This window comes from Pseudomonas sp. SAS7, assembly GCF_052112345.1.
In the GTDB taxonomy this organism is placed as follows: domain Bacteria; phylum Pseudomonadota; class Gammaproteobacteria; order Pseudomonadales; family Pseudomonadaceae; genus Aquipseudomonas; species Aquipseudomonas putida_Q.
Genome location: NZ_JBEGGO010000002.1, coordinates 393,016 through 448,974 on the forward strand (window position 1 = coordinate 393,016; position 55,959 = coordinate 448,974).

55 protein-coding genes (2 of these 55 cut by a window edge) are annotated in these 55,959 nt (G+C 63.7%); 24 read left to right on the top strand and 31 right to left on the bottom strand.

The genetic code is table 11. The features are described from left to right. A protein-coding gene (locus ABI582_RS05380; RefSeq protein WP_442118569.1) for a DUF2868 domain-containing protein crosses the window boundary here: on the bottom strand, positions 1–1,146 show its 5' portion. The gene continues 246 nt to the left of window position 1, outside the view; 1,146 of the gene's 1,392 nt are visible here — the first part of the coding sequence; it begins with the start codon at positions 1,144–1,146; its stop codon lies beyond the left edge, outside the window. 54 nt (positions 1,147–1,200) lie between these two features. Here ABI582_RS05380 and ABI582_RS05385 point away from each other — a divergent pair, with 54 nt between their 5' ends. Beyond that, on the top strand, positions 1,201–1,716 hold the full coding sequence (locus ABI582_RS05385) for a dihydrofolate reductase (RefSeq protein WP_442118570.1): 516 nt from the start codon (positions 1,201–1,203) through the stop codon (positions 1,714–1,716). A 125-nt stretch (positions 1,717–1,841) separates the two neighbouring features. Here the strand turns inward: ABI582_RS05385 and ABI582_RS05390 are convergent, their stop codons facing one another. The 3 genes from ABI582_RS05390 to ABI582_RS05400 all read right to left on the bottom strand — a co-directional run bounded on the left by ABI582_RS05390 (position 1,842) and on the right by ABI582_RS05400 (position 7,133). After that, positions 1,842–3,233, bottom strand: a complete 1,392-nt coding sequence (locus ABI582_RS05390; RefSeq protein ID WP_338745530.1) for an L-cystine transporter — start codon at positions 3,231–3,233, stop codon at positions 1,842–1,844. Between the two features lie 590 nt (positions 3,234–3,823). After that, complete coding sequence (ilvD, locus tag ABI582_RS05395; RefSeq protein WP_258654294.1) at positions 3,824–5,665, bottom strand: dihydroxy-acid dehydratase; 1,842 nt, start codon at positions 5,663–5,665, stop codon at positions 3,824–3,826. A gap of 271 nt (positions 5,666–5,936) precedes the next feature. Beyond that, a complete protein-coding gene (locus ABI582_RS05400) occupies positions 5,937–7,133 on the bottom strand; it encodes a class I SAM-dependent rRNA methyltransferase (protein WP_258910816.1) in 1,197 nt (398 codons plus the stop codon). Positions 7,134–7,557: 424 nt separating this feature from the next. On the opposite strand from ABI582_RS05400, the gene ABI582_RS05405 reads away from it, so the two are divergent. Together ABI582_RS05405 and mutM are read left to right on the top strand one after the other, a co-directional pair. Continuing rightward, complete coding sequence (locus ABI582_RS05405; RefSeq protein ID WP_442118619.1) at positions 7,558–8,376, top strand: HDOD domain-containing protein; 819 nt, start codon at positions 7,558–7,560, stop codon at positions 8,374–8,376. Between the two features lie 3 nt (positions 8,377–8,379). Next, the gene (gene mutM / locus ABI582_RS05410; protein WP_049276511.1) at positions 8,380–9,192 is read left to right on the top strand and encodes a bifunctional DNA-formamidopyrimidine glycosylase/DNA-(apurinic or apyrimidinic site) lyase; all 813 of its coding nucleotides are present in this window, start codon (positions 8,380–8,382) and stop codon (positions 9,190–9,192) included. Between the two features lie 135 nt (positions 9,193–9,327). On the opposite strand, the gene ABI582_RS05415 is transcribed toward mutM, so the two are convergent. The 5 genes from ABI582_RS05415 to ABI582_RS05435 form a co-directional block, all read right to left on the bottom strand. Beyond that, a complete protein-coding gene (locus ABI582_RS05415; RefSeq protein ID WP_016502084.1) occupies positions 9,328–9,579 on the bottom strand; it encodes a YfhL family 4Fe-4S dicluster ferredoxin in 252 nt (83 codons plus the stop codon). A 108-nt stretch (positions 9,580–9,687) separates the two neighbouring features. Beyond that, positions 9,688–10,167: a pantetheine-phosphate adenylyltransferase gene (coaD, locus tag ABI582_RS05420; protein ID WP_016489662.1), complete on the bottom strand. Its 480-nt coding sequence runs from the start codon at positions 10,165–10,167 to the stop codon at positions 9,688–9,690. A 111-nt stretch (positions 10,168–10,278) separates the two neighbouring features. Next, a complete protein-coding gene (locus ABI582_RS05425) occupies positions 10,279–11,877 on the bottom strand; it encodes a GMC family oxidoreductase N-terminal domain-containing protein (RefSeq protein WP_442118571.1) in 1,599 nt (532 codons plus the stop codon). A gap of 20 nt (positions 11,878–11,897) precedes the next feature. Next, a complete protein-coding gene (locus tag ABI582_RS05430; RefSeq protein WP_338745527.1) occupies positions 11,898–12,383 on the bottom strand; it encodes a twin-arginine translocation pathway signal protein in 486 nt (161 codons plus the stop codon). A gap of 10 nt (positions 12,384–12,393) precedes the next feature. Beyond that, positions 12,394–13,824, bottom strand: a complete 1,431-nt coding sequence (locus ABI582_RS05435) for a coniferyl aldehyde dehydrogenase (protein ID WP_442118572.1) — start codon at positions 13,822–13,824, stop codon at positions 12,394–12,396. 150 nt (positions 13,825–13,974) lie between these two features. On the opposite strand from ABI582_RS05435, the gene ABI582_RS05440 reads away from it, so the two are divergent. Continuing rightward, positions 13,975–14,640, top strand: coding sequence for a TetR/AcrR family transcriptional regulator (locus tag ABI582_RS05440; RefSeq protein ID WP_016502079.1), 666 nt, complete (start codon positions 13,975–13,977; stop codon positions 14,638–14,640). Between the two features lie 35 nt (positions 14,641–14,675). Next, positions 14,676–15,530: a sulfurtransferase gene (locus ABI582_RS05445; RefSeq protein WP_442118573.1), complete on the top strand. Its 855-nt coding sequence runs from the start codon at positions 14,676–14,678 to the stop codon at positions 15,528–15,530. A gap of 138 nt (positions 15,531–15,668) precedes the next feature. On the opposite strand, the gene ABI582_RS05450 is transcribed toward ABI582_RS05445, so the two are convergent. The 7 genes from ABI582_RS05450 to ABI582_RS05480 form a co-directional block, all read right to left on the bottom strand. Next, on the bottom strand, positions 15,669–16,661 hold the full coding sequence (locus ABI582_RS05450; RefSeq protein WP_442118574.1) for a hydrolase: 993 nt from the start codon (positions 16,659–16,661) through the stop codon (positions 15,669–15,671). A gap of 60 nt (positions 16,662–16,721) precedes the next feature. Next, positions 16,722–18,086, bottom strand: coding sequence for a M16 family metallopeptidase (locus ABI582_RS05455; protein ID WP_442118575.1), 1,365 nt, complete (start codon positions 18,084–18,086; stop codon positions 16,722–16,724). Next, positions 18,079–19,380, bottom strand: a complete 1,302-nt coding sequence (locus ABI582_RS05460) for a M16 family metallopeptidase (RefSeq protein ID WP_442118576.1) — start codon at positions 19,378–19,380, stop codon at positions 18,079–18,081. Before ABI582_RS05460 ends, ABI582_RS05455 begins: the two co-directional genes overlap by 8 nt. Before the next feature lie 94 nt (positions 19,381–19,474). Further along, positions 19,475–20,077 (bottom strand): 16S rRNA (guanine(966)-N(2))-methyltransferase RsmD, encoded by a 603-nt coding sequence (rsmD, locus tag ABI582_RS05465; protein ID WP_019473221.1) that lies wholly within the window; start codon positions 20,075–20,077, stop codon positions 19,475–19,477. Continuing rightward, positions 20,077–21,567 (bottom strand): M16 family metallopeptidase, encoded by a 1,491-nt coding sequence (locus ABI582_RS05470; protein WP_442118577.1) that lies wholly within the window; start codon positions 21,565–21,567, stop codon positions 20,077–20,079. Before ABI582_RS05470 ends, rsmD begins: the two co-directional genes overlap by 1 nt. After that, complete coding sequence (locus tag ABI582_RS05475) at positions 21,560–22,915, bottom strand: M16 family metallopeptidase (protein ID WP_049276522.1); 1,356 nt, start codon at positions 22,913–22,915, stop codon at positions 21,560–21,562. Before ABI582_RS05475 ends, ABI582_RS05470 begins: the two co-directional genes overlap by 8 nt. Positions 22,916–23,032: 117 nt before the next feature. After that, on the bottom strand, positions 23,033–23,347 hold the full coding sequence (locus ABI582_RS05480; protein ID WP_442118625.1) for a hypothetical protein: 315 nt from the start codon (positions 23,345–23,347) through the stop codon (positions 23,033–23,035). Between the two features lie 45 nt (positions 23,348–23,392). Here ABI582_RS05480 and ftsY point away from each other — a divergent pair, with 45 nt between their 5' ends. From ftsY to rpoH, 4 genes are all read left to right on the top strand, one after another. After that, a complete protein-coding gene (gene ftsY / locus ABI582_RS05485) occupies positions 23,393–24,727 on the top strand; it encodes a signal recognition particle-docking protein FtsY (RefSeq protein ID WP_442118620.1) in 1,335 nt (444 codons plus the stop codon). Positions 24,728–24,729: 2 nt separating this feature from the next. Beyond that, a complete protein-coding gene (gene ftsE / locus ABI582_RS05490; RefSeq protein ID WP_012274659.1) occupies positions 24,730–25,401 on the top strand; it encodes a cell division ATP-binding protein FtsE in 672 nt (223 codons plus the stop codon). Further along, the gene (gene ftsX / locus ABI582_RS05495) at positions 25,398–26,423 is read left to right on the top strand and encodes a permease-like cell division protein FtsX (RefSeq protein WP_442118578.1); all 1,026 of its coding nucleotides are present in this window, start codon (positions 25,398–25,400) and stop codon (positions 26,421–26,423) included. The genes ftsE and ftsX overlap by 4 nt, the downstream gene beginning before the upstream one ends. 111 nt (positions 26,424–26,534) lie before the next feature. Continuing rightward, entirely contained in the window at positions 26,535–27,389 is an 855-nt protein-coding gene (rpoH, locus tag ABI582_RS05500) for an RNA polymerase sigma factor RpoH (RefSeq protein WP_003249083.1), read from the top strand. 326 nt (positions 27,390–27,715) lie between these two features. On the opposite strand, the gene mtgA is transcribed toward rpoH, so the two are convergent. After that, entirely contained in the window at positions 27,716–28,429 is a 714-nt protein-coding gene (gene mtgA, locus ABI582_RS05505; protein WP_442118621.1) for a monofunctional biosynthetic peptidoglycan transglycosylase, read from the bottom strand. A gap of 64 nt (positions 28,430–28,493) precedes the next feature. Here mtgA and ABI582_RS05510 point away from each other — a divergent pair, with 64 nt between their 5' ends. The 4 genes from ABI582_RS05510 (at position 28,494) to trmB (ending at position 30,767) form a co-directional block, all read left to right on the top strand. After that, positions 28,494–28,865 (top strand): DUF423 domain-containing protein, encoded by a 372-nt coding sequence (locus ABI582_RS05510; RefSeq protein WP_442118579.1) that lies wholly within the window; start codon positions 28,494–28,496, stop codon positions 28,863–28,865. A 102-nt stretch (positions 28,866–28,967) separates the two neighbouring features. Beyond that, positions 28,968–29,168, top strand: coding sequence for a sulfur carrier protein ThiS (thiS, locus tag ABI582_RS05515; protein WP_033692437.1), 201 nt, complete (start codon positions 28,968–28,970; stop codon positions 29,166–29,168). 54 nt (positions 29,169–29,222) lie between these two features. Then, positions 29,223–30,035 (top strand): thiazole synthase, encoded by an 813-nt coding sequence (locus ABI582_RS05520; protein WP_003249091.1) that lies wholly within the window; start codon positions 29,223–29,225, stop codon positions 30,033–30,035. A 9-nt stretch (positions 30,036–30,044) separates the two neighbouring features. Beyond that, a complete protein-coding gene (trmB, locus tag ABI582_RS05525; protein WP_197897823.1) occupies positions 30,045–30,767 on the top strand; it encodes a tRNA (guanosine(46)-N7)-methyltransferase TrmB in 723 nt (240 codons plus the stop codon). A gap of 630 nt (positions 30,768–31,397) precedes the next feature. On the opposite strand, the gene ABI582_RS05530 is transcribed toward trmB, so the two are convergent. The 9 genes from ABI582_RS05530 to ABI582_RS05570 form a co-directional block, all read right to left on the bottom strand. Continuing rightward, the gene (locus tag ABI582_RS05530; protein WP_019472081.1) at positions 31,398–31,724 is read right to left on the bottom strand and encodes a DUF3392 domain-containing protein; all 327 of its coding nucleotides are present in this window, start codon (positions 31,722–31,724) and stop codon (positions 31,398–31,400) included. 9 nt (positions 31,725–31,733) lie between these two features. After that, a complete protein-coding gene (hemW, locus tag ABI582_RS05535; protein ID WP_442118580.1) occupies positions 31,734–32,909 on the bottom strand; it encodes a radical SAM family heme chaperone HemW in 1,176 nt (391 codons plus the stop codon). Then, positions 32,906–33,502 (bottom strand): RdgB/HAM1 family non-canonical purine NTP pyrophosphatase, encoded by a 597-nt coding sequence (gene rdgB / locus ABI582_RS05540; RefSeq protein WP_016502062.1) that lies wholly within the window; start codon positions 33,500–33,502, stop codon positions 32,906–32,908. The genes hemW and rdgB overlap by 4 nt, the downstream gene beginning before the upstream one ends. Continuing rightward, the gene (locus ABI582_RS05545) at positions 33,499–33,933 is read right to left on the bottom strand and encodes a DUF4426 domain-containing protein (protein ID WP_063423296.1); all 435 of its coding nucleotides are present in this window, start codon (positions 33,931–33,933) and stop codon (positions 33,499–33,501) included. The genes rdgB and ABI582_RS05545 overlap by 4 nt, the downstream gene beginning before the upstream one ends. A gap of 22 nt (positions 33,934–33,955) precedes the next feature. After that, positions 33,956–34,576 (bottom strand): methionine biosynthesis protein MetW, encoded by a 621-nt coding sequence (metW, locus tag ABI582_RS05550; protein ID WP_003249106.1) that lies wholly within the window; start codon positions 34,574–34,576, stop codon positions 33,956–33,958. A 7-nt stretch (positions 34,577–34,583) separates the two neighbouring features. Beyond that, entirely contained in the window at positions 34,584–35,723 is a 1,140-nt protein-coding gene (gene metX / locus ABI582_RS05555) for a homoserine O-succinyltransferase MetX (RefSeq protein WP_019472085.1), read from the bottom strand. Between the two features lie 88 nt (positions 35,724–35,811). Further along, the gene (locus tag ABI582_RS05560; protein ID WP_338745516.1) at positions 35,812–36,402 is read right to left on the bottom strand and encodes a YggT family protein; all 591 of its coding nucleotides are present in this window, start codon (positions 36,400–36,402) and stop codon (positions 35,812–35,814) included. 10 nt (positions 36,403–36,412) lie between these two features. Next, complete coding sequence (gene proC, locus ABI582_RS05565; protein WP_442118581.1) at positions 36,413–37,231, bottom strand: pyrroline-5-carboxylate reductase; 819 nt, start codon at positions 37,229–37,231, stop codon at positions 36,413–36,415. Positions 37,232–37,269: 38 nt separating this feature from the next. Further along, positions 37,270–37,956, bottom strand: coding sequence for a YggS family pyridoxal phosphate-dependent enzyme (locus tag ABI582_RS05570; protein WP_019472088.1), 687 nt, complete (start codon positions 37,954–37,956; stop codon positions 37,270–37,272). 65 nt (positions 37,957–38,021) lie between these two features. Here ABI582_RS05570 and ABI582_RS05575 point away from each other — a divergent pair, with 65 nt between their 5' ends. After that, complete coding sequence (locus ABI582_RS05575) at positions 38,022–39,020, top strand: type IV pilus twitching motility protein PilT (protein ID WP_442118582.1); 999 nt, start codon at positions 38,022–38,024, stop codon at positions 39,018–39,020. Positions 39,021–39,132: 112 nt separating this feature from the next. Here ABI582_RS05575 and ABI582_RS05580 read toward each other — a convergent pair whose 3' ends face one another. Next, entirely contained in the window at positions 39,133–39,759 is a 627-nt protein-coding gene (locus ABI582_RS05580) for a C40 family peptidase (protein WP_341797011.1), read from the bottom strand. 166 nt (positions 39,760–39,925) lie between these two features. On the opposite strand from ABI582_RS05580, the gene ABI582_RS05585 reads away from it, so the two are divergent. Beyond that, positions 39,926–40,342, top strand: a complete 417-nt coding sequence (locus ABI582_RS05585; RefSeq protein ID WP_258654274.1) for an NINE protein — start codon at positions 39,926–39,928, stop codon at positions 40,340–40,342. Between the two features lie 134 nt (positions 40,343–40,476). Here ABI582_RS05585 and ABI582_RS05590 read toward each other — a convergent pair whose 3' ends face one another. From ABI582_RS05590 to ABI582_RS05600, 3 genes are all read right to left on the bottom strand, one after another. Further along, a complete protein-coding gene (locus tag ABI582_RS05590; RefSeq protein ID WP_338745512.1) occupies positions 40,477–41,175 on the bottom strand; it encodes an SPOR domain-containing protein in 699 nt (232 codons plus the stop codon). Position 41,176: 1 nt separating this feature from the next. Then, positions 41,177–42,913 carry an arginine--tRNA ligase gene (gene argS / locus ABI582_RS05595; RefSeq protein WP_442118583.1) on the bottom strand — a complete coding sequence of 579 codons (1,737 nt, stop codon included), beginning with the start codon at positions 42,911–42,913 and terminating at the stop codon, positions 41,177–41,179. A gap of 120 nt (positions 42,914–43,033) precedes the next feature. Next, positions 43,034–45,253 carry a primosomal protein N' gene (locus ABI582_RS05600; protein WP_442118622.1) on the bottom strand — a complete coding sequence of 740 codons (2,220 nt, stop codon included), beginning with the start codon at positions 45,251–45,253 and terminating at the stop codon, positions 43,034–43,036. Between the two features lie 167 nt (positions 45,254–45,420). Here ABI582_RS05600 and rpmE point away from each other — a divergent pair, with 167 nt between their 5' ends. From rpmE to ABI582_RS05615, 3 genes are all read left to right on the top strand, one after another. Continuing rightward, a complete protein-coding gene (gene rpmE / locus ABI582_RS05605; protein ID WP_016489630.1) occupies positions 45,421–45,636 on the top strand; it encodes a 50S ribosomal protein L31 in 216 nt (71 codons plus the stop codon). 2 nt (positions 45,637–45,638) lie between these two features. Next, complete coding sequence (locus ABI582_RS05610) at positions 45,639–46,460, top strand: thermonuclease family protein (RefSeq protein WP_442118584.1); 822 nt, start codon at positions 45,639–45,641, stop codon at positions 46,458–46,460. A 178-nt stretch (positions 46,461–46,638) separates the two neighbouring features. Beyond that, positions 46,639–47,907 (top strand): malic enzyme-like NAD(P)-binding protein, encoded by a 1,269-nt coding sequence (locus ABI582_RS05615; RefSeq protein WP_016502048.1) that lies wholly within the window; start codon positions 46,639–46,641, stop codon positions 47,905–47,907. Positions 47,908–48,129: 222 nt separating this feature from the next. Here ABI582_RS05615 and ABI582_RS05620 read toward each other — a convergent pair whose 3' ends face one another. Further along, complete coding sequence (locus ABI582_RS05620) at positions 48,130–50,583, bottom strand: penicillin-binding protein 1A (protein ID WP_442118585.1); 2,454 nt, start codon at positions 50,581–50,583, stop codon at positions 48,130–48,132. Positions 50,584–50,773: 190 nt separating this feature from the next. Here ABI582_RS05620 and pilM point away from each other — a divergent pair, with 190 nt between their 5' ends. The 6 genes from pilM to aroB all read left to right on the top strand — a co-directional run. Beyond that, positions 50,774–51,655, top strand: a complete 882-nt coding sequence (gene pilM / locus ABI582_RS05625) for a type IV pilus biogenesis protein PilM (protein WP_442118586.1) — start codon at positions 50,774–50,776, stop codon at positions 51,653–51,655. Beyond that, positions 51,652–52,188 carry a PilN domain-containing protein gene (locus ABI582_RS05630; RefSeq protein ID WP_442118587.1) on the top strand — a complete coding sequence of 179 codons (537 nt, stop codon included), beginning with the start codon at positions 51,652–51,654 and terminating at the stop codon, positions 52,186–52,188. The genes pilM and ABI582_RS05630 overlap by 4 nt, the downstream gene beginning before the upstream one ends. A gap of 11 nt (positions 52,189–52,199) precedes the next feature. Further along, on the top strand, positions 52,200–53,201 hold the full coding sequence (locus ABI582_RS05635) for a pilus assembly protein PilP (RefSeq protein WP_442118623.1): 1,002 nt from the start codon (positions 52,200–52,202) through the stop codon (positions 53,199–53,201). Then, entirely contained in the window at positions 53,125–54,393 is a 1,269-nt protein-coding gene (locus ABI582_RS05640) for a type IV pilus secretin PilQ (RefSeq protein ID WP_442118588.1), read from the top strand. Before ABI582_RS05635 ends, ABI582_RS05640 begins: the two co-directional genes overlap by 77 nt. A gap of 4 nt (positions 54,394–54,397) precedes the next feature. Beyond that, the gene (aroK, locus tag ABI582_RS05645) at positions 54,398–54,916 is read left to right on the top strand and encodes a shikimate kinase AroK (protein ID WP_024717571.1); all 519 of its coding nucleotides are present in this window, start codon (positions 54,398–54,400) and stop codon (positions 54,914–54,916) included. Positions 54,917–55,013: 97 nt separating this feature from the next. Further along, positions 55,014–55,959, top strand: partial view of a 3-dehydroquinate synthase gene (gene aroB, locus ABI582_RS05650; protein ID WP_442118589.1) — the 5' portion only. Its footprint extends 152 nt past the window's final position; the window shows 946 of its 1,098 coding nt (coding positions 1–946); it begins with the start codon at positions 55,014–55,016; the stop codon falls past the right edge of the window.

The window sequence follows — 55,959 nt, forward strand, 5'->3', positions numbered from 1 at the left end:
GCTGAGTTGTTCGAGCAGCCGGTTGCGCGACTCGCGGCTGTCGAGCACGCCGGCATCGATCACGCTTTTCGGCAAGGCGGGCGGCCAGGGGCGCTGGTCGTCCAGTTCCAGCCCCACCAGCAGGGCACCGCTGCTGCCGCTTTCCAGCTGGCCGGCGGCAAACTGTGGCAGGGCCTCGGGCGCGGCATCCTGCACGCCGATGCGTTCGCTGCGCGGCATCAGTGCATCGCGCAGTTGCGCGTAGCCGGGCAGGCTCAAGTCCAGTTCCAGGCGCTCGCGCCCCTGGCGCCAGCGCCACAGGCACAATGCAGCCAGTACCAGGCGTGGTAACAGGCCATACACCAGCACCACCCCCAGCAACCAGCTGGCCCAGGCCTGTCGAGCTTGCTCCAGGGCCGGCAAGGCGTCGCCGCTGGCGCGGATCATGGCTTCGTCAGGCACGGCAAAGCCAAGCAGCGAAGGCAGGGCGCCCAGGGCTTGGGTCAGGTGGATGAACGGGTCGGCGGCAAGCAGCGTGGTTTCCCAGACAAAGCCATAGCGCCGAGTCGCCAGCAAGGCCAGCAGCATGCCCAGGGCGGTGAGCATGGCCAGCAGCCACAGGCCATGCACCAGCAGGCCAAGCAGCCAGCGGTTCAGGCGTTGGCGTTGCAGCAGCACCAGCAGTGCAGGTGCCAGGTGTGCGGCCTGGGCATCGCGGGCAAAGCGTTCACTCAGCCATAGCCACAAGCGGCCCAGCCCTGCGCCATGCTCGCCGCTTACGGCAAAACCGATGGCCCAGCCCAGCAGCATCAGCAGGTTCAGCCCGAGCAGGCTGCCCAGGGCCCAGAATACGTTCACCGGCCGTTGCCCATCACCCAGGGCGGCCAGGGCCAGGCCCGCGCCGCTGAGCACGGCCATCAGCAGCAAGGCCAGCAGCGCCAGGCGCGTGCCTTGCTTCCAGTGGCGCAGGGCAGTGCTCATGCCATCGCGTTCGGCCAGGAACAGCGCACGGGTTTCGATGCGCGCCGCCAGGTCGCCGCCCAACTGGCGGGCGCGACGGTTGGCTTCCTGGTCTTCCAGGGGGCCGGCGTGTTCCTCGCGCAGGCGTACCGCTTCGGTGAGCCAGCGCTTGTCCAGTGGAGTCGGTTCAGTCACATGGTCTTCCATTGCACAGGTCAGGGCAGAAGCATAACCCACACGCCCGGTGCTATCCTCGCTGGCATGAATACATCACTCCCCCTTAGCCTGATCGCGGCTTATGCCGAGAACCGCGTGATCGGCATCAATAATTCCATGCCCTGGCATTTGCCGGGGGATTTCAAGTACTTCAAGGCCACCACCCTGGGCAAGCCGATCATCATGGGGCGCAAGACCTGGGATTCGCTGGGGCGGCCGCTGCCTGGGCGATTGAATATCGTCGTCAGCCGCCAGCCGGGGCTTGAGCTGGCGGGTGCCGAGGTGTTTGCGTCGCTTGAAGAGGCGCTGGTGCGGGCCGAGCAGTGGGCGCGCGAGCAGGGCGTTGAAGAGCTGATGCTGATTGGCGGGGCGCAGTTGTATGGGCAGGCGCTGGAGAAAGGGCTGGTCAGCCGGATGTACCTGACGCGGGTGGAAATGGCGCCGGACGGGGATGCCTGGTTCCCTGCGTTTGATGAGGCGCATTGGACGCTGGAGTCGAGTGAGGCACAGGCTGAGGAAGGTAAGCCTGCTTATCACTTCGAGGTTTGGGACAAGGTTTAGATGTCGGGGGTGCTTTGCACCCCGTTCGCGACGCAAGGCCGCTCCTACATCGATCGGCAGTCGCAGGACCAATGTGGGAGCGGCCTTGTGTCGCGATAGGGGCGCGAAGCGCCCCCGGCGATCTGTCAGGAGTGGCTCAATTCGGCATGTTCATCGCCGGCCAGCACATCCTTGTCAGTCTCTTTCAATAACTGGCTGGTCACCACGCCCGCAGTCATCGAACCGTTCACGTTCAGCGCCGTACGCCCCATGTCGATCAGCGGCTCCACCGAAATCAGCAACGCCACCAGCTCCACCGGCAAGCCCATGGCCGGCAGCACGATCAGCGCGGCAAAGGTGGCACCGCCACCCACGCCGGCAACCCCTGCAGAGCTCAGCGTGACGATAGCCACCAGGGTAGCGATCCACAGCGGGTCGAAGGTGTCGATGCCCACCGCTGGCGCCACCATCACCGCCAGCATGGCGGGATAGAGGCCGGCGCAGCCGTTCTGGCCAATGGTGGTGCCGAACGATGCGCTGAAGCTGGCAATCGACTGCGGCACACCCAGGCGGCGGGTTTGCGCCTCGATGTTCAGCGGAATGCTGGCGGCGCTGGAGCGGCTGGTGAAAGCGAAGGTCAGCACCGGCCACACCTTGCGGAAGAAGCGCAGCGGGCTCACACCGATCGCCGCCAGGATGAGGGCATGCACCACGAACATCAGCCCCAGGCCCAGGTACGACACCACCACGAAGCTGCCCAGCTTGAGGATGTCTTCCATGTTCGAGCTGGCAACCACCTTGGTCATCAACGCAAGCACGCCATACGGGGTCAGTTTCATTACCACCCGCACCAGGCGCATCACCCAGGCTTGCAGGGTGTCGATGGCCGACAGGGCGCGCTCGCCTTTCTCAGCATCGTCCTTGATCAGCTGCAGCGCGGCCAGGCCGACGAACACGGCAAAGATCACCACGCTGATGATCGACGTCGGCTTGGCCCGCGCCAGGTCACCCACCGGGTTGCTGGGGATGAACGACAGCAGCAGCTGCGGGATGCTGAGGTCGGCGACCTTGCCTGCGTAGTCGCTGTGGATAACCTGCATGCGCGCGCTTTCCTGCACACCGGCCACCAGGCCTTCGGCACTCAGGCCGAACAGGTTGGTCAGCACGATGCCGATCAGCGCGGCAATGGCGGTGGTCAGCAGCAGGGTGCCTATGCTCAGTACGCTGATGCGGCCCAGCGACGAGGCATTGTGCAGGCGCGCCACGGCGCTGAGGATCGAGGCGAAGATCAGCGGCATGACAATCATCTGCAACAGGCCGACATAGCCGTTGCCGACCAGGTCGAGCCAGGCGATGGTGGCCTTGAGCACCGGGTGGCCAGCGCCGTAGATGGTGTGCAGGGCCAGGCCGAAGGCGACGCCAAGCACTAGGCCCAGCAGTACCTTCTTGGCCAGGCTCCAGTCAGTGCGGCGGGTTTGTGCCAGGCCCAGCAACAGGGCCAGGAACGCCAGCAGGTTAAGTGACAGCGGCAGGTTCATTGAAGCTCCGAAAATCAGAAAATGAGTCATCGCCTCTGTGTGCGATTTCGAACATAAATGCTAACAGCGTGAAAATGCATGCATTTATACCTAAATGGTATTTAGTTATTCCTTTGTGGAATATTGGGCCTAAGGTACGTGCAAAGTAACCCTGTAACTGCCTGTTGAAACAGGGTTACCGTCGCTATCGAGGAGCGCGAATTCCGAACCTGCCGCAGTATATTCGTGCACCACACTGAGCGACGCTCTAGAGAAGACGTTCACGGCCTCTACGTGGGGCGTGCTGACTTTGGAATCCAGGGCATCAGGGCATTCTCTGGTCTGTATGCGCTCATGCTCGGCATTCCACGCCGAGCGGCAGCCGGGGGTGGTGATCGAACCGCTGAAGGAAACGGTTCCAGTGCTTTTACGCTCCTGGCCTTGGGCCAGAGGCGTGAGCAGAAAAAAGCACCCCAAGGTCAGCATGTAGAGCGAGCCTGCCCAGTTCATACCAGCCACTGCCTCTGGTTTTCACAGTGGCCAGTAGTATGTGCGCGACTGACAAAAAAAACCGGCGCACAGGGCGCCGGTGGGTCTTTTTCAGAAGCTTCCTACAAGCCTTCCAGCATCGCCTTGTTGCGCACCGCACCCTTGTCGGCACTGGTCGCCAGCAGGGCGTAGGCCTTCAGCGCGGTGGTCACCTTGCGTGGGCGTACTTCGACCGGTTTCCAGCCCTTCTTGTCCTGCTCGATGCGGCGCTCGGCCAGCTCTTCGTCGCTGACCAGCAGGTTGATCGAGCGGTTAGGGATGTCGATCAATACCTTGTCACCGTCGCGCACCAGGCCGATGGCGCCGCCAGCAGCGGCTTCCGGCGAGGCGTGGCCGATCGACAGGCCCGAGGTGCCGCCGGAGAAGCGGCCGTCGGTGAGCAGGGCGCAGGCCTTGCCCAGGCCTTTGGACTTCAGGTACGAGGTCGGGTACAGCATTTCCTGCATGCCCGGGCCGCCTTTCGGGCCTTCGTAGCGGATGATCACGATGTCGCCGGCCTTCACTTCGTCGGCGAGGATGCCGCGCACGGCGCTGTCCTGGCTCTCGAAGATCTTGGCATTGCCTTCGAACACGTGGATCGATTCGTCGACACCGGCGGTTTTCACCACGCAACCGTCAACGGCGATGTTGCCGTACAGCACGGCCAGGCCGCCTTCTTGCGAGTAGGCGTGCTCGAAGCTGCGGATGCAGCCGTTTTCGCGGTCGTCATCAAGGGTTTCCCAACGGGTCGACTGGCTGAACGCAGTCTGGGTCGGGATACCGGCAGGGCCGGCCTTGAAGAAGGTGTGCACGGCTTCGTCATCGGTCTGGGTGATGTCCCATTTGGCGATGGCTTCTTCCATGCTGCGGCTGTGCACGGTCGGCAGGTCGGTGTGCAGCAGGCCGCCACGGGCCAGCGAACCGAGGATGCTGAAGATGCCGCCGGCGCGGTGCACGTCTTCCATGTGGTACTTCTGGATGTTCGGCGCCACTTTGCACAGCTGCGGCACTTTGCGCGACAGGCGGTCGATGTCCCGCAGGTCGAATTCCACTTCGCCTTCCTGGGCTGCGGCCAGCAGGTGCAGGATGGTGTTGGTCGAGCCGCCCATGGCGATGTCCAGCATCATGGCGTTTTCAAACGCCTTGAAGTTGGCGATGCTGCGCGGGAGGACCGACTCGTCGTTCTCGCCGTAGTAGCGCTTGCACAGCTCGACAATGGTGCGGCCGGCAGTAAGGAACAGCTGCTCGCGGTCGGCGTGGGTGGCCAGGGTCGAGCCGTTGCCCGGCAGGGCCAGGCCCAGGGCCTCGGTCAGGCAGTTCATCGAGTTGGCGGTGAACATGCCGGAACACGAACCGCAGGTCGGGCAGGCGCTGCGCTCGTATTCGGCGACTTTTTCGTCGGACGCCGTGGAGTCGGCGGCGATGACCATGGCGTCGACCAGGTCCAGGCCGTGGCTGGCCAGTTTGGTCTTGCCGGCTTCCATCGGGCCACCGGAAACGAAGATCACCGGGATGTTCAGGCGCAGGGCGGCCATCAGCATGCCGGGGGTGATCTTGTCGCAGTTGGAGATGCACACGATGGCGTCGGCGCAGTGGGCGTTGACCATGTATTCCACGGCGTCGGCGATGATCTCGCGGCTTGGCAGCGAGTACAGCATGCCGTCGTGGCCCATGGCGATGCCGTCATCGACTGCGATGGTGTTGAATTCCTTGGCCACGCCACCGGCGCGTTCGATTTCGCGGGCAACCAGCTGGCCCAGGTCCTTCAGGTGCACGTGGCCCGGGACGAACTGGGTGAACGAGTTGGCGATGGCGATGATCGGTTTCTTGAAATCTTCGTCCTTCATCCCGGTAGCGCGCCACAGGGCACGGGCGCCGGCCATGTTGCGGCCTTGGGTGGAAGTCTTGGAACGATAATCAGGCATGAAACACTCCTGGCGGCTTAATCAGGTCACATAAAGGGGAGTGAGCTTCTCTTGTCCTTTGTGCCGCAGGCCGGTTGCCACTGGCACGGATGGGGCCGAAGACAGCACGGGATCGCCGCATGCTTGGCCAGAGCTCATAAACCCGCCGGGGATGACTGGCGATGAATAGGCCGATTCTACACCGCTGGCGCGGTGAAGGAATGCAGATATGGATGGTTGGCGGGGAGATTGCAGCAGGAAAGGGCCGCTGGGCGGCCCTTTGTAGCAGATATCAGCTATTTGGCAGCAAGCGGCACGTGATGCTCTTGATGTAGCGGGTTTCGGCGATAGCCGGGTGCACCGGGTGGTCCGGGCCCTGGCCGCCGCGCTCGAGCAGCTGCATGTTGCGGTCCAGGTGACGGGCGCTGGTCAGCAGGATGTTGTTCAGGTCGTCCTCGGGCAAGTGCATCGAGCACGAAGCGCTGACCAGGATGCCGTCCTTGTTCAGCATGCGCATGGCCTGTTCGTTCAGGCGGCGGTAGGCCGCTTCGCCGTTTTTCAGGTCCTTCTTGCGCTTGATGAAGGCGGGTGGGTCGGCAATGATCACGTCGAAGCGTTCTTCGGCAGCCTTGAGCTCGCGCAGGGCTTCGAACACGTCGCCTTCGATGCAGGTCAGCTTCTCGCTGATGCCGTTCAGTGCAGCGTTACGCTCCACGCCATCCAGGGCAAAGCCCGAGGCATCGACGCAGAACACTTCGCTGGCGCCGAACGCGCCGGCCTGCACGCCCCAGCCACCGATGTAGCTGAACAGGTCGAGTACACGCTTGCCCTTCACGTACGGCGCCAGGCGCGCGCGGTTCATGCGGTGGTCGTAGAACCAGCCGGTCTTCTGGCCTTCACGCACCGGCGCTTCGAACTTGACGCCGTTCTCTTCCAGCGCCACCCAGTCCGGCACTTCGCCGTAGACGGTCTCGACATAGCGCTGCAGGCCTTCGGCGTCACGCGCGGCGGAGTCGTTCTTGAACAGGATGCCGCTGGGCTTGAGCACCTGCACCAGGGCAGCGATCACATCGTCCTTGTGCGCTTCCATGGTGGCCGAGGCCAGCTGCACCACGAGGATGTCGAAGAAGCGGTCGACCACCAAGCCCGGCAGCAGGTCGGAATCGCCGTAGACCAGGCGATAGCACGGCTTGTCGAACAGGCGCTCGCGCAGCGACAGGGCGACGTTCAGGCGGTGTACCAGCAGCGACTTGTCCAGCGGCAGCTTGATGTCGCGCGACAGCAGGCGGGCGCAGATCAGGTTGTTGGGGCTGAGTGCGACGATGCCCAGCGGTTTGCCGTTGGCCGCTTCGAGAACGGCCTGCTGACCGGCCTGGAAGCCTTGCAGCGGGGTCGCGGCGACGTCGACTTCGTTGCTGTAGACCCACAGGTGGCCGGCGCGCAGGCGGCGGTCGGCATTGGCTTTGAGGCGAAGGCTGGGCAGGGACATGACGTCGCTCCGGGAAAAAAGAGCGGGAGTATAGCGTGTCTGCGGTGCTTTCGCCTTTAGAGGTGCAGCGCCTGGGAGATCGAGCGCCGCCCGCGCGGCGCTTCGCAGCGCAAGGCTGCTCCTACATCTGTTTCGGGCCAGTCACGCCTGTGCCAATGCACGCGATCGCCTTGTTTGTCCGACGCGATATTGAGGTGAACGCCAAAGGCCCGCGCGCCTTTGCTGCAGGAATAACTGGCCCGAAACAGATGTAGGAGCAGCCTTGTGCTGCGAAGCGCCGCGCGGGCGGCGCTCGATTTCCCAGGCGCTGCACCTGTCACGGCGAGCGCAGAGAGGGTTAAAATCCCCGGTCCTAAACGAGTGTGCACGTATGTCCCAAGAACTCAGCGCCGAACAGATCCAGCAAGCCTTGCAAGGCATCACCATTCCGCCGCAACCGCAGATCATGGTCGACCTGCAGTTCGAGCAGTACATGCCTGACCCGGACCTGGAAACCATCGCCAAGCTGATTTCCCAGGACCCGGGCCTCTCGGGCGCCTTGCTCAAGCTGGTCAATTCCCCGCACTTCGGCCTTTCCAACAAGATCGGTTCGATCCAGCGCGCGGTTAACCTCCTGGGCAGTCGGTCGATCATCAACCTGATCAACGCCCAGTCGATCAAGGGCGAGATGAGCGACGAGACCATCGTTACCCTCAACCGCTTCTGGGATACCGCCCAGGATGTGGCGATGACCTGCCTGACCCTGGCCAAACGCACCGGTGTCCAGGCCGCAGACGAGGCTTACACCCTGGGCCTGTTCCATGACTGTGGGGTGCCGCTGATGCTCAAGCGCTTCCCGGACTACATGGATGTGCTGGTGCAGGCCTATGCCCAGGCCGACGAAGATACGCGCGTGGTCGACACCGAAAACCGCGTGTTCAACACCAACCATTCGGTGGTCGGTTATTTCACCGCCAAGTCTTGGCGCCTGCCTGAGCACCTCACGGCAGCCATCGCCAACCATCACAACGCCCTGGCCGTGTTCCGCGACGAGAGCTCGCGCAATACCCAGAGCCAGCTGAAGAACCTGCTGGCGGTACTGAAGATGGCCGAGCACATCTGCGCGTCCTACCGGGTGCTGGGCAACCAGGCGGTGGACCACGAATGGAACGTGGTCGGCCCGCTGGTGCTCGATTACATTGGTCTGTCGGAATACGATTTCGAAAACCTCAAACAGAACATTCGCGAGCTGAGCGGGCACTGACACATGCCGGAATTGCCAGAAGTAGAAACCACCCGGCGCGGTATTGCGCCCCATCTGGAAGGCCAGCGCGTCAGCCGCGTGGTAGTGCGCGACCGGCGCTTGCGCTGGCCAATCCCGGAAGACCTGGATGTGCGCCTGTCGGGGCAGCGCATTGTCAGTGTCGAGCGGCGCGCCAAATACCTGTTGATCAATGCCGAGGTCGGTACGCTGATCAGCCACCTGGGCATGTCGGGCAATTTGCGGCTGGTCGAGCTGGGTTTGCCGGCGGCCAGGCATGAACATGTCGACATCGAGCTGGAGTCGGGGCTGATGCTGCGCTACACCGACCCGCGCCGCTTTGGTGCCATGCTGTGGAGCCTGGACCCGCTGAACCACGAGCTGCTGCTGCGCCTCGGGCCTGAGCCGCTGACGGACCTGTTCGACGGTGAGCGCCTGTTCCAGCTGTCCCGCGGGCGGTCGATGGCGGTCAAGCCGTTCATCATGGACAACGCGGTAGTGGTGGGGGTGGGCAACATCTACGCCACCGAAGCGCTGTTTGCCGCAGGCATCGACCCACGCCGGGAGGCGGGCGGGATTTCACGGGCGCGCTACCTGAAGCTGGCAATCGAGATCAAACGGGTGCTGGCGGCGGCGATCGAGCGCGGTGGTACCACCTTGCGCGACTTCATCGGTGGCGATGGGCAGCCGGGGTACTTCCAGCAGGAACTGTTCGTCTACGGGCGTGGCGGGCAGCCGTGCAAGGTGTGCGGCACGGAGTTGCGCGAGGTGAAGCTGGGGCAGCGGGCGAGCGTGTATTGCCCGCGCTGCCAGCGGTAAGGCTGGAGGCCGCTTTGCGGCCCAATTCGCGGGTAAACCCGCTCCCACAGGTACGGTGCAGGCCTGTAGGCCAGTGAGGTACCTGTGGGAGCGGGTTTACCCGCGAACAAGGGCGAAGCCCTTGCCAGACGGCGATCAGTCCTTGCCGGTAATGCGGCGGTACTTGGCCATCAGCTGTTCTTCGCTTTCCGGGTGGGCTTCATCCAGCGGGATGCAGTCGACCGGGCAGACCTGCTGGCACTGCGGCTCGTCGTAATGGCCCACGCACTGGGTGCACAGGTTAGGGTCGATCACGTAGATCTCTTCGCCTTGGGAGATGGCCTCGTTCGGGCACTCGGGTTCGCAGACGTCGCAGTTGATGCAATCGTCGGTGATTATCAGGGACATGGGGACTCCGGCCGGGGCTCATCGCCTGGGCATGTTCAACGCAATGGGCACAATTGTGCCGCATTCGCGCCCGCAGTGCACGCGGGCGCGATAATCAGGCGATCGGGCTTACTTCTTGAAGCGTTCAGTCAGCGCTTCGGCCACCACCGGGTGGACGAATTTGCTGATATCACCGCCCAGAGCGGCGATTTCCCGGACCAGGGTCGAGGAAATGAACGAATAACGTTCCGAAGGCGTCAGGAACAGGCTCTCGACATCGGGGGCCAGTTGCCGGTTCATGTTCGCCAGCTGGAACTCGTACTCGAAGTCGGACACCGCACGCAGGCCACGCAGGAAGACGTTGGCGCCCTGTTCCTTGGCGAAATGCGCCAACAGGGAGGAGAAGCCGATGACTTCGACATTGGGCAGGTGCTTGGTGACCTCACGGGCTAGCGCCACCCGCTGCTCCAGGGGGAACAGGGGGTTTTTCTTCGGGCTGGCCGCCACCGCGATGATCACGTGGTCGAACAAGCGCGAGGCGCGCTCGACCAGGTCTCCATGGCCTTTGGTAATGGGGTCGAAAGTACCCGGGTACAACACTCGGTTCATCGCGTCATCCTGGCTGGAGTGCGTTGGGGAGTCGGATGGTAGCGCAGCGATTGCGCCCGGCCAAGTCATGCGGCCAGCTGATGGCACTATAGACAGGCGCCATATTCGTTGTCATGCGCTGTGTGCCAGGCGGCCAATCAAGGCTTCGGTGAGCCTGGCGCTGATGGCATACACCGACAGTTGCGGGTTGGCGCCGATGCTGGTGGGGAACAGCGAGCCGTCGTGGACCGACAGGTTTTCCAGCTGGTGATGGCGGCCCAGGCTGTCGCACACGGCCTGGCGCGGGTCTTCGCCCAACGCACAGCCACCCATCACATGGGCGCTGCCCAGGCGCGTCCTGAAGGGCTCCAGGCGCAAGGCGTCGATCATGCCCAGCGCCTGTTCCAGGCTGGAAGCAGCGCTGGCGTCGCTGTGCACGGGGGTCACCTGCATGGCCCCGGCCGCGAACTGGATCTGGGCCATGCTGTGGTAGGCGCGACGCAAGCCGTCGCGCAGGTAGTCGGTGACCGGGTAATCGAGCACCGGTGAACCGTCGCCACGCAGCTCTACGGCGCCACCCTGGCTCTCGGGGTGAAAACCGTCGCGCAGCAGCGCCAGCATTACGTGGGTGTGCGGCAGCTCGGCCATGCGCCGGGCATTTTCGTGGCCGTGCCCACCCAGCAGGGTGCTGGCCAGCGCAGGGTGCAGCGGTGGCACTTCCAGTTTGTAGCCGACCGGGCCATCTGTGCCGCCCTGCCACTGGAAGTGGTCGCTGTAGATGGACTGCGGGGCGCCGTAGTAGGGGTCGATACGGTCTGTGAAACGCGCTGCGCTGAAGTTCACCAGGTGCAAGAACGTGCGTTTGCCCAGGCGGCCATGCGGGTCGGGCGCGGCGGAGCGCAACAGCAGGGCCGGGCTGTTGATGCCGCCGCCAGCCAGGAGGTAATGGCGTGCGCGTACGCTGACCTGCCTGCCGGTGGGATGTACGCCTTGGGCATCCAGGGCCTGGCAGGTCAGGCCCTGGATGCGCTCGCCGTTGTGCGTGAAGCGCTCGGCCCGGGCCAGGTACAGCAGTGCGCCGCCTTGTTCGAGGGTGGCGGGAATGCGCGTCACCAGCATCGATTGTTTGGCATTCACCGGGCAGCCCATGCCGCAGTAGCCCAGGTTCCAGCAGCCGCGCACGTTGCGCGGGATCACCGCCCAGCGGTAGCCCAGCTGCTCACAGCCGCGGCGGAGCACGTCGTTGTTGGCATTCGGCGGCAGGGCCCAGGGGGTAATGCCCAGTTCCTGCTCCATGCGTTCGAACCAGGGCCGTAGCTCATCTTCACCCAGCCCTGTCACGCCGTGGGCTGAAGCCCAGTGCACCAGGGTCTGGGGAGGGGTGCGAAAGCTCGAGGTCCAGTTCACCAGCGTAGTGCCGCCCACGGCGCGGCCCTGCAGGATGGTGATGGCGCCATCCTTGCTCATGCGCCCCAAGCCCTCCTGGTACAGGCTGGCGTAGGCTTCGCTCTCCAGCAGGTGGAAATCGTTGCTGGTCTTGAGTGGGCCTTCTTCGATCAGCAGCACCTTGAAGCCTGCGGCGCTGAGCATCTGCGCGCTGGTGGCACCGCCGGCACCGCTGCCGATCACGGCAACGTCGGCCTCCAGGGCAAGGTCCTGCGCCAGACGCGAAGCGTCATGGGTGATCCAGCCGCGTTCGAGGCCTTGGCGAAACGGGTCGGGGACAGGCATTGGCGATGCTCTTGTTGTTTTCAGATTGTTGGTGGCCCGGGGTAGCCGCAGGCGGTCCAGGACTCGGGGCGTTCGTACCAGGCCATCTGCAGCAACTGCAGCAACGAGGCGTGGCCCATGCGCAGCAGGTTCAGCGAACTGTCCTGCCAACGCTGCAGGAAGGCCATGACTTGCGCAGGGCTGGCCTGTGCCCAGGCGCCCCAGACACCGGTCAGGGGGCCACGGGTGAGTGGCAGGCTGAGCACGTCGAACAGTTGCCGGGTGAGCGTTAGCATTTCCGGCGACAACGCCGCCAGCTTGTGGTCGAGGCTGCCCAGCACCAGGGGCTCGGCGGCCTGCGTACCGGCCAGTACCACCGGGATCAGCGCCCGCAGCAGCGGCAGGTCGTCATCGCGCAGTACCTGATAGCCCGTCGCCGCTGTTTGTGCGCTGCAGCCAACCAGGCTGACACCCGCCAGAAAGGCACTGGCGCCAAGGCTGAAACGCAGCAGGTCGCGGCGGTGCACAGGCCGGCGCTCAGCGGATGAACAGCTTGTAGATCAAGCGCTGCAAGGCTTTGCCGTAGGGCGGGTAGATCAGCCGTGCGGCGTTGAAACGTTGCTTGGCAAGTACGGCCTTGGCCTTGCTGAAGGTCAGAAAACCGTCGTGGCCATGGTAGTGGCCCATGCCCGAAGGGCCGATACCGCCGAAGGGCAGGTCGTCCTGGGCCACATGCAGCAGGGTGTCGTTCAGGCATACCCCGCCGGAGTGGGTGTGGCGCAGCACATGCTCCTGGCCGGCCCGGTCGTAACCGAAGTAGTACAGCGCCAGCGGGCGTGGGCGCTGATTGACGTAGGCCAGCGCCTGGTCGAGGCTGTCGTAGGGCACCAGCGGCAGCAGGGGGCCGAAGATTTCGTCCTGCATCACCTGCATGCTGTCGTTCACGTCCAGCAGCAGGTGCGGTGGCAGGCGCCGGCCCTGGCGAGTTTCGCCTGAGTACAGGTCAAGCACCTGCGCACCTTTGCTGTGGGCATCGTCCAGCAGGTGCTGCAGGCGCTGCAACTGGCGGGGGTTGATGATGGCGGTGTAGTCGGGGTTGTCGGCAATGCGCGGGTACAGGCGGCGCACGGCGCGCTGGTAGGCGTCGCTGAAGGCTGCCAGCCGTTCGCGGGGCACTAGCACATAGTCGGGGGCGACGCAGGTTTGCCCGGCGTTCAGGGTCTTGCCGAAGGCGATGCGCTCGGCGGCGCTGTCCAGTGGCACGTCGGCCGACACGATGGCCGGTGACTTGCCGCCCAGCTCCAGGGTAACCGGGGTCAGGTTGTGCGCCGCCGCCAGCATGACCTGCCGGCCCACGCTGGTGGCACCGGTGAACAGCAGGTGGTCGAAGGGCAAGCGGGCGAAGGCCTGGCCCACTTCGACCTCGCCCAGCACCACGCTGACCAGGTCGGTGGGAAACACCTGCTCCAGCAGGTGTTTCAAGGCCTGGGCGCTGGCGGGCGTGGCTTCGCTGAGCTTGAGCATGACCCGGTTGCCGGCGGCCAGGGCGCAGGTCAGCGGCCCGATGGCGAGGAACAGCGGGTAGTTCCACGGCACGATGACGCCCACCACCCCCAGCGGCTGATAACGCACCTGCGCGCTGGCCGGCTGGAAGGCCAGGCCGACCCGTCGCCGGCTGGCGCGCATCCAGCGATGCAGGTGCCTTTCGGCGTGGCGCAGGCCCTGTACCGAGGGCAGCAGCTCGGCCAACAGGGTCTCGTCGGCGCTGCGCCCGGAAAAATCCTCGCTGATGGCCTCGATCAACCCAGCCTGGTTGGCCAGCAAGGCTTCGCGCAGGGTTCTCAGCCATTGCAGTCGCTGGGCCGCCGGCGGCAGGGGGGTGCCGGCGAAGGCCTGGCGCTGGGCAGCGAACATCGCCGCAAGGTCGAGGTCGGATTGCACAGGGGTCAAGGCACTGGGCGCGTTCATGGCGGCGTTTGATCCGGGCAGGGAATGTCTAGAGCCTATACTCTAATCGGGACGATGGTGCGAATTTTTCCGCGCCGCCGAACGGTGCATTCCACCTGTAATACGCCGTAAGATGACCCTTTGATGAAGCCCGCAGACTGGGAGCTGAGCATGGCCCCGCGCATGAAGACCCGAGAGCGCATCGTGCAGAACAGCCTGGAGCTGTTCAACCAGCAGGGCGAACGCAGCGTCAGTACCAACCACATTGCCGCGCACATGGAAATCTCGCCCGGCAACCTGTATTACCACTTCCCCAACAAGCAGGCGATCATTGCCCTGTTGTTCAGCCAGTATGAAGAACTGGTAGACAGCTTCCTGCGCCCGCCGCAAGGCCGCCAGGCAACCGTGGAGGACAAGCGCTTCTACCTCAAGGCCTTGCTGGCGGCGATGTGGAACTACCGCTTCCTGCACCGCGACCTGGAGCACCTGCTGGACAGTGACGCGGAGCTGGCCGCCCGTTACCGGCGTTTTTCCGAGCGCTGCCTGCGCCAGGGCCAGGCGATCTACCGCGGCTTTGTCGAGGCGGGCATCCTGACCATGGCGCCGGCGCAGATCGAATCGCTGACCATCAATGCCTGGATCGTGCTGACGTCCTGGGTCCGTTTCCTCAGCACTACGCGTGAACATTCCGCGCACTTGGGTGAAGAAGCCTTCAAGCGGGGCGTCTACCAGGTACTGGTGCTGGAACTCGGCTACGTCACCGACCGTGCGCGCAGTGCTGTGGACGCCCTGTGCCAGGAATTCCATGTACCGTTCAACCAGGCTCTGGAACATTGACCCAGGGCCCTAGTGCCATCGATCAGGAGATTGTCATGCCCCTTGCGCAATTGATCACCCCGCAGCAGTTGGCCGAGCGTCTGGGCTCGCCCAAGTTGGTGATCCTCGACTGTCGCTTTGCCCTCGAGGATGTGGACTATGGCCAACGCAGCTATGCCCAGGGCCATATCGCCGGGGCGCATTTCGCCGACCTGGACCGCGACCTCAGCGGGCCGGTGAGCAAGGGGCGCACCGGTCGTCATCCACTGCCCGATGCGCAGCGGCTGGTGGAGCGCCTGCGCGAGTGGGGCGTGGACAACGACAGCGAAGTGGTGCTTTACGACGACGGCCCCGGCGCCTTTGCCGCCAGGGCCTGGTGGCTGCTGGTCTGGCTGGGCAAGCGCAACGGCGTGGCGATCCTCGATGGTGGCCTGAAGGCCTGGCATGCGGCGCACCTGCCGTTGAGCCTGGACCCGCCGCCCAAACGCGAAGGTACCTTCAGTGGTGAGCCGGATGCCAAGTTGCTGATCGATGCCGAGCACCTGGGCAAGCGCCTGGGCAGCACAGACCTGACCTTGATCGATGCGCGAGCCTTGCCGCGGTTTCGCGGTGAAGTGGAGCCGATCGACCCGGTGGCGGGGCATATTCCCGGGGCCCAGTGCGCGGCGTTTACCGACAACATTGGGGCAGATGGGCGTTTTCTGCCGGCGGATCAGCTCAAGCAGCGCTTTGCCGAAAAGCTTGGTGGGCGCGCGCCGGAGCAGTTGGTGTCTTACTGCGGGTCTGGGGTGACGGCTTGCCATAACCTGTTTGCGATGGCACTGGCGGGGTACCCGCTGGGCAAGCTGTACGCCGGGTCGTGGAGCGAGTGGATCAACAACCCGCAGCATGCCGTGGCCACCGGCGAGTAAGCAAGCGCGCTCTGCAAGGCTATCTTGGCTCTTGTGGGAGCGGGTTTACCCGCGAACACCGGCGAAGCCGGTGGCATCCTCCGCGCCGGATTCTTCGCGGGTGAACCCGCTCCCACAGGGTGTCGGGCAGATCTTCAGTCACTGGCCGTCTACCAGCCACTGCGGAATCCGCCGCTCCAGGTAGTACCCCGGGTTGCGCAGGGTGCCATCGACAAACCCCACATGGCCACCGCGGCGGTGCAGTTCGAAGCGGGTCTGGGGTGCCAGTTCACGGGCCGTAGGCAGGCTCTGGCCAGCCACGAACGGGTCATCGCTGGAATGGATGATCAGCGTCGGCGTGCGGTTCTGGCCGAGGAAGAAGTGGCTCGATGAGCGGCGATAGTAGTCGTGCACATCGCGAAAGCCGTTGAGCGGTGCCGTGACTTTGCCGTCGAAGTCCCAGAACGTGCGCAAGTTGGTCAGTTGCCCCAGGCGCTCCAGCGTCGCCAGCCGGTCATGCTCGCCCTGCTCTTGGAAGTGCCGCTGCTTGTGTTGAACATACGCCAGCATCTCGCGCATGAAGTGCGCCTGGTACACCTTGGAGAACCCCTGGCCGATACGGTCGGCACAATGGTCCAGGCGAAAGGGCACCGACACGGCAACTGCCGCCTCCAGCTGGCTGGCAACGCCGCTCTCGCCCAAGTATTTCAACAGCACATTGCCACCCAGCGAGTAACCCACCGCATACAGCGGCGCCAATGGGCGCTGGGCACGCAGGTGGCTGACAATTTCCGCCAGGTCTTCGCTGGCGCCGGAATGGTAGCTGCGCGGCAGCAGGTTGGGCTCGCCCGAGCAACCACGCCAGTTCACCGCCACGCTGGCCCAACCGCGGTTTTGCAGCGCTTGCTGCAACCCTTTGACGTAGGGTGAATGGGACGAGCCGGTCAGCCCATGTAGCACGAGCACCAGTGGCGCCTGTGCCTGATGCGGGCCATGCCAGTCGAGGTCGATGAAGTCGCCGTCGGCCAGCCACAGGCGCTCACGGTTGCGCTGCAGCTCAGGCAGCTTGCGCCACAGGGGGCCCCACAGCGTCTGCAGGTGGGGGTTGGACAGGCCGATGGCCGGACGGAAGGTGGCGCTTGGGCTGGGCATGCTGGGCAACTCATGATGTGCTTGCCTAGAGTGCCATGAAAAAGCGCCACAGTACCTGCGCTATTGGTCGGTAGCCGGCAGTGGTTGTTGCTCGGTGGGTGGGCCGACACTGACGCGTACTGCCTGGCTCAAATCGAGCTGCCGCTGCATGACGGCGCGGACATCTGCCGGTGTCAGCCTGGCGAGGCGCTCGATGTAGCTGTCGAGAAAGTCGGCGGGCTGGCGTTGATGGGTGATTTGTGTGAGCAAGGCTGCCAGGTGCTTGTTCTGTGCCACATCGCGCAGCAGTTGCCCTGCCAGTTGCTTGCGCGCCACTTGCACCTCGGCCTGGGTCGGCCCTTGTTCGATGAACTCGCGCAGCAAGGTTTCAACCAGTACTTGAGAGCCTTGGACGTACTCTGGCGCGATATCCCATTCGGCGCTGAACAGGCCACCTGCGCTCAAGGCATTTACCCGTGTGTAGATGCCATACGTCAGCCCGCGGCGGTGTCGCAGTTCATTCATCAAGCGTGACGCGATTCCCGACCCCAATACTTCACTGGCCAACACCAGGGCCGGATATTGCGGATGATTGGCTGGCACGCTCATGGGTAATGCAATCAGGACGGCAGTGCTTGCGCCAGGCTGTTCGACATTGAGCGTGGCGCCGGCTGCTGGAGCAGCGGCCGGCAGCTCGATTGCGGACCAGCCTTGGGGCAGTGCCTGACTGATCTGTTGTGAAACGGCCTGGGCCTGTGCAAGGGAGAGGTCCCCCACTACTACGATGTCCAGGTTACTGGCGCAGTAGGCGCGTTGGTGGAAGCGCCTCAGGTCCTCAGGGTTAGCCTGGTCTATCCCTTGCTGAGTGCTGCCTGATGGGTTGCCATATGGATGACCACTGAACAAATGACGAAAGGCTTCGCTACGCGCCCTCAAGCGGGGGTGGTGCTCGCGAGATGCATTGTGCCGCAGCAGTTGGCTTTTTATCTTGGCTAGCGCGTCAGCGGTGAAGGCAGGGCGTGCCACAAGGTCGATGAAAAGCGCCAGTGCCGGGTCGAACAGTGCTTCGGTGCTCAGGCTTCGCAGGCTCAGGGTCACGTGCTCCAGGCGGATCTGCTTTTCCATGACAGCGCCCAGGCGCTCCAGTTGCTCTGCTTGCTGGGTGGCGGTGTGCTGCTGGCTGCCCTCGTCGAGCATGTAGAACGCCAAGGATGCCAGGCCGGGGAGCACGGTGTCCTGGGTTGTACCGGCCCTGAATTGCAGCACGATATCGATTATTGGCAGTCCTCGGGCTTCGACGAATTTCACGGCGGTGCCGCTATCCGTTGTCCACGCCTGCACCTGGGTATCAATGGGTTCGAAGAGGTCCAGATCAACCCCCTGGGCCGACACCAGGCCACCATGAACAGGGCTGTTTGCAGCGGGGTATGAATTCGCGTCATTCATCAGCGCTTTCCTTGTGATGCGTAAAGGTGATGGTGGTCCGGGATTCGGTCAGGAAGTCATAAGCCGCCAGGCCTACCTGCTCGGCTGTCACGGCTTCGATGGCTTGCCGTTCATCCTCCAGTGCAACCGGGTCCAGGCCGCAGGCCGCCTGCTTGCCGATGGCTTCTGCCTGCTTGCTGATATCGTCCCTGTCGAATAACTGCTCGGCCAGAAGCCGTGCCTTGGCGCGCTGGAGGTCTTCTATGCTGGGCGCTGACTGGCGGAACGCTTCGATTTCCAGCAGCAGTCGTTCTGCCGCCATCTCGGGTGCAACGTGCGGGCTGCAGAACGCGTAAAACGTCAGCAGGCCGTCACCCCGTTGCCAAGGCTCATAGTCCGACCACACACCTTGCAAGACTGGTTCATCTCGCACGAGCAGGCGCTGGAGGATGCTGGCGTGGCCTTGGCCAAGAATCTGGGGCAGCAGACGCAGTGCATACGCTTGTGAGTCAGACCGGGCGGTGCATTGACTGGGTAGGTTGAAACTGATGATCACGCCCGTGCGCAGGCCGTGCTGGCGCAAGGTTTGAACGCGCCGAACCAGGCTGGAGGGCTCTACAGGTATTTGCCGGGCCGGCAGGCGATGAGCGGGGATCGCTGCAAAGTGTCGCGTTACCAGCGTTTGCAGTTGCCCTACGGTAATGTCGCCGGCCACTGCCAGCGTCGCGTTGTTGGGGTGGTACCAAGTCTGGTACCACGTGCGTGCCGCTGCGGGGGTCATGTGGCCGAGGTCGGTCTTGTAGCCGATTACGGGCGTGCCATAGCCGCTGTTGTCATAGGCCAGCAGCAGGTGATGTTCCAGGGCCTGCGACCACGCGTCGTTATCGATATCCTCGCGTCGCTCGGCCATGACAACCGCCAGTTCGCGGGCAAAAGGCGCATCGCTGAGGGTGGCGCTGGCCATGATATCGGCCATGGCTTCCAGGGCGATCTCCAGGCGGTTGGCTGGCAACGTCAGCGGAAAGGCCGTGGCATCGGGGAGGGTGAATGCATTTGCCTCACCACCCAAGTGGCTCATGAGGGCGGAGTATTGGCCCCCAGCCAGTTTGCTGCTGCCTTCGAACAACAAATGTTCAAGGGCATGCGAAAGGCCGGTATGGCCTTCGGGCTCGTAGCTGGAACCCACGTGATACCAAAGCTGCACGCTGACCAGAGGTGCGCGGCGGTCTTGACGCAAACAGACGCGCAGGCCATTGGCGAGGGTAAAAGCACTTACCCGGCTAGCCGGTGTGGGCAGGGAGGGGCGTTCGGTCATGGTTGAAGTGCTCCTTCAAGAAACAAAGGAGCAGCTTCAGCCACGCAGGCGGCGGGAGTGGGGTAACTAAGTAAGCCAAACCCGGTTTATCGGGTCATCCTCGCTGCCAGAGCGCGTAATGCACCTGGCCGGTTTTCTTCTCGCGGTGCAGGCGCCAGTTGCCGGGCATCGGCAGTGTTGAAGGCGCCGCTTCGCTTTCGGTGTAGATCAGCGCCTGTTCGCCCAGCCACTGGTTCTGCTCCAGCAGGTTGCAGGTGTTGGCCAGCAGGTCCTGGTGGAACGGCGGGTCGAGGAACACCACGTCGAACTGTTGCTTGGCCGGGCCTTGCAAGTAGCGCAGGGCATCGGTTTGCAGGATTTGCCCGCGCGGGCAACGCAGGATCTCGAGGTTGTTCTTCAGGTTGCCGATCGCCGCCGGGTTGCTGTCCAGTGCCACGGCATCCTTGGCGCCGCGAGACAGGGCTTCGAGCACCAGGGCACCGCTGCCGGTGAAGGCATCCAGAACGCGGGCACCCTCGATGTGCGGCGCCAGCCAGTTGAACAGGGTTTCGCGCACGCGGTCAGGCGTTGGCCGCAGGCCTTCGCCTTCCGGTACCGCCAGGCGGCGGCTACGCCACTCGCCGGCGATGATGCGCAGGTGGCCCTGGCCCTTGCTTTGGCCCGATTGCGGGCGGGCGGGAGGGGTGGATCTTGGCATTAGTGCTCCGGTACCCCGAGCGCTTGCTCGGAGGGCTTGTCAGTGGGTGCTGGCAGCGGTTTTTGTGGCACTTTCGGGCCTACGGTGACGATCACCAGTTTATCGGCTGACAGGTGTTTGTTCATGGCCGCCTTGACCTGCTCGACGGTGAGGGCCTGGGACTGCTGCATGAAGTCCTCCAGCCAGGTCAGCGGCAGATTGTAGAAGCCGATTGCGCCCAACTGGCCGACGATGCTGGCATTGCTGGCATTGGACAGCGGGAAGCTGCCGGCCAGTTCGCGCTTGGCATCGTCCAGCTCTTGCTGGGTGGGGCCTGTCTTGAGGTAGTCGGCAAGAATGCCCTGTACCAGCTTGAGCGTGCCTTCACTGAGCTCGGCACGGGTCTGCAGGTTGATCATGAACGGGCCGCGCACCTGCATGGGGCTGAACACCGAGTACACGCCGTAGGTCAGGCCACGCTTTTCACGCACTTCGCTCATCAGCCGGGTACCGAAGGCGCCACCACCGAGGATCTGGTTACCCAGCGACAAGGCTGGCCAATCCGGGTCCTGGCGGTCGATACCAAGCTCGGCCAGCATGAGGTGAGTCTGTTTGGACGGGAAGTCGATGTGGGTCAGGCCGGCCTTGGCTTCGCTGGGCTGGGCTGGCGCGGCAAGCGCCGGGCCCTTGGGCAGGCCCGCCGAAACCTGGGCGGCAATGGCTTCGGCCTCGGCACGGCTGAGGTCGCCGACCAGGGCGATTACTGCGTTGCCGCCGGTATAAGCCTTGGCGTGGAAGGCACGCAGTTGTGCCAGGGTAATGCCGTTGATGGTTTCTGCGGTGCCATCGCTTGGATGGGCGTAGGGGTGGTCGCCATAGAGGTTGCCGAACAGCGCCTTGCCAGCGATTTTGCCGGGGTTCTGCTTCTCGTATTCGAAGCCGGCCAGCATCTGGTTCTTGATGCGCTTGAGGGCGTCCTCGGGGAAGGTCGGCTTGCCGGCCACTTCGGTGAACAGCTTGAGCGCAGGTTCGCGCTTGTCCTTGATGCTGAGGCTGCGCAGCGACGCCACGGCCATGTCACGGTAGGAGCCGTTGCCAAAGTCTGCGCCCAGGCCTTCGAAACCTTCGGCGATGGCGGTGACGTCCTTGCCGGCCACACCCTCGTTGAGCATGGCGTTGGTCAGCGCCGCCACGCCGGGTGTTCCGGCGTCCTGGCTGCTGCCGGCGGCAAAGGTGACGCGCAGGTCGAACATCGGCAGTTCGCGGGCTTCCACGAACAGCACCCGGGCGCCCTCAGCGGTGCTCCAGTGCTGGATGTTCAGCTGGCGCCGGCTGGGTGCCTTGCCATCCAGCTCGGCCAGCGACTGCAAGGTGTTGGCCGGGCGGGCGGCGCTGGTGTCCGCCTTGGCGGCGTTGTCGGCCATGGCCGGGGCGGCCAGCACTGCCGCCAGCGCCAGGGCGCGGATGCCCGTGGCCAGCAGGGTTGGGCGCGGTGCGCTACGATCACTCATGAGCGGACTCCTCGGGCAGTACATGGGCAACGCTCAGGCGTTCGCGGGTGAAGTAGGTGCGCGCGGCGTCCTGGATGTCCTGCGGGGTGACGCGCTTGAGCTCGTCCAGCTCGCTGTCGATCAGTTTCCAGGACAGGCCGACGGTTTCCAGCTGGCCGATGGTGGTGGCCTGGCTGCTGATGGAGTCGCGGTCGTAGACCAGGCCGGCAATGACCTGGGCGCGTACGCGTTCGAGCTCTTCGGCGCTGGGCGGGGTGGTCTTGAGTTCTTCAAGCAACTGCCAGATGCCTTTCTCGACATCGTCGAGGGTTTTCTGCTTTTGCACGTTCGGCGTGGCCGAGATCAGGAACAGGCTGTCGCCGCGGGTGAAGGCGTTGTAGCTGGACGAGGCGCCAGCCACCAACTCCTGGCCACGCTCCAGGCGTGCCGGCATACGGGCGCTGTAGCCGCCGTCGAGCAGTGCCGAGATCAGGCGCAGGGCATGCACGGTGCGCGGGTCCTTGGCGGTGGGCAGGCCGGGCACGTTGAAGCCATAGATCAGGCTGGGCAGCTGGGTGCGTACGTGCAGGGTCAGCTGGCGCTGGCCAGGCTCGGCCAGCTCCAGTGGCAGCTTGGCCGGCGGAACGGCGCGCTTTGGAATGCTGCCGAAATACTTCTGTGCCAGGCCCTTGACCTCGTCGGCGGTGACATCGCCGACCACCACCAGGGTGGCATTGTTGGGGGCGTACCAGGACTCGTACCAGTGGCGCAGTTCTTCGACCTTCATGCGCTCCAGGTCCGCCATCCAGCCGATGGTCGGCGTGTGGTAGCCGCTGGCCGGGTAGGCCATGGCGCGGAACAGCTCGAACGCCTTGGAGTTGGGCTGATCGTCGGTGCGCAGGCGGCGTTCTTCCTTGATTACCTCGATTTCGCGGCTGAACTCGTCGGCCGGCAGGCGCAGGCTGGCCAGGCGGTCGGCCTCCAGCTCCAGGGCGACTGGCAGGCGGTCGCGGGCCAGCACCTGGTAATAGGCGGTGTAGTCGTCGCTGGTGAAGGCGTTTTCTTCGGCACCCAGGTCACGCAGGATGCGCGAAGCTTCGCCGGGGCCGACTTTGGCGCTGCCCTTGAACATCATGTGTTCCAGCGCATGGGACAAACCGGTCTGGCCCGGGGTTTCGTAGCTGGAGCCGACCTTGTACCAGATCTGCGAGACCACTACCGGGGCGCGATGGTCTTCGCGCACGACCACCTTCAGGCCATTGTCGAGGATGAATTCGTGGGTGGGTTGCACATCGGCGGCGAAGGCCGCGAGCGGCAGGCAGAGCGTGCCGAGCAACAGGCCAGCGGCGCGGCGGGCTAGAGCATTCATAAGGTGTTTAACCTGTTCGGCGGCCCGCTGGGTTTAGCGTCGGCGGGCCAGGAGGTGCTAGGATACTGATCCGGTTGCCTGGCGACCATGCCTGTCGCCGTTCTGGCCCGCAGGACACTAAGACAAAACGTTGCGCATGAACCAGCAGGCTTCAAGATAGTCTGTTCTGCGTAGAGAGAATTCCCGATGGGCCGTTGCTGGCTCATCGCTACCCTGAGATAGCCGTCCTCCATGTTTGGTTCCAACGACGACAAGAAAGCGCCGGCCGAGGCTGGCGAGAAGAAAGGCCTGTTCAGCTGGTTTCGCAAGAAGCCGCAGCAACCTGTCGCCGAACAGCCACAAGCCCCTGAATCCCAGGCCGCAGAGCCGGTAGCGCCGCCATCCGCCGTCGAGCACGCTGAAGCTGCTCCGGTCGAGCCGGTGGTTGCTCAAGCACCTGCACCTGCAGCTGAGGCCCCTCTGGCTGCTGAGCCAGCAGTGGCCCCTGAGCCTGTACCTGCCCCGGTGGTTGCGCCAGTCTTTGAGCCTGCACCTGCTCCGGTGGCTGCCCCGGTCCCTGAGCCTGCACCTGCGCCAGTGGTTACCCCAGCTCCTGAGTCTGCCTCGGCCCCTGTGGGAGCGGGCGTGCCCGCGAATGCGGAGCCTGCCGCCCCGCAGCTCGAAACCCCTGCGCCAGTAGCAGCCCCGGCCATTCAAGCCGTCGAACCCCCGGTCAGCAACCTGGTACTGCCCGTTGCCGAGGAGCCCGTCGCTCTCGTCCCAGATCTTGAGCCAAAAGCCCCGCCAGCGATCCCCGAGCGTCCGGCAGCAGAGCCCGTGCAACCAGAGCCCGTGCAACCAGAGCCCGAGCCTGTGGCTGCGGCCGCAACCGTTACCGAACAAGCCAAGCCAGGCTTTTTCGCCCGCCTCAAGCAGGGCCTGTCCAAGACCAGCGCCAGCATCGGCGAAGGCATGGCCAGCCTGTTCCTCGGCAAGAAGGTCATCGACGACGACCTGCTCGATGAAATCGAGACCCGCCTGCTGACCGCCGACGTCGGTGTGGAAGCCACCTCGGCCATCGTCCAGAACCTGACTCAAAAGGTTGCCCGCAAGCAGCTGGCCGACGCCGACGCGCTTTACAAGTCGCTGCAGGAAGAACTGGCCGCATTGCTGCGCCCGGTCGAGCAGCCGCTGAAAGTGCAGGCGCAGAACAAACCCTATGTCATCCTCGTGGTTGGCGTGAACGGCGCCGGCAAGACCACCACCATCGGCAAGCTGGCGAAAAAGCTGCAGCTGGAAGGCAAGAAAGTCATGCTGGCTGCCGGTGACACCTTCCGTGCCGCAGCGGTCGAGCAGCTGCAGGTGTGGGGCGAGCGTAACCAGATTCCGGTGATCGCCCAGCACACCGGTGCCGACTCCGCGTCGGTGATATTCGACGCCGTGCAGGCCGCCAAGGCCCGTGGCGCCGACGTGCTGATCGCCGACACTGCCGGCCGCCTGCACACCAAAGACAACCTGATGGAAGAGCTGAAGAAGGTCCGCCGGGTCATCGGCAAGCTCGACGCCGATGCGCCCCACGAGGTGCTGCTGGTGCTTGATGCCGGTACCGGCCAGAACGCCATCAGCCAGGCCAAGTACTTCAACCAGAGCGTCGAACTGACCGGCCTGGCCCTGACCAAGCTGGACGGCACTGCCAAAGGCGGGGTGATCTTCGCCCTGGCCAAGCAGTTCAACATCCCGATCCGCTTCATCGGTGTCGGTGAAGGCATCGATGACCTGCGCACCTTCGAAGCCGAGCCGTTCGTCAAGGCTCTGTTCGCCGAGCGAGACTGACCATGATCCGATTCGAACAGGTTGCCAAGCGCTATCCCAACGGTCATGTGGGTTTGCATGAGCTGAGTTTCCGGGCGCGCCGGGGCGAATTCCTGTTCGTCACCGGCCACTCGGGTGCCGGCAAGAGCACCTTGCTGCGTCTGTTGCTGGCCATGGAGCGCCCGACCAGCGGCAAGCTCATGTTGGCCGGGCAGGACCTGGGCCAGATCAGCAATGCGCAGATCCCGTTCCTGCGTCGGCAGATCGGCGTGGTGTTCCAGAACCACCAGCTGTTGTTCGACCGCACGGTGTTCAACAACATCGCCTTGCCACTGCAGATCCTCGGCTTGTCCAAGGCCGAGATCGCCAAACGCGTGGATTCGGCGCTGGAGCGTGTGTCGCTGTCCGACAAGGGCGAACTGTTCCCGGCCGACCTGTCCACCGGGCAGCAGCAGCGGGTGGGTATCGCCCGCGCCATCGTCCACCAGCCGGCCCTGCTGCTGGCCGACGAACCCACCGGTAACCTCGACCCGCGCCTGGCAGCAGAGATCATGGGCGTGTTCGAGGACATCAACCGCCTGGGCACCACGGTATTGATCGCCAGCCATGACCTGGCACTGATTGCGCGCATGCGCCACCGCATGCTCACCTTGCAGCGCGGCCGCTTGATCGGCGATGGGGAGGCCGGGCAATGAGCACTATACGTACGCCGAAGGTTTCCGAGCGGGTTGCGCCAAAGCCGGCCGACCCGCAACCGCAGAAGAAAAAGCGCGGCGAGGACGATGACGGCCCTGATTTCCGCACACTGCTGCATGCCTGGCTGGAAAGCCACCGTGCCAGCATGGCCGACAGCCTGCGCCGCCTGGGCAAGCAGCCGATCGGCAGCTTTTTCACCTGCCTGGTGATGGCGGTGGCGCTGAGTATGCCCATGGGCCTGTCGTTGCTGCTGAAGAACGTCGAGCAGTTGGGCGGTTCGTGGCAGCGCGCTGCGCAGATTTCGCTGTACCTCAAGCTCGATGCCGGCAGCCGCGATGGTGAGGCCCTGCGCGACGAGATCAAGGGCATGCCCGGGGTGGCGGATGCGCAATTTGTCAGCCGCGAGCAGGCGCTGGAGGAATTCCAGCAGCAGTCGGGGCTGGGCGAGGCCCTGCGCGAACTGCCCGACAACCCGCTGCCTGGCGTGGTGGTGGTAACCCCGACCGAGGTCGACAAGCCGGCCCTGGACGCCTTGCGTCAGCGCCTGTCGGAACTGCCGCGGGTGGAAGTGGCGCAACTGGACCTGGTGTGGGTCGAGCGCCTGGCGGCCATCCTCAAACTGGGTGACCGCTTCGTCTTCGGTCTGGCCGTGATGCTGATTTCTGCCCTACTGTTAGTAATCGGTAACACAATTCGTCTACACATTGAAAACCGCCGTGTCGAGATCGAAGTGATCAAGCTGGTAGGCGGCACTGATGCCTACGTGCGCCGGCCTTTCCTGTACATGGGCGCCTTGTATGGCCTGGGTGCGGGGCTGCTGGCGTGGGGTATCCTGGCGTTTGGCCTGAATTGGCTCAACGACGCGGTTGTAGGGCTTTCCGGGCTGTACGGCAGTGACTTCGCCCTGGGCGGGGTGCCGGCGTCCGATGGTCTGTCGCTCTTGATCGGAGCGGTGCTGTTGGGGTATATCGGTGCATGGATTGCCGTCGCTCGTCATCTGAACGAGCTGGCGCCGCGATAGTTTTTACGTGCCAGCATTGACATTTTCTTCACTACGGAACTTGTACCGTCGTTCCAGGTCAATGTTGGCAGCGCCCACAAGGCGCGAGTTTAGTAAGTCGGAGGTTCTTGAATGACCACATCGTTGCAACCTGCCTATGCCCTGGTACCCGGTGCAAACCTGGAAGCCTACGTGCACACGGTCAACAGCATCCCGCTGCTGACGGTCGAGCAGGAGCGTGATCTGGGCGAGCGTCTCTATTATGAGCAGGATGTCGAGGCCGCTCGTCAAATGGTGATGGCCCACCTGCGTTTCGTCGTACACATCGCCCGTAGCTATGCCGGCTACGGGCTGGCCCAGGCGGACCTGATCCAGGAAGGCAACGTCGGCCTGATGAAGGCCGTCAAGCGCTTCAACCCGGAAATGGGCGTGCGCCTGGTGTCGTTCGCCGTGCACTGGATCAAGGCAGAGATCCACGAGTTCATCCTGCGCAACTGGCGCATCGTCAAGGTGGCCACCACCAAGGCCCAGCGCAAGCTGTTCTTCAACCTGCGTAGCCAGAAGAAGCGCTTGGCGTGGCTGAACAACGACGAAGTGCATCGCGTGGCAGAAAGCCTTGGCGTCGAGCCGCGTGAAGTGCGTGAGATGGAAAGCCGCCTGAGTGGCCAGGACATGGCCTTCGACCCGGCAGCGGAAGCTGACGACGACAGCGCCTTCCAGTCGCCTGCGCATTACCTGGAAGACCACCGTTACGACCCGGCGGTGCAGTTGGAGGATGCCGACTGGAGCGACAACTCCACCAGCAACCTGCACGAAGCGCTGCAAGGGCTGGATGAACGTAGCCGCGACATTCTCTACCAGCGCTGGTTGGCGGAAGAGAAGGCCACGTTGCATGAGCTGGCCGACAAGTACAGTGTATCGGCTGAGCGGATTCGCCAGCTGGAGAAAAATGCGATGAACAAGGTCAAGGCATTGATCGCTGCCTGATCGAGCCTGGCTGCAAATAAAGCCGCTTGCCTGGATAAGGTGAGCGGCTTTTTTGTGCTCGGCGTGAATGTTGTGACGCCCGAGAGATCGAGCGCCGCCCGCGCGGCGCATCGCGAGCTGCGCTCGCTCCTACGTTTGTTTCGGGCCGGTAACGCCTGTGACAGGCGTGCGCGACCGCTCTGTTTGTACGGCGCGATATCGGGGCATGCGCCAAGGCGTCCGCGCGCAAATCCCACAGGAATAATTGGCCTGAAACAAACGTAGGAGCGAGCGCAGCTCGCGATGCGCCGCGCGGGCGGCGCCCGATTTACGCATCACCGCAATATTCAAAGCTTGTTGCGCGAAGTATCGAGTTGCATCAGGTAGCTGGGCCCTCCCAACTGGCTCATCTGCCGGCGAATCCACCCCGCCCGGCTAGCCACATAGGCGCTCGGCCGGCTGGCACTCCACTTGATCGGGCTTGGCAGCACCGCCGCCAGCTGCGCGGCCTGCTGGCGACTAAGACGACTGGCATCGACACCAAAGTGATAACGCGCCGCCGCCTGGGCGCCAAATACGCCTTTGCCCCATTCGGCACTGTTCAGGTAAACCTCAAGAATCCGCTCCTTGGACCAGAACAGCTCGATCAGGGCCGTGAACCAGGCCTCCAGCCCTTTACGAAACCAGCTGCGCCCGGACCACAGAAACAGGTTCTTGGCCACTTGCTGGGTCAGGGTGCTGGCACCGCGCACACTGCCGCCACGCTCGTTGTAGGCCAGTGCGGCCTGGATAGCCGGGATGTCGAACCCCCAGTGGCTGGCGAACTTTTGGTCCTCGCCGGCAATGACGGCAACCTTCAGCTCATCGGAGATGTTCTCCCATGGCTCCCAGTCGCGCTGCAGGTCGATCGGCTCGCCATTGACCCAGGACTGGACCTTGCGCTCGACCATCAGCGCCGTGCCGGGCGGTGGCACCCAGCGGAACACCAGCACCAGCACGATGCTGCCGGCAGCGAACCAGAGCAGGGCGCGGGAGAGGCGACGGATAAGGGTTGGCAGCATGTCGATGGCTTGGCCGTACGGGTGGAAGGGGCCATTATACAGACCCGATACAAGGAGTCGTCCCATGCTTCGCAGCTTCCTGATGCTTGCCGCCTTTTTCGGCTTTACCGGGGTCGCCCTGGGTGCCTTCGCCGCCCATGGCCTGAAAAACCGGCTGACGGCCGACTATCTGGCGATCTTCCACACGGGCGTGACTTATCAGCTTGTGCATGCCTTGGCGATCTTCGGTGTCGCCGTGCTCTCGGTGCACCTGCCCGGGCGCCTGATCGGCTGGGCTGGCGGCCTGTTTGCCTTAGGCATCTTGCTGTTCTCCGGCAGCCTGTACCTGCTGACCCTCAGCGGCCTGGGCAAGCTGGGTATCATTACCCCTATTGGCGGCCTGTGCTTCCTGGCCGGCTGGCTGTGCCTGGGGCTGGCAGCCTGGCGACTGGGCTGACCGAGTGGTCCACAATCGCGACTAATGGCGTGCACCGGCCTTGGGTTGCAGGTGGGTTCGGCGCTAGAATGCGGGCCCCAAAGAACAATGGTGGCCGTGCGCATGCGCATTCAACTGAACGGTGAACCTTACGAACTGCCTGCTGGCGAAAGCGTTGCAGCCCTGCTGACGCGCCTGGAGCTGACCGGGCGCCGCGTGGCAGTGGAACTGAACCTGGATATCGTGCCGCGTAGCCAGCACGACAGCACGCTGCTGAACGACGGCGACCAGGTCGAAGTCGTCCACGCCATCGGTGGCGGCTGACAGCAGCCCGTTGGTTCACAAGCAAGCCCAGCAACCTTTTCCCGAGGAACAACGATGAGCAACGTTCGTAGCGACAAGCCCTTCACCCTGGCCGGGCGTACTTTCCAGTCGCGCCTGCTGGTCGGTACCGGCAAGTACCGTGACATGGAAGAAACCCGCCTGGCCACCGAGGCCTCGGGTGCCGAAATCGTCACCGTCGCCGTGCGCCGTACCAACCTTGGCCAGAATGCGGGCGAGCCGAACCTGCTCGACGTGCTGTCGCCCGACAAGTACACCATCCTGCCGAACACTGCAGGCTGCTTTGACGCGGTGGAAGCGGTGCGTACCTGCCGTCTGGCTCGTGAACTGCTGGACGGGCGCAAGTCGCACGAATCCCGCACGCTGGTGAAACTGGAAGTGCTGGCCGACCAGAAGACCCTGTTCCCCAACGTGATCGAAACCCTCAAGGCCGCCGAAGTGCTGGTCAAGGAAGGTTTCGACGTGATGGTGTACACCAGCGACGACCCGATCATCGCCCGCCAGCTGGCCGAAGTCGGCTGCATCGCGGTCATGCCGCTGGCTGGCCTGATTGGCACCGGCCTGGGTATCTGCAACCCCTACAACCTGCAGATCATCCTGGAAGAATCCAAGGTGCCGGTGCTGGTCGATGCCGGTGTGGGTACCGCTTCCGACGCCACCATCGCCATGGAAATGGGCTGCGAGGCGGTGCTGATGAACTCGGCCATCGCCCACGCCCAGCAGCCGGTGCTGATGGCCGAAGCCATGAAGCACGCCATTGTCGCCGGTCGCATGGCCTACCTGGCCGGCCGTATGCCGAAGAAACTCTATGCCAGCGCCTCTTCGCCGCTGGATGGTCTGATCAAGTAAGAGCTCCTGATGACTGAATCGCACGATACGCCGATCACCCCCGACGGCGAAGCCCGCCCACACCGCCGCATCAAGAGCTTCGTGATGCGCGCCGGGCGCATGACCGAAGGCCAGCAACGCGGCCTGGACCAGGGCGGCCCGCTGTACATCCTGCCGCTGGCCGACAGCCCGGTGGACTACGACCAGGTGTTCGGCCGTTCGGCGCCCCGCACCCTGGAGATCGGCTTCGGCATGGGCCATTCCCTGCTGGAAATGGCGGCTGCCGCGCCTGAGCAGGATTTTATCGGTGTAGAAGTTCACCGCCCGGGTGTCGGCGCGCTGCTCAACGGCGTACTGACTCAGGGCCTGAAGAACCTGCGGGTGTACGACTGCGATGCCATCGAAGTGCTGAACCGCTGCGTGGCGGACAACAGCCTCGACCGCCTGATGCTGTTCTTCCCAGACCCTTGGCACAAGGCGCGTCACCACAAGCGGCGCATCGTCCAGCTGGAGTTTGCCGAGCTGGTACGTCGCAAGCTCAAGCCCGGTGGCGTGTTCCACATGGCCACCGACTGGGAGCCGTATGCCCAGTACATGCTGGAAGTGATGAGCGCCGCCCCGGGCTATCGCAACCGTGCAGCCGACGGCACCTACGTGCCACGCCCCGAAGAGCGCCCGATCACCAAGTTCGAACGCCGCGGCGAGCGGCTGGGGCATGGGGTGTGGGATTTGAAGTTCGAGAAGGTGGATTGATCGGCTGATCTGGCCTTTCGATGTGCTGGTGCTTGCAGAAATGCGGGCGAAAAAAAACCGCCTTGAGAAAGGCGGTTTTTTTGTGGGCGACAGGACTGAGTATCCTTCGCTCTGGGACTTCACCGAAAACGCCCCCACAGTCAGGGGATCATAAGCAGCCAAAAAGGGCGCGTCAACGATCAGAAATATCCAGCATCACGTGTGTCTGCGCGGTTAACAGCTTTGATTGCGCATCCCAATTATCATCGTGTTGCTCCTGTGGGGAAAAATTCGGTGATGGGTCGGGTAGGAGAAGAATTCTGCTTTCCGGCCCCTTCGACACGGCCTGAGAACCGTGCCGGTAACTGACTTCGAAGGGCCATTAACCTGGCCACTTCACCGAAAACGTCCCCAGAGTTTTCGAAGGCATCGAAGTGCCGGTTAGATGCTGGAAGATTGGCCCGCCAACACGGAGGCCAAGGCATATGAAGCGTTTGCTTGATGCGCTGAGCCGCGTCTGGAAGCTCATTCGGATCTTGATTGTGCTCAAGACCGTTCGGGACTTCATGCGTGACCACTTCGATGATGCCCGTTAAGGGCTAGTCAGGTGGTTGGGCTGCCCTGGTTCCCCGGGGCAGCTTTTTGCAACCCTTACCCTCGGCGATCAGCCACCACACCAATCAGCACCAGCACCACCAGCAACACCGGCGCCAGCGCGTAGTTGTTGAACTGTGCCAACCCCTTCACCACCCACGGCGTGGCATAGATCAGCGCCGCACCGCTGCCGATCATCACCATCAGCGCCATGAACGGCACCCGCAGTGCACCCGCCAGGCCACCCAGGCGTTGTTCGGCCCAGGCTTTCACATCGCTGCCGAACAGCACCAGCAGACAGCCTACCAAGGCCAGTGAAATCTCCGACAGGTTGCCGCGGCTCCAGCGGGAAACCGTTGCGAGCAGATCAAGTACCAGATCCATGGGTCATCCTTAGGTCAAGAAATACTGCAGCAGGTCATTGAGGAACAACTGGCCCCTTGGCGTGGCTACCAGTCGATCCGGTTCGACCTGTAAAAGGCCTTTTTGTTCGGCGGCGCGGCGTGCCTCGCGCAGCTGTGCCAGCGGCAAACCGGTGCGCTGGGTGAACAGTTCGGCTTCCACGCCATCGGTAAGCCGCAAGGCGTTCATCAGGAACTCGAACGGCAGTTCGTCGACTGGCAGCAGCTTCTCGCCGGCCTTGAACGGCTTGGCCAGGTTCAGGTAGTCCTTGGGCAGGCGGGTTTTCCAGGTGCGCAGGATGCGGCCATCGGCGAAGGTCAGCTTGCCGTGGGCACCGGCACCGATGCCGATAAAGTCGCCAAAGCGCCAGTAGTTGAGGTTGTGCTGGGCTGCACGGCCCGCCTGGGCATAGGCCGAGACCTCGTATTGGCGATAGCCGTGCTCGGCCATCAGTGCCTGGCCGGCCTCCTGGATGTCCCAGAGGATGTCGTCCTCGGGCAGCTCTGGCGGCTGGTTCCAGAACACCGTGTTCGGTTCCACGGTCAGCTGGTACCACGACAGGTGCGTCGGGCCCAGGTCAATGGCCTGGCGCAGGTCGCCCAGCGCGTCATCCAGCGACTGGTCGGGCAGGCCGTGCATCAGGTCCATGTTGAAGTTGTCGAAGCCGGCAGCACGCGCCATGCCGGCAGCACGGACCGCTTCGTCGCCATTGTGGATGCGTCCCAGCGCCTCCAGCTTGGCGCCCTGGAAGCTCTGAACGCCGATGGACAGGCGGTTGATGCCGGTTTGCCGGTAGGCCTTGAACTTGTCCTGCTCGAAAGTACCCGGGTTGGCCTCCAGGGTGATTTCGATGTCTGGCGCGAACGGGATGCGTTGTTCCACGCCGCGCAGCAGCCGCCCCAGGGCATCGGCACTGAACAGGCTGGGCGTACCGCCACCAAAGAAGATCGAGCTGATCGGGCGGCCCTGTACGGCGGCCAGCTCCTGGTCGAGGTCGTCCAGCAGGGCTGTGACGTAGGCGTCTTCCGGCAGTTCAGGTCCGGCAGCGTGGGAGTTGAAGTCGCAGTAAGGGCATTTGCGTACGCACCACGGGATGTGGATGTACAGCGCCAGCGGCGGCAGGCTGGTAAAGGCCGCCGCGCCGGGAGAAGACAGCATTTCGATCATGCCAGGCCCAGACGTTGGCGCAGCAGGGCCATGGCACGGGCGCGGTGGCTGAGCTGGTTTTTATCTGCCGGGGCCAGGTCGGCGCTGGAGCAGTTGCGCTCCGGTACCCAGAACAGCGGGTCGTAGCCGAAACCGTGCTCGCCGCTGGCCTCGAACAGGATGCTGCCGTGCCACAGGCCTTCGCACAGTATCGGCAACGGGTCGTCGGCATGGCGCACCAGCGCCAGGACGCAGACGAACTGCGCGCCGCGCTCGGCCTCGGGCACGTCTTTCAGGGCTTCGAGCAGCTTGGCGTTGTTCGCTGCGTCACCCTTGCCGTCGGCATAGCGTGCCGAGTAGATACCCGGCGCACCACCGAGGAAGTCCACGGCCAGGCCAGAATCGTCGGCCAGGGCCGGCAGGCCGGAAATACGCGCGGCGTTGCGTGCCTTGAGGATGGCGTTCTCGACGAACGAAAGGCCGGTTTCTTCCGGCTCGACCTGGCTGAACTCGCCAATCGAGCGCAGCTGCACGGACTGGCCGAGCATGGCCTGGAGTTCCTTGAGTTTGCCGGCGTTATGGCTGGCCAATACGAGTTGCTGGAAATTCATCATTCGCCTGGGAACACTTCCTGGTTGAAGCTGAGGGAGTTGCTGATGCCGCCGGTTTCGATGTTCAGGTCGAAGGTGACGGTTTCTGGCTGGTCGATCTTGAACTGGGCGATGTAGTACACCGCGCCCTGTTCGGTAACCTGCTTAAAGGACAGCGGGCTGCTGCGCCCGGTCAGGTCCTTGACCGTGCCGCTGACCACCGCCATGGCAGGTTTGTCGGCCTTGAGCACGGCAATGTTGAGCACGCCCTGGTTCTTGCTGCGTACCAGGCCGGTGGCTGCGGCCACCTCGGGTGTCAGCATGCTCGACGTGAATGCGCTGTAATGCACCGTCACGTTGCCAAACACTTCCTTGCGCTCGGGCCGGGCGGCATCGGCAGCCAGTACCGGCAATGCCAGGCACAGACTGATCAGGAACAGGGCTAGGCGACGCATGGGGCAATTCCTCCGGTGGGCGTCAGACAGCGAGCTGGTGCTCTTGCAGGCCCGGGCTGCTGACGCGATAGATGCCGATCTCACCTAGAAGATTAGGCCATAGCCGGCCACCCCACCCGTTGCGGTGCAAGTGGTCGACGGCCAGGCGGTCCAGCACCTTGGCCCTGCGTTCGTGCACCAGCTCTTCGAAGTCGGCGAAGGTGCAGAAGTGGATGTTCGGCGTGTTGTACCAGGTATACGGCATGAAGTCCGATACCGGCATGCGGCCTTTGGTCGCCAGGTACCAGCGGCAGCGCCAGTGGCCGAAGTTGGGGAAGGTGATGATGCACTGGCGGCCCACGCGCAGCATCTCGTCGAGGATGCGGTCGGGGTACTCCACGGCCTGCAGGGCCTGGGTCATGATCACTACGTCGAAACTGTTGCTGGCGAAGTTGCCCAGGCCCTTGTCCAGGTCCTGCTCGATGACGTTGACGCCCTTGGCCACGCAGGCGGCGATGTTGTCGGCGTCGATCTCCAGGCCATAGCCGGTGACCTGTTTGCGGTCACGCAGCGAGGCCAGCAGTTCGCCGCTGCCGCAGCCCAGGTCGAGTACCCGGCTGCCGGCGGGGATCCAGTCGTGGATGATTTCCAGATCGGCTCTCATGCTGTCCTCAGATGGCAATGCGGTTCATGTAGTTCGAGAAACCCTGCATGTAGCGAGGCGTGGGGATCAGGAAGGCATCGTGCCCGTAAGGCGATTCGATCTCCAGGTAGCAGACGTTCTTGCGCGCAGCCATCAGGGCGTCGACGATCTCGCGCGAGCGGGCCGGCGAGAAGCGCCAGTCGGTGGTGAACGACATGATGCAGTAATCCGCCTTCACGTGAGCCAGGGTGGCAGCCAGGTCACCGCCTTGGGCAGCAGCCGGATCGAAGTAGTCCAGCGCCTTGGTCATCAGCAGGTAGGTGTTGGCGTCGAAACGGCCGGAAAACTCCTCGCCTTGGTAGCGCAGGTAGCTTTCGACCTGGAACTCGACGCTGTGGAAGTCGTAGTTGAGCTTGTCGCTTTTCAGCTCACGGCCGAATTTTTCACCCATCGAGTCGTCGGACAGGTAGGTGATATGGCCGACCATGCGCGCCAGCATCAAGCCGCGCTTGGGAATGACGCCTTGGTCCTGGAACGAACCACCATGGAATTCGGGGTCGGTGAGGATCGCCTGGCGAGCCACTTCGTTGAAGGCGATGTTCTGCGCCGACAGCTTGGGCGCCGAGGCAATGTCGACGCAGTGGCGCACACGCTCCGGGTAGCTGATGGTCCATTGCAGTGCCTGCATGCCGCCCAGGCTGCCGCCGACGACAGCGGCCCATTGCTGGATGCCCAGGCGCTCGCCCAGGCGCACCTGGCTGTGCACCCAGTCCTCTACGGTCAGTACCGGGAAGTCGGCGCCGTAAGGCTTGCCCGTGGCCGGGTTGACGCTGCTGGGGCCGGTGCTGCCGTTGCAGCCGCCGAGGTTGTTCAGGCTGACCACGAAGAAGCGGTTGGTGTCGATCGGTTTGCCTGGGCCGATGCAGCTGTCCCACCAGCCCGGTTTGCGGTCAGTGGCGGCATGGTAGCCGGCGGCATGGTGGTGGCCGGACAGGGCATGGCAGATCAGCACGGCGTTGCTCGCGCTGGCGTTCAGGGTGCCATAGGTCTCGTAGACCAGCTCGTAACTGGCCAGGGAGCGGCCACAAGCCAGTGCCAGCGGTTCATCGAACCGGGCGGTTTGCGGTACTACCAGACCGACGGAATCTTCGGGAAAGACAGTGGACATCGACCCTGCTCACGCTTGACGGAGGCGTAAGTCTAAAGAGCGCTACCCCCAGCGGCAAGCAAAGGCTTGCCGCTGAAAGCAACCAGGGTCAGATCATGCGCCACAGTTCTTGTGGCATGCCCGCGTAGGCGGCCAGCGGGGGCATGACGAACGACTGGATCACCTGGATCGCCAGGAAGGCGAAGATTGGCGAGATGTCCATGCCGCCCAGGTTGGGCACGATGCGGCGGAACGGTGCCAGCACCGGCTCGCTGATCTGGTAGGCAAGCTCTGCTGCCGGGTTGTGGCTGTTGGGGGCAACCCACGACACGATCACCATGACGATCATCGCCACCCAGAAGATCTTCAGGAACAGCGAAGTGATACCAATGATCGCCCACATGAGCAGGTGCAGGACATCACCGAAGGTACCGTAGGTGACCATCAGCACGAAGCCCATCAGCAGGGCCTGGATGACCACCGCCAGCAGCAGCGACGAGGTATCCAGCCCGCCGATGCTGGGGATGATCCGGCGGATCGGCTTGAGCAGCGGCTGCGTGGCGCGTACCGCGAACTGGCACAGCGGGTTATAGAAGTTGGCTTTGACCAGTTGCAGGACAAAACGCAGCAGGACGATCACCAGGTAGAGGCTGACCAGGGTTTGCACCACGAAGATCGCGGCGCCGGACAGTGCATTCATCTAAAGCTCCTTATTTGCCCAGTTGTTCGGCCAGCTCGGCGGAGCGCGTGGCCGCGGCCCGCAGCGCCTGCTCGACGATGGCTTCGAAGCCGCTGGCCTGGAACGACTTGATCGCAGCTTCGGTGGTGCCGGCGGGCGAAGTGACGCGGCGGCGCAGCTCGGCGGCATCGACATCGCTGGCAACTGCCATGCGGGCAGCGCCAAGGGCGGTCTGCAAGGTCAGCTGGGAAGCGGTTTCACGGGGCAGGCCGAGTTTTTCGCCTGCGGCGGTCATGGCCTCGATCAGCAGGAAGAAGTACGCAGGGCCGCTGCCGGATACAGCGGTCACCGCGTCCAGTTGTTGTTCCTGCTCCAGCCACAGGGCGGTGCCGACGGCCGACAGCAGCTGTTCGGCCTGCTGGCGCTGCTCGTCCGACACTTCAGCAGTGGCGTACAGGCCGCTTACGCCCTGGCGCAGCAGCGCAGGGGTATTGGGCATGCAGCGCACCACCGGGCGAGTGCCCACCCAGCTTTGCAGGCTGGCACAGGTGATGCCGGCGGCGATGGAAACGATCAGTTGGCCATCCTGCAGGTTGGGTTGCAGCGCCTGGCACACGGCTTTCATGACCTGCGGCTTGACCGCCAGCACGATGACGTCGGCGCCGTCGATGGCCTGGGCGTTGTTCTCGAACGTTTCGATGCCGTGCTCGGCCTGGATGCGGGTGCGGGTCTCGGCGCCCGGGTCGCTGGCGCGGATCTGCGAGGCGTCCAGGCCCTGGGCACGCAAACCACCGATCAGGCTGGCGGCCATGTTGCCGGCGCCGATAAAGGCAATACGTGTCTTGCTCATGTCAGGTCCTTGTGGGGAAGAGTGAGTAAAGCATGGAGTCAGTTTTGGCCGTAGTCGCGGGCACCAAACAGGGCGGTGCCGATGCGTACCCAGGTCGCACCTTGTGCGATAGCCGCCTCCAGGTCGTGGCTCATGCCCATGGACAGGGTGTCCAGGCCAAGGCCCAGGCTTTCCTGCAACTGGCGCAAACGGGCGAAGGCAGCCTCCTGGGCGGCGCGGTCGTCGGTGGGCTCGGGAATTGCCATCAACCCGCGCAAGCGCAGGTTGGGCAGCCCGGCGACGGCCTTGGCCAAGGCCGGAAGGTCAGCGGGGGCGCAGCCAGACTTGCTGTCTTCGCCACTCACGTTCACTTGCAGGCAGAGGTTCAGTGGCGCCAGGCCGGCAGGGCGCTGCTCGGACAGGCGTTGGGCAATTTTCAGGCGGTCCACGGAATGCACCCAGTCGAAATGCTCGGCGATGGCTTTGGTCTTGTTCGACTGAATGGGGCCGATGAAGTGCCAGATCAAGGGCAGGTCGCTTAGCGCCTGCTGCTTTGTCAGCGCTTCCTGTAGGTAGTTTTCCCCGACATCGCGCACGCCAGCGGCGTGGATTTCGCGAATGGCGCTGGCGGGCTTGGTCTTGCTCACGGCCAGCAACTGGACGCTGGCCGGATCGCGCCCGGCAGCCTGGGCAGCGCTGGCGATACGGGCGGAAATAGCGGAAAGGTTGTCTGCTAGGGTGGACATGGACGGATGCCGGCGGCTGTAGGGTCTGCGGCATTCTACCTACTTGAAGGCCTTTGGGGAGTCTCATGGATGTGACCGACCTGTTGGCCCGGGCCGTGGATGCGGGGGCTTCGGACCTGCACCTGGCGGCGGGCCAGATCCCGATGCTGCGCCTTGAGGGTGACTTGCAACGCATGAATTTGCCGGCGCTGATGCCGGCAGACCTGGCCGAAGGCATGGCGCCCTTGCTGGCTGAACACCAACGGCGGCAGTGGGCCGAGGGCGATGAGCTGGACCTGGCGCTTGAGTTGCCGGCGCTTGGCCGCTTTCGGCTGAACCTGTTTCGCCAACTGAACGGCCCTGGGGTTACCTTCAGGCTGATCCCGGGGCGGATCGCCACGCTGGATGAGCTCGACCTGGGGGATGTGTATCAAGCTGTTGCGCAATGCACTGATGGCCTGATCCTGGTAGGTGGGCCTACCGGCAGTGGCAAGTCCAGCACCCTGGCGACGTTGATCGACCAGCTGAACCGCGAACGCGCGCTGCACATCATCACCCTCGAAGACCCGGTCGAAGTTATCCACAGCCGCCAGCGCAGCCTGATCAACCAGCGTGAGATTGGCCGCCATAGCGGCGGCTTCGCCCAGGGGCTGCGCAGTGCGCTGCGCCAGGACCCGGATGTGATCATGATCGGTGAGCTACGTGACCTGGAAAGCGTTCGCCTGGCCTTGCGCGCAGCCGAGACCGGGCACCTGGTGCTGGCGACCGTGCATACGCGATCGGCGGCCAGCAGCGTTGACCGGTTGGTGGAGGTGTTTGCTGCCGAGGAAAAGCCCTTGGTGCGGGCGATGTTGGCCGAGTCGTTGCGCCTTGTGGTGGCGCAGGTACTGTTCAGGCGTGCGGGCGGTGGGCGGGTGGCGGCGCGGGAAGTGCTGGTGGCGACGCCGGCGGTGCGCAACCTGGTGCGGGAGGGGCGAATGGCGCAGTTGTGTTCGGTGATGCAGGCGGGTGGTGCAGAAGGGATGCGGACGATGGAGGGGGCAATGCGGGAGCTGAGAGAGAAGGGGCTGATCAAAGACCTATAGTGCCTGTTCTGGCCTCTTCGCGGGTAAACCCGCTCCCACAAGTACGAAGCAGCCTTTGAAGACTGTGCGGTCCCTGTGGGAGCGGGTTCACCCGCGAAAGGGCCGGGCCTGCTCAGCGCTTGGCCAGGTTCAGCTGCTGCTGTTCCTTCGGCAGCACCCGCTTGGCTACTACGTAGTGCTTTTGCCAGTAGGGCTTGCTCAGGTTGTCGATGCTTACCCGCTTGCCACGCCGTGGTGCGTGGATGAAGCGGTCGTTGCCCAGGTAGATGGCAACATGGTTTACCCGACGGCTCTTGATGTTGAAGAAGATCAGGTCACCAGGCTTCAGGTCACCCTTGGCTACCTTGACGCCGTGGCCTTGGGCCATGGCATTGGAGGTGCGCGGCAGGTCGACGTCGGCGACATCGTTGAAGGCGTATTTCACCAGCCCGCTGCAGTCAAAGCCTTTTTTCGGGCTGCTGCCACCCCAAACATAAGGGGTACCGAGCACATTAACCGCACGGCTAAGCACATCGCTGCTCTGCTTCGGCGACATCGCAGCGACTGGCAAGCCGCGGTTGCTGGCGGCATTACTGGGGCGTGCGCGCAGGGCGGTCTGCTTGACCGGCGCGTGTTTCACCGAGGCATTGGTGGTATAGCCGGTGAAACCATTGGGAAGACGTTGCTCACGATTGGTGGCGTGGGCGGCCAGGGGCAATAATAGGCAGAGGGTCAGCCATGTCTTGATCAAAGGCGGCATAGATGAAGCTCTTATGAATAGTTATGTGTTGGGCGCGCAACTTTATAACAGCTTTTTGATCAATCTTTGATCCGTTGGTCGATTGCCCAGGTGCCGTACGTCGGCCTGCGACGAGAAAGTCACATTTTTTTTTAGAAAATTTTCGGATAACCCACGAGGGCTACGCATGAACAGTTATCAACAGGGGGCGCCCTTTCACGACACCCATAGCAAGACCATTGGTTACCTGCTGTGGATTTTTGGCTTCACCGGGTCGCATCGTTTCTATTACGGCAAGCCGATTACCGGGACCATCTGGTTCTTTACCTTCGGCCTGCTGGGCATTGGTTGGCTGATCGACCTGTTTCTGATCCCGTCCATGGACCGTGAAGCCGATCTGAGGTTCCAGTCCGGCCGTATCGACTACAACATCGCCTGGGTTCTGCTGACCTTCCTTGGGGTGTTTGGCCTGCATCGGCTGTATCAGGGCAAGTGGATCACCGCGATCATCTACTTCTTTACCGGCGGCTTGTTCCTGGTGGGCGTGCTGTACGACTTCTGGACCCTGAACAGCCAGGTGTCCGAGCGAAATGCCTTGCGTTGAAATGCTTCGCGGGTAAACCCGCTTCCACAGGCGCCGTAAACCCTGTGGGAGCGGGTTCACCCGCGAAGAGGCCATGAGCGCCCATGAAAAAGGCCTTGTCGTACCGAAACGACAAGGCCTTTTTTTCTGCTGGGTTACTGCCGGGTCTGCCGCTGTTGCAGCAACAGGTTGCTGAACCCAGCCCCGGCCAGTTGCTTCTGCGCCCCGGTCAGTTGCTCACGGTTGCTGAACGGCCCGACCAATACGCGGTACCAGGTCTCGTCCTTGACCGTACCCGACTCCACCTTCACCGACTGGCCCAGCAGGATGATCTGCGCGCGGACCTTGTCGGCATCGGCCTGCTTGCGGAACGAGCCGGCCTGCAGGAAGTACTGGGTGGTCGCAGCCGGCTTGATCACCGGTGGTGGCGGTGGCGGGGTCTGGCCCAGCAACGCCGCCTGGGCCCGCGCGGTGTCGATTTTTGCCGCTTCTGCCGGTGTCACCGGGGTCACCGGCTGGGCCGGTACCGGTGGCGTCTTCTCTGGTACCGCTTCTGGCGGCACGATCACCTCAGACTCCGGCAGCAGGGTGTAGAAGTCGTACTTCGGCTTCACCGGCTGCTGTGGGGTGGCCTGCGCAGGCTTGCTGGCTTCGGTCACTTTTTCCGTCTTCTGCTGCTCGGGCTTGGCACGCTTGATGTCTTCGCCCCCCGGCTCGAGCTTCATCAGGAACACGATGAACGCGCCTACGGTGAGGCCGACGGCCATCCATATCCAACCAGGGATCGGCTGTTTGGCCGGTGCCGTCTGGCGGCTGGCGCCGCGTTTTGGGGCGGGTTTTTTCTTGGCAGCCAACTTACATGCGCTCCAGGGTTTCCAGGCCGAGCAGTTCCAGACCTTGTTTGAGGGTGCGGCCGGTCAGGGCGGCCAGGCGCAAGCGGCTTTGCTGTTGCTCCGGGGTTTCGGCGGCGAGGATCGGGCAGTTCTCGTAGAAGCTGGAGAACAGCCCGGCCAGGTCGTACAGGTAGCTGCACAGCACGTGCGGCGTGCCTTTTTCGGCGACGCTGTTGAGGGTTTCGCCAAACTGCGCCAGGCGCGCAGCCAGGTCCTGCTCGTGGGCGGCCTGCAGCACGATCTTGCCGTCGACTTCGTCAAAGCCCTTGCCCAGCTTGCGGAACACGCCGGCTACGCGGGTGTAGGCGTACAGCAGGTACGGGGCGGTGTTGCCTTCGAAGTTGAGCATCAGCTCGAAGTTGAAGCTGTAGTCGCTGGTGCGGTGCTTGGACAGGTCGGCGTATTTCACCGCGCCAATGCCAACCACTTCGCCGATGTGGCGCAGATCTTCGTCGGCCAGGCTCGGGTTCTTTTCCTTGACCAGCGCGTAGGCGCGCTCCTTGGCCTCGGTGAGCAGGTCGATCAGCTTGACGGTGCCACCGTCGCGGGTCTTGAACGGGCGGCCGTCGGCGCCGTTCATGGTGCCGAAGCCCATGTGCTCCATCTGCATCGGGTGGCCGACAAAGCCTGCCCGGCGCGCTACTTCGAACACCTGGTTGAAGTGCAGGGCCTGGCGCTGGTCGACAAAGTACAGGGCGCGGTCAGCGTGGAGCACGTTGCTGCGGTAGCGCACGGCGGCCAGGTCGGTGGTGGCGTACAGGTAGCCGCCGTCGGCTTTCTGCACGATCACCGGCAGGGGTTCGCCTTCGCTGTTCTTGAATTCATCAAGGAATACGCACTGGGCGCCTTGGTCCTCGACCAGCAGGCCCTTGGCCTTGAGGTCGGCCACCACGTTGGCCAGGTCGTCGTTGTAGGCGCTTTCGCCCATCACGTCGGCCATGGTCAGCTTGACGTTGAGCAGCTCGTAGGTCTTCTGGCAGTGCGACAGCGAGATGTCCTTGAAGCGGGTCCACAGGGCCAGGCACTCAGGGTCGCCGGCTTGCAGTTTGACCACCAGGCCACGGGCGCGCGTGGCGAACTCTTCCGATTCGTCGAAGCGTTTCTTCGCCGCCCGGTAGAAGTTCTCCAGGTCCGACAGCTCGTCGCTGGTGATCGGGTTTTCCTGCAGGTAGGCCATCAGCATGCCGAACTGGGTGCCCCAGTCGCCGACGTGGTTCTGGCGAATGACATTGTCACCCAAGAACTCCAGCACGCGTGCGACGCTGTCACCGATGATGGTCGAGCGCAGGTGACCGACGTGCATCTCTTTGGCCAGGTTTGGCGCCGACATGTCGATGACGACCTTTTCCCGCGGGCCGGCCTTGCGCACGCCCAGGTGGTCATCGGCCAGGGCGGCGTCCAGGCGGTTGGCCAGGGCGTCGGTGTTCTGGAAGAAGTTGAGGAAGCCGGGGCCGGCGATTTCCACCTTGCTGATGTCGGCGCTGGCTGGCAGGGCGTTGATCAGTTTTTCGGCCAGGTCGCGTGGCTTCATGCCTGCCTGCTTGGCCAGCATCATGGCGATGTTGCTGGCGAAGTCGCCGTGGGTCTTGTCCCGGGCGTTTTCCACCTGGATCGCCGGCGACAGCCCTTCAGGCAGCACACCGTCGGTGACGAGTTGGGTGAGGGCTTGCTGGACCAGCTGGCGAATGGTGTCTTTCATGGGGATCTCTTTTCGACCGCAAGCGCGGTGAGCGCCTGGATGCGCAGGTGGAAAAACTGGGCATTATCCGTTGCCGGGAGCGGGTTGCCAACCTTTGGGGCTGCAAAGCAGCTCCAGACGTCAGTACAGGTCGACCGGGTCGACGTCCAGCGACCAGCGTACCTGGCGCCCGCTGGGCATCTGCTCCAACACTAGCAACCAGGCACTGATCAGTCGATGCAAAGGCGCCCGGGTATTGGCCTGTATCAACAGTTGCGCGCGGAAGCGCCCGGCACGGCGCTCCATGGGCGCCGGCACCGGGCCCAGCAGTTCGATGCCCGGCAGGCGCTGCTCGGCCACCAGGCGTTCGGCGGCGGCGCAGGCTTCGTCAAGGAAACCTTCGGCCTGCCCCGGCTTGTGCGCTTCGGCACGCAGCAGGGCCAGGTGGGAGTAGGGCGGCAGCCCGGCGACGCGGCGTTCGTCCAGGGCCTGTTCGGCAAAGGCAAAGTAGCCCTGCTCGGTAAGCTGCACCAGCAGCGGGTGGTCGGCCAGGTGGGTCTGGATGATGACCTTGCCTGGCTCTTCGGCCCGCCCGGCGCGCCCGGCCACCTGCACGATCAGCTGCGCCATGCGCTCGCCGGCGCGGAAATCGCCCGAGAACAGCCCGCCATCGGCATCGAGGATGGCCACCAGGGTCACTCGCGGGAAGTGGTGGCCCTTGGCAAGCATCTGCGTACCGACCAGGATGCTCGGCTGGCCGCGCTGTATGGTGTTGAACAGGTTGTGCATGGCGTCCTTGCGCGCCGTGCTGTCGCGGTCCACCCGCAGGATCGGGTAGTCCGGGAACAGCACCTTCAGGCGTTCTTCGGCACGCTCGGTGCCCGCACCGACCGGGCGCAGGTCCACGTGGTTGCACTGCGGGCACTGGTGCGGCAGGCGTTCGTCATAGCCGCAGTGGTGGCAGCGCAGCACGCCAGAACGCTGGTGCACGGTCATGCGTGCATCACAGCGCGGGCACTCGGACAGCCAGCCACAATCGTGGCACAGCAAGGTCGGGGCGAAGCCGCGGCGGTTGAGGAATACCAGCACTTGCTGGCCTGCCTCCAGGGTCTGGCGGATGGCTTGCTGCAGTGGGCCGCTGATACCGCTGTCCAGTGGCAGGCTCTTCACATCCAGGCGCAGCATGCGTGGCGGGCGGGCGCCACCGGCGCGCTGGTTCATGCGCAGCAGGCGGTAGCGGCCGGTCAGGGCGTTGTGCAGGGTCTCCAGCGACGGCGTGGCAGAACCTAGCAGGATCGGAATGTTCTCCTGGTGGGCGCGCACCAGTGCCAGGTCCCGGGCGTGGTAGCGCAGCCCTTCCTGCTGTTTATAAGAGCCGTCGTGCTCCTCGTCGATGATGATCAGGCCGGGGTTTTTCATCGGCGTGAACAATGCCGAGCGGGTGCCGATGATGATATCGGCCTCGCCGTCCCGGGCAGCCAGCCAGGCGTCCAGGCGCTCGCGGTCGTTCACCGCCGAATGCAGCAGCGCGATGCGGGCGTTGAAGCGTTGCTCGAAGCGCGCCAGGGTCTGCGGGCCAAGGTTGATCTCCGGGATCAGCACCAGCGCCTGCTTCCCGGCTTCCAGGGTTTCACGGATCAGCTGCAGGTAGACCTCGGTCTTGCCGCTGCCGGTGACACCGGCCAGCAGGAACGCGCCAAAGCCGCCAAAACCTTCGCGCACGGCGTCAAAGGCGTCGCGCTGCTCATCGTTGAGCGGCAATTCCGGCTGCGCCAGCCAGTGTTCGTGGCGTAGCGCCGGCAAGTGCCGGCGGACTTCAATCTGCACCAGCTCCTTGGCCAGCAGCAGGTCGAGGCTGTCCTTGTTCAGGTTGAGCTTGGCCAGCAGGCTGTGGGCCACGCCGTGCGGGTGCTGGGCCAGGGTCTTGAGGGCGTCGCGCTGGCGGGGCGCGCGGGCAATGCGCGGGTCTTCCAGGCGGGCGCCGGGGGCGACGTGCCAGAAGCGCTCCTGGCGCATCTCGGCAGGTTCGCCCTGGCGCAACAGCGTCGGCAGGGCCCAGCTCAGGGTGTCGCCCAGGCTGTGCTGGTAGTACTGGGCGGTCCACAGGCACAACTTGAACAGCGATGGCGGGATCGGCGATACCGGGTCGAGCAGGGCGCTGGCCGGCTTGAGCTTGTCGGCGGGCACCTCGCTCTCTGCGCACACCTCCACCAGCACGCCGATCATTTCGCGGCGGCCGAAGGGCACGCGTATGCGCATGCCTGGGCTCAAGGCCTGGCGCGCCATGCTCGCGGGTGCCTTGTAGTCGAACAGGCGACGCAGCGGGGAGGGCAGGGCAAGGCGCAGGATGACGTCGGGCACGCGGAAGGTCTCGGAGGGCGTATCAAAGACTGGCGAGCCTAGCAGACGACGGTCGGTGCAAGCGACAACTTGCACTGACGCAGCGCTCTGGTATTATTTGCCGCCTAATTACGTGCGGTATTCAACAATTGGTGTTGGATGGCGGCACGCAGCTCGAGGAAGCGACCATGAAAGAAGGTATCCACCCGAACTACGAAGTAGTTGCAGTCACCTGCAGCTGCGGCAACAAGTTCGAAAGCCGTTCGACCCTGGGCAACACCCTGTCGATCGACGTTTGCAACCTGTGCCACCCGTTCTACACCGGTAAGCAGAAAGTCCTGGACACCGGTGGTCGCGTACAGAAGTTCGCCGATCGCTTCGGCATGTTCGGTGCCAAGAAGTAATCATGCGCATGGCGAACCCCTCGGGTTTCGCATTGCTGCACAAAAAAGCGCCCCTTGTGGGCGCTTTTTTTATGGGCGTCATCTGGCATTTCCCAGCCTTGGCGTTCTGCCCTCTGCCGCAGCAGCCCCAGCAAGTGCTGGTGCGCCAGGTCGTCGATGGCGATACCTTGCGCCTGGTCGATGGCCGCAGCGTGCGCCTGATCGGCATCAATGCCCCGGAAATCGGCCGCAAGGGGCGTACCAGCGAACCCTATGCCGAGGCCGCCAGGCGGCGCCTTAAAGCGCTGGTCAACGCCAGTGATGGGCGTGTCGGGCTGGTGCCAGGCGTTGAGGGAAAAGACAAATATGGCCGCACCCTGGCGCATATCTACGGCCTTGGTGGAGACAATCTGGAAGCTCGGTTGCTCAGCGAGGGGTTGGGCTACCGCGTGGCTATCGCCCCCAATGTAAGCCTCAGCGGCTGCCAGCAGGTTGCCGAGCAAGCGGCGCGCAAGGGCGGCGTTGGTGTGTGGCGGCGCTCGCCCGTGGTGCCAGCAGGTGCTGTCAGGCAGTCGGGTTTCGCTGTGATCGGTGGCCGCATCACGGGTATCGAGCGCAACCGTGGCGGGGTCTGGCTGACCCTGGACGACACGGTGGTGCTGCAGGTTCCCGCTCGTCTGCAACGCAACTTCCCCGCCAGCTTCTTCGATAACCTCAAGGGACGCCAGGTCGAAGCACGTGGCTGGGTGCTGGACCGTTCCCGCAAGGGCGGGCTTAAGCCTGGGCAGCGACGCTGGGTGTTGCCATTGACCGATCCGAGCATGTTGGAGCGTTTTTCAGGCTAAAAGATGTAGACATTTCGCTATTGGATTGTACACACTGTGAGCCGTATGCCCCCGTGGGTTATAGCGTAAAGTCGTAGGCTAAAGGCCTTGACACAAGTGACCGACCAGTCTTGTGACTCCCCGGCTCTTTGCGTATCCTCGGCGGTCCGTCAGAACAGTAAATAGCGGAATGCCCACCATGTCAGACCTGAAAACCGCCGCTCTCGAATACCACGCTCAACCTCGTCCGGGGAAACTGAGCGTCGAACTCTCCAAGCCCACTGCCACCGCCCGTGACCTCGCCCTGGCCTACAGCCCAGGTGTTGCTGAGCCCGTGCGTGAAATCGGCCGTGATCCAGAGCTGGCTTACAAATACACCGGCAAAGGCAACCTGGTTGCGGTGATTTCCGATGGCACCGCCATCCTCGGTCTGGGTGACCTCGGCCCACTGGCTTCCAAGCCGGTCATGGAGGGCAAGGGTGTTCTGTTCAAGCGTTTCGCTGGTATTGACGTGTTCGACATCGAAGTCGAATCGGAAAGCCCGCAAGCGTTCATCGACACCGTTCGCCGTATCTCGATCACCTTCGGTGGCATCAACCTCGAAGACATCAAGGCACCTGAGTGCTTCGAAATCGAGCGCACCCTGATCGAACAGTGCGACATTCCAGTGTTCCACGATGACCAGCACGGCACCGCAATCGTAACCGCGGCCGGCATGATCAACGCCCTGGAAATCGCTGGCAAAAAACTCGAAGACGCCAAGATCGTCTGCCTGGGTGCCGGCGCTGCCGCCATCTCCTGCATGAAGTTGCTGGTGAGCATGGGTGGCAAGGTCGAAAACATCTACATGATCGACCGCAGCGGTGTCATCCACGCTGGCCGTGACGACCTGAACCAGTACAAGGCTCAATTCGCCCACGCTACCGACAAGCGCACCCTGGCTGACGCGCTCGACGGTGCTGACGTGTTCGTAGGCCTGTCCGGCCCGAACCTGCTGAGCCCAGAAGGCCTGAAGTCGATGGCTGCCAACCCGATCGTGTTCGCCTGCTCGAACCCGGATCCGGAAATCTCGCCAGAGCTGGCCCACGCCACTCGCAACGATGTGATCATGGCCACCGGTCGTTCCGACTACCCGAACCAGGTCAACAACGTACTGGGCTTCCCGTTCATCTTCCGTGGTGCCCTGGACGTTCGTGCCAAGCGTATCAACGAAGAAATGAAGATCGCCGCCGCCATCGCCCTGAAGGACCTGGCCAAGCTGCCAGTGCCGAAAGAAGTGTGCGAAGCCTACGGTGTCGAAGGCCTGGAGTTCGGTCGTGAGTACATCATTCCGAAGCCGCTGGACGCACGCCTGATCACCGTCGTTTCCGACGCAGTGGCCAAGGCCGCTATCGAATCCGGCGTGGCTACCCTGCCGTATCCGAAGCACTACCCGCTGACCAGCGTGGATGAAGTGTTCAACGGCTGATTGCCGCTGTAGCGACACAAAAAAGCCCCGGCTCGCATGAGCCGGGGCTTTTTGTTGGCCGTTGTCCCGATTAACGCGGTCCCTGTAGGAGCGGCCTTGCGTCGCGAAAGGGGTGCGAAGCGCCCCCATATTTATGCATCAAGCAAAAATTGCTGGGGCCGCTGTGCGGCCCTTTCGCGACGCAAGGCCGCTCCTACAGGGACCGCGTTGGTCGGGTGGGTATCAGAACAGATCCATCGGCGCTGCTTCATCGGCCGGCAGCGGGCTGCCCGGTGCTGCGCCATTGCCCAGTTCATCCACCGAGGGTGGCGAATCTTCGGCCTTGAACAGCTCGAAGAAGGCATTCGGCGTGCTCGGGGAGGCAGCGCGGCCGCTGATCGGGTCGACGCGCAGGCTGAGGATGCCTTCCGGTTCTGCTGGCGCATGCGCCGGCTTGTCCTTGAGCGCCGCGCCCATGAAGCTCATCCAGATCGGCAGCGCCGCCGTGCCGCCGTACTCGCGGCGGCCAAGGGTTTCCGGCTGGTCGAAACCGACCCATACGGTGGTCACGTAATCGGCGTTGTAGCCGGAGAACCAGGCGTCCTTGGACTCGTTGGTAGTACCGGTCTTGCCCGCCAGGTCGGTGCGGCCCAGGGCCAGCGCCCGGCGGCCGGTACCGCGCTTGATCACGTCCTGCAGCATGCTGGTGAGGATGTAGGTGGTGCGCCCGTCGACGATCTGTTCAGCCACAGCCGGCGTTTGCGGTGCAGCGGCTACCTGGTTGAAGGCGGATGGCGCCTCACCTGGCATGGCAGCAGTGCTGATTGGCTGTTCGGGTGCCGCCAGGCCAGCCTGGTCCTCGGCACCCTGCGGTACGCGGGGCGGGTTGGCGGTAAACAGGGTTTCGCCGTTGCGGCTTTCGATACGGTCGATCAGGTACGGGGTGATCTTGTAGCCGCCGTTGGCAAAGGTGCTCCAGCCTGTGGCGATTTCCATCGGGGTCAGGGTGGCGGTGCCCAGGGCCAGCGACAGGTTGCGCGGCAGGTCCTGCTTGTTGAAGCCGAACTTGGCGATGTAGTCGATGGTGCGGTCTACACCCATGGCCTGCAGCAAGCGGATCGACACCAGGTTGCGCGACTTGTACAGCGCTTCGCGCATACGGATCGGGCCGAGGAAGGTATTGGTGTCGTTCTTCGGCCGCCATACTTTGTCCACGGATTCGTCGACGAACACGATCGGCGCATCGTTGACCAGGGTGGATGCCGTGTAGCCGCTGTCCAGCGCAGCACTGTAGATGAACGGCTTGAAGCTCGAGCCCGGCTGGCGCTTGGCCTGCATGGCACGGTTATAGTTGCTCTGCTCGAACGAGAAGCCGCCAACCAGCGCGCGGATGGCACCGTTGTAAGGGTCGAGGGTGACCAGGGCGCTTTGCGCACCAGGCACCTGGCTGAACTTGAGCTTGCCATCTTCCAGGCGCTGCAGGCGCACCAGGTCACCGACCTGTGCCACGTCGGCCGGCGACTGCGGTGAGCGGCCCTGTGCGTTACTGTTGATGAACGGGCGCGCCCATTTCATTGTGTCCCAGGCAACTTCGGCTTGCTGGCCGTCCCGGGTCAGTACCTGGAGGCCGGTTTTGTCGACATGGGTGACGATGGCTGGCTCCAGGCCGCCAAGGATGCGCTGCTTGCCCAGCTCCTGCAGCCAGGCTGCCTGGGTGCGGCCCGGGAAGCGTGCTTCGGGGCCACGATAGCCGTGGCGTTCGTCGTAATCAGACAGGCCTTTGAGAATGGCGTTGTTGGCCATGTCCTGCATGTCGCTGGGCACCGTGGTGGTGACGCGGAAGCCTTCGGTGTAGGCGTCGCTGCCGTAGCGGCCGACCATTTCGGCGCGGGCCATTTCGGCGATGTAAGGCGCATTCACCTCAGGCGTCGGCACGTGGTAGCTGGCATTGAGCGGCTCGGCCAGGGCGGTCTGGTAGCTGGCCTGGTCGATCTTGCCCAGCTTGTACATGCGGCCGAGGATCCAGTCGCGGCGCTCCTTGGCGCGCACCGGGTTGGCCAGCGGGTTGAAGCGTGACGGTGCCTTGGGCAAGCCGGCGATCATCGCCATCTGCGCCAGGCTCACGTCGCGGATCGATTTGCCGTAGTACACCTGCGCGGCGGCATCGATGCCGTAGGCGCGGTTGCCCAGGTAGATCTTGTTCACGTACAGCTCAAGGATTTCGTCCTTGGTCAGCTCACGCTCGATCTGCAGGGCCAGCAGGATCTCGTTGGTCTTGCGCGAGAAGCTGCGTTCGCTGGTGAGGAAGAAGTTCTTCGCCACCTGCATGGTGATGGTGCTGCCGCCGGTCTGGATGTGCCCGGTTTTCACCAGCTGGGTCGCTGCACGCATCAGGCTGCTGGGGTCGACACCGTAGTGATTGAGGAAATTGTCGTCCTCGGCTGACAGAAGCGCCTGAATGAACTGTGGCGGAATTTCCGCGAAACGGATCGGCGAGCGGCGCATTTCGCCGAATTCGGCAATCAGTTTGCCGTCGCTGCTGTACACCCTGAGGGGGATCTGCAACTGGATGCTTCTGAGGGACTCGACCGAGGGCAGGCTGGGGCTAAGATACAGAAACGCACCGCTCACACCGAGTACGAGCGCGCAAATGACTGCGACGGAAGACCACCAGAAGAACTTCAGCAGACGTATCAAGGCTTTTCGGTGTCCAGGTTGAGAGTGGGTTGCACGCAGGCCCGGCGGACCAGAAAGCGCTGGGCATTATAAGCATTTTTTCGCCTCTCCGGGTTACCGGCCAGGCTGCCCGTCGCCTCGATGGGCAGGCCGGGCCGAGTGTTGACGCGGGGTGGCGACCGACCGCTGCAGCAGGCAGCAAGGAAGCCGCATGTTAGGACGCTTTGGCAAGGATGCCAGTTCACTCGTGGGGGTGGAAATCGCCCCTGACGCTGTTCGTGTTGTGCAACTTCAGCGGCGCAATCGGCGCTGCCGGGTGCTTGCATCGGCACAAGAGCCGTTCGAATTACCGGCAGGCAAGGATTGGGTCGCGGAGCCCGCTACCGTGGTGGCAGCCCTGCGCCGTGCCTACCTGCGCAGCGGCCTCAGGCAGCGTCGGGTAGCGTTGGCGTTACCGGCCAGCCAGGTGATCTGCAAGCGGTGTCATTTACCGGTGGAGCAGGCCGGGGCAGAACTGGAGACGCAGTTGCTGGCCGATGCCGAGCGGCTGTTTCCGTTTCCGTTGGAGGACCTGGCCCTGGACTTTCAAGTATTGGGGGCATCCCCCACGCAACCGGGGTGCGCCGAGGTGATGGTGGCCGCGTGTCGGCAAAGTGCGTTGGCGTGTCTTGATGCCATCGTCAAAGAGGCCGGGTTGCAACTGGAGGCTATCGAGGTCGACAACATTGCCTTGTGCCGCATGTTGCCCGAGGGCTGCCTCGAAGGATCGGCACTGCTGCGGGTCGAAGCGCACAGCGCAGTGCTTTATGACTGGCAGCCGGGCCGGCCCTACCAGCGTCGTGAACTTCAAGTGCAGGGGCTGAACAACATGGGGCAGTTGTCGGAGCAACTGCATGCGCTGCTTGCCGATGAGCATTTGCCTGGTGGCCTGTGGATTACCAGCAGCTCATCGATGGACCCAGGCTGGTTGCAAAGCCTTGGTCACCAGCTGACTACGCCGTGTAGGCATTTACCTGGCCTTAAGGGGCTGGAACACGTTGACGGCACGCTGCTCCTCGCGTGCGCCCTGGCACTTGGAGGGTTGCGCCCATGATGCGGCTCAACCTGATGCCCTGGCGTGAACGGCAGCGTGAGGCGGCGCTTCGGCGCTTTCGCACCCAGCTGATTGCCGGCGCACTGCTGGCGCTGTGCGCCGTGACGCTGGTCGACCAGTTGGCCCGTCAGCGCGGGCAGCAACAGGCGGTGGCCAATGCTCAGCACCATGCCGCCCTTGAGGTGTTGGCCGAGCAACTGCAGCCGCTGGCTGATGTGCTTGCACAGCATGACGCACTCTTCGCCCGCTCGGCAGCGCTGGAGGGCTTGCGTGCCCAGCAGGGTGTTCTGGGCGATGTATTTGCTGACCTCGAAAGGGCGCTACCGGGTGGGGTCCAGCTACTCGACCTCAGCCTGGAAAGCGGCCATCTGCAGATGACCGGGCTGGCTACGTCCGGCGCCGTGGTTGCGCAGTTCATGCGCGATCTGGATCGGTCGGGAGTTCTGCTCGATCTGGCGCTCAAGCGCGTCAGGAGCGTGCCGGGTGGCGATGAATTTCTGCTGGTTGCGCGCGTTTCGGCGTTCTGGTCGTGAATGCAGCGCCGATCCGCGCCTGGCTGGCGGTAGCCGAGCGTTCCAGAAGCATCAGGCGTATCGCGCCAGTGCTGGTCGCTGTGCTGGTGTTCGGCCTGGGTTGTGCGTTTCGCCTGCCGGCAGGGTTACAGCAGCAGGCGCAGGAGGCGGCCAGGCACGCCACATTGAACGTGCAGCAGGCAGCCAGTGCGGCGCAGCTGGTCGAGCTGGAGCGAGTACAGGCGTCTGTGGTTTTTGCCGAGCGGCGGTTGCTGGAGGCTCACTGGTTCCTGGCCGCTGGGGAGGGCATGAGTGACCTGCTGGACCGCCTGGCGGCTTCTGGGCATGCACATGGCTTGCTGGTCGAGCGGTTCGACGTACAAGAAGCCGAGCAACAGGCAGGCTATCGGAAAGTGCCGCTGGAAGTACGGGTGGTGGGGCGTTACGTGGACTTGCGTCAGTGGCTGGGTGACTGGCTGGGCCAGGCACGCCTGCTGCGCAGCGGTGACATGAACCTGGCCGCAGTCGAGGGTCAGCCCGGCCTGTTGCGTCTGCGACTGCGGGTCGATGCCTTCCAGGCCACCGAGCCTGTACCGGCACCTGACGTGCTTGCGCATATGCCGTCCATGGCCGCGACGCCAGTGCCTGTGGTCGACCCCTTCGCGCCAGGGGCGACGCGAACGGCTGGCTCCGGGCTGGCCAGCCTGCCGCTGGCGCAACTGGAAATGGTCGGCAGCCTGTCGCGAGGTGCGGCGCATGAGGCTCTGCTGATGGCGGCTGGCAGGCTCTACCGCGTGCGGGCAGGTGAGCGCTTGGGGCGTAACCAGGGTGTGGTGGCGCGAATTGATCAAGGCCAGGTCGAAGTGCACGAACGGCTATTCATGGCAGGGGTGTGGCACGAGCGCACGGCGTTCATCACCCTTGCAAAGCGCGTGGGCAAGGAGGCCTCGAACCAGAATGAAGAGAGTCATGAAATGGATGTTGGCAGCCCTGCTGCCGATCCCGCTGGTGTGGGCGACGCCTTACCAGGGTGAACCCCTGTCGTTGAATTTCCAGGATGTGGAGGTGCGTTCGGTGCTGCAGGTGCTGGCCGATTATGCGGGCGTCAACCTGGTTGCCAGCGATGACGTGCAGGGCAACGTGACCTTGAGGTTGCAGGACGTGCCCTGGGACCAGGCGCTTGACCTGGTGCTGCGCAGCAAGGGCCTTGCCCGGCAGCAAGAGGGCAATGTGCTACTGGTGGCGCCTGCGGCAGCGTTTGCCCCGCAGTCGTTCGATGCCCATCCGGGCCTGTTGCCGGATGCACAAATGCAGCCGTTACGCCGTGAATTGATACCGATCCACCATGCCAGCGCTGCCGATCTGGTTGAGCTGTTGATGACCAGCCTGGCGGATGACAGCACACTCGCCGTTCGTGGCAGCCTGGGTGTCGATGAGCGCACCAACACCCTGGTGGCGCACCAGTCCGCCGAGCGCCTGGCCGAATTGCGGCAACTGGTTGCACAGCTGGATATGCCGGTGCGCCAGGTGGCGATCGAGGCGCGTATCGTCGAGGCCAACGTCAATTACGAAAAAAGCCTGGGGGTGCGTTGGGGCGGGCCGCTGTACGGTGAAAACCTGCGCCCAGGCAAGGAACTGTTCATCGACCTGGGCGTGGAGCGGGCGGGTAGCAACGTCGGCCTGGGCCTGCTGCGTGGCGACGTGCTGCTCGACCTGGAGCTCAGTGCCATGGAAAAAAGCGGCAACGGCGAAATCATCTCGCAGCCCAAGGTGGTCACGGCCGACAAGGAAACGGCCAGGATCCTCAAAGGCACCGAGGTGCCTTACCAGGAAACCAGCAAGAGCGGCGCCACCTCGGTCGCCTTTCGCGAAGCCTCGCTGTCGCTGGAGGTAACCCCGCAAATTACCCCGGACAACAAGGTGATCATGGCGGTCAGGGTGACCAAGGATGAGCCGGATTACGTCAATGCCTTGAACAACGTACCGCCGATCCGCAAGAACGAGGTGAACGCCAAGGTTCGCGTGGCGGACGGCGAAACGATCGTGATCGGTGGCGTGTACTCGACTTCGCAAAACAATGTGGTCGACAAGGTGCCATTTTTAGGCGATCTGCCGTATGTTGGGCGGCTGTTTCGACGCGATGCATTACAAGAGAAAAAATCCGAGCTGCTGGTCTTCCTGACTCCGCGTATCATGAGTGACCAGGCGATTGCTGTGAGTCGTTGATTCTGTGCGAAATTTGATACTTGTGGGGCCCATGGGCGCTGGTAAAAGCACCATCGGACGCCTATTGGCCAAAGAGCTGCGCCTGCTGTTCAAGGATTCCGACAAGGAAATCGAACTGCGATGCGGCGCCAACATCCCGTGGATTTTCGACAAGGAAGGCGAGCCGGGTTTCCGTGAGCGCGAGCAGGCGATGATCGCCGAACTGTGCGCACTTGACGGCGTGGTCCTGGCCACCGGCGGTGGCGCGGTGATGCGCGAAGCCAACCGCCAGGCATTGCGCCGGGGCGGCCGGGTGATCTACCTGCATGCCTCGGTGGAACAGCAGGTTGGCCGTACCGCGCGTGATCGCAATCGCCCGCTGCTGCGCACCGCCAACCCCGAGGCGACCTTGCGCGCCCTGCTGGAAGCCCGCGACCCGCTCTACCGCGAGATCGCCGACGTGGTGGTGGAAACCGACGAGCGGCCGCCACGCATGGTGGTGATCGATATTCTCGAACGCTTGCAGCAGTTGCCGCCCCGTTAACCCGGGACTATTCTCGGCCACCAGCGCCGAGGCGAGGTTCAACGATAGCGCGTGGGTTGCCCGAATGGCGCCGCGCCCAAGTACATTGTGGGGATACATGCAGACACTTAAGGTCGACCTGGGCGAGCGCAGCTACCCGATCTACATTGGCGAAGGCCTGCTGGACCAGCCCGAGTTGCTGGTGCCGCACATTGCCGGCCGGCAGGTCGCCATCGTTTCCAACGAGACCGTCGCGCCCCTGTATCTCGAACGCCTGAGCAAGACCCTGGGTGCCTACTCGGTGCTGCCGGTGGTTTTGCCCGATGGCGAAGCCCACAAGAACTGGGAAACCCTGCAGCTGATCTTCGACGGCCTGCTGACAGCCCGCCATGATCGTCGCACTACTGTGGTTGCCCTGGGCGGCGGCGTGATCGGTGACATGGCCGGCTTCGCCGCCGCCTGCTACCAGCGCGGTGTCGATTTCATCCAGGTGCCGACCACCCTGCTGTCCCAGGTCGACTCGTCGGTGGGCGGCAAGACCGGTATCAACCACCCGCTGGGCAAGAACATGGTCGGTGCCTTCTATCAGCCCAATGCAGTGCTGATCGATACCACCAGCCTGAAGACCCTGCCGGCGCGCGAACTGTCTGCTGGCCTGGCCGAAGTGATCAAGTACGGCCTGATTTGCGACAAGCCGTTTCTCGGCTGGCTCGAAGACAATATGCAAGCCCTGCGCGCTCTCGACTCGGCAGCCCTGACCGAAGCCATCCGCCGCTCCTGCGCGGCCAAGGCCGCAGTGGTCGGTGCCGACGAGCGCGAGTCTGGCGTACGGGCCACCCTGAACCTGGGGCATACCTTCGGGCACGCCATCGAGACCCACATGGGCTACGGCGTGTGGCTGCACGGCGAAGCCGTGGCAGCGGGCACGGTGATGGCCCTGGAAATGTCCATGCGCCTTGGCTGGATCGACCAGGCCGAGCGTGATCGCGGAATCCGCCTGTTGCAGGACGCAGGTTTGCCGGTGGTGCCACCACAGGAAATGACCCCGGCGCATTTCATGGAGC

Bases quoted from the DNA above. Each gene is read 5' to 3' on its own strand.
- ABI582_RS05385 (WP_442118570.1), top strand. From the start codon at position 1,201: ATGAATACATCACTCCCCCTTAGCCTGATCGCGGCTTATGCCGAGAAC.
- ABI582_RS05390 (WP_338745530.1), bottom strand. From the start codon at position 3,233: ATGAACCTGCCGCTGTCACTTAACCTGCTGGCGTTCCTGGCCCTGTTG.
- ilvD (WP_258654294.1), bottom strand. From the start codon at position 5,665: ATGCCTGATTATCGTTCCAAGACTTCCACCCAAGGCCGCAACATGGCC.
- ABI582_RS05400 (WP_258910816.1), bottom strand. From the start codon at position 7,133: ATGTCCCTGCCCAGCCTTCGCCTCAAAGCCAATGCCGACCGCCGCCTG.
- mutM (WP_049276511.1), top strand. From the start codon at position 8,380: ATGCCGGAATTGCCAGAAGTAGAAACCACCCGGCGCGGTATTGCGCCC.
- ABI582_RS05415 (WP_016502084.1), bottom strand. From the start codon at position 9,579: ATGTCCCTGATAATCACCGACGATTGCATCAACTGCGACGTCTGCGAA.
- coaD (WP_016489662.1), bottom strand. From the start codon at position 10,167: ATGAACCGAGTGTTGTACCCGGGTACTTTCGACCCCATTACCAAAGGC.
- ABI582_RS05425 (WP_442118571.1), bottom strand. From the start codon at position 11,877: ATGCCTGTCCCCGACCCGTTTCGCCAAGGCCTCGAACGCGGCTGGATC.
- ABI582_RS05435 (WP_442118572.1), bottom strand. From the start codon at position 13,824: ATGAACGCGCCCAGTGCCTTGACCCCTGTGCAATCCGACCTCGACCTT.
- ABI582_RS05440 (WP_016502079.1), top strand. From the start codon at position 13,975: ATGGCCCCGCGCATGAAGACCCGAGAGCGCATCGTGCAGAACAGCCTG.
- ABI582_RS05445 (WP_442118573.1), top strand. From the start codon at position 14,676: ATGCCCCTTGCGCAATTGATCACCCCGCAGCAGTTGGCCGAGCGTCTG.
- ABI582_RS05450 (WP_442118574.1), bottom strand. From the start codon at position 16,661: ATGCCCAGCCCAAGCGCCACCTTCCGTCCGGCCATCGGCCTGTCCAAC.
- ABI582_RS05455 (WP_442118575.1), bottom strand. From the start codon at position 18,086: ATGAATGACGCGAATTCATACCCCGCTGCAAACAGCCCTGTTCATGGT.
- ABI582_RS05460 (WP_442118576.1), bottom strand. From the start codon at position 19,380: ATGACCGAACGCCCCTCCCTGCCCACACCGGCTAGCCGGGTAAGTGCT.
- rsmD (WP_019473221.1), bottom strand. From the start codon at position 20,077: ATGCCAAGATCCACCCCTCCCGCCCGCCCGCAATCGGGCCAAAGCAAG.
- ABI582_RS05470 (WP_442118577.1), bottom strand. From the start codon at position 21,567: ATGAGTGATCGTAGCGCACCGCGCCCAACCCTGCTGGCCACGGGCATC.
- ABI582_RS05475 (WP_049276522.1), bottom strand. From the start codon at position 22,915: ATGAATGCTCTAGCCCGCCGCGCCGCTGGCCTGTTGCTCGGCACGCTC.
- ftsE (WP_012274659.1), top strand. From the start codon at position 24,730: ATGATCCGATTCGAACAGGTTGCCAAGCGCTATCCCAACGGTCATGTG.
- ftsX (WP_442118578.1), top strand. From the start codon at position 25,398: ATGAGCACTATACGTACGCCGAAGGTTTCCGAGCGGGTTGCGCCAAAG.
- rpoH (WP_003249083.1), top strand. From the start codon at position 26,535: ATGACCACATCGTTGCAACCTGCCTATGCCCTGGTACCCGGTGCAAAC.
- mtgA (WP_442118621.1), bottom strand. From the start codon at position 28,429: ATGCTGCCAACCCTTATCCGTCGCCTCTCCCGCGCCCTGCTCTGGTTC.
- ABI582_RS05510 (WP_442118579.1), top strand. From the start codon at position 28,494: ATGCTTCGCAGCTTCCTGATGCTTGCCGCCTTTTTCGGCTTTACCGGG.
- thiS (WP_033692437.1), top strand. From the start codon at position 28,968: ATGCGCATTCAACTGAACGGTGAACCTTACGAACTGCCTGCTGGCGAA.
- ABI582_RS05520 (WP_003249091.1), top strand. From the start codon at position 29,223: ATGAGCAACGTTCGTAGCGACAAGCCCTTCACCCTGGCCGGGCGTACT.
- trmB (WP_197897823.1), top strand. From the start codon at position 30,045: ATGACTGAATCGCACGATACGCCGATCACCCCCGACGGCGAAGCCCGC.
- ABI582_RS05530 (WP_019472081.1), bottom strand. From the start codon at position 31,724: ATGGATCTGGTACTTGATCTGCTCGCAACGGTTTCCCGCTGGAGCCGC.
- hemW (WP_442118580.1), bottom strand. From the start codon at position 32,909: ATGATCGAAATGCTGTCTTCTCCCGGCGCGGCGGCCTTTACCAGCCTG.
- rdgB (WP_016502062.1), bottom strand. From the start codon at position 33,502: ATGATGAATTTCCAGCAACTCGTATTGGCCAGCCATAACGCCGGCAAA.
- ABI582_RS05545 (WP_063423296.1), bottom strand. From the start codon at position 33,933: ATGCGTCGCCTAGCCCTGTTCCTGATCAGTCTGTGCCTGGCATTGCCG.
- metW (WP_003249106.1), bottom strand. From the start codon at position 34,576: ATGAGAGCCGATCTGGAAATCATCCACGACTGGATCCCCGCCGGCAGC.
- metX (WP_019472085.1), bottom strand. From the start codon at position 35,723: ATGTCCACTGTCTTTCCCGAAGATTCCGTCGGTCTGGTAGTACCGCAA.
- ABI582_RS05560 (WP_338745516.1), bottom strand. From the start codon at position 36,402: ATGAATGCACTGTCCGGCGCCGCGATCTTCGTGGTGCAAACCCTGGTC.
- proC (WP_442118581.1), bottom strand. From the start codon at position 37,231: ATGAGCAAGACACGTATTGCCTTTATCGGCGCCGGCAACATGGCCGCC.
- ABI582_RS05570 (WP_019472088.1), bottom strand. From the start codon at position 37,956: ATGTCCACCCTAGCAGACAACCTTTCCGCTATTTCCGCCCGTATCGCC.
- ABI582_RS05575 (WP_442118582.1), top strand. From the start codon at position 38,022: ATGGATGTGACCGACCTGTTGGCCCGGGCCGTGGATGCGGGGGCTTCG.
- ABI582_RS05580 (WP_341797011.1), bottom strand. From the start codon at position 39,759: ATGCCGCCTTTGATCAAGACATGGCTGACCCTCTGCCTATTATTGCCC.
- ABI582_RS05585 (WP_258654274.1), top strand. From the start codon at position 39,926: ATGAACAGTTATCAACAGGGGGCGCCCTTTCACGACACCCATAGCAAG.
- argS (WP_442118583.1), bottom strand. From the start codon at position 42,913: ATGAAAGACACCATTCGCCAGCTGGTCCAGCAAGCCCTCACCCAACTC.
- rpmE (WP_016489630.1), top strand. From the start codon at position 45,421: ATGAAAGAAGGTATCCACCCGAACTACGAAGTAGTTGCAGTCACCTGC.
- ABI582_RS05610 (WP_442118584.1), top strand. From the start codon at position 45,639: ATGCGCATGGCGAACCCCTCGGGTTTCGCATTGCTGCACAAAAAAGCG.
- ABI582_RS05615 (WP_016502048.1), top strand. From the start codon at position 46,639: ATGTCAGACCTGAAAACCGCCGCTCTCGAATACCACGCTCAACCTCGT.
- pilM (WP_442118586.1), top strand. From the start codon at position 50,774: ATGTTAGGACGCTTTGGCAAGGATGCCAGTTCACTCGTGGGGGTGGAA.
- ABI582_RS05630 (WP_442118587.1), top strand. From the start codon at position 51,652: ATGATGCGGCTCAACCTGATGCCCTGGCGTGAACGGCAGCGTGAGGCG.
- ABI582_RS05640 (WP_442118588.1), top strand. From the start codon at position 53,125: ATGAAGAGAGTCATGAAATGGATGTTGGCAGCCCTGCTGCCGATCCCG.